Consider the following 56,365-nt stretch of genomic DNA (forward strand, 5'->3'; position numbering starts at 1 on the left):
GCCGAACTGCGACAGGAACCGGCCCGCCGTCGGGAAGGTAAAGATGCGCTTGCCCTTCATATCTTCCAACGAATTGATCGGGTCTTTCGTGGCAAAGTGGCAAGGATCCCAAGCGCCGGCGCTGATATGTTTGACCCCGACTTTTGAGTATTCCTCGTCCCAGATCTCATTCAGACCCCACTGGTTGAACAGCACCGGAACGTCCAGCGAATAGCGCGATGCAAACGGGAAGTAACCGCCGAACACGGTCACTTCCGTTGGCGAGGCCATCGAGTCGTCATCCGACTGCACCGCATCAATGGTGCCTTTCTGCATGGCACGGAACAGCTCGCCCGTTGGAACCAACTGGTCGGCATAGAACAGTTCGATCTGCATCCGGTCGCCAGCGATCTTGTTGAACATCTCGATCGCCGGATCGATGACATGGGCCGCCAGAGCAGGACCCGCATAGGTCTGCATCCGCCAGGTAATCGTGCTCTGGGCCAATGCAGGCGTCGCCAAAGGCGCGGCAGCGACGCCCACACCTGCGGTTTTTAGAAACTTACGTCTTGTTGTCATGACATTTCCTCTCCGTTGAAGTTTTTCGTGCCTCTTTTGCGGGCATTCTTGTTAATTTCCATAAACATAGCCAGGCAGCCAAAGGGCAATTTCCGGGAAGATCATGATGATCGTCAGCGCCAGAACCATCACCGCCACAAACGGGAAGATCGAACGGTAGATGTCCCGCAGCGTGATCTCGGGCGGGGCCATGGCGCGCATCAGGAACAGGTTATAGCCAAAGGGCGGCGTCATATAGGCGATCTGGGTGGTGATCGTATAGAGCACCCCATACCAGATCAGGTCAAATCCCAGCGCGCCGACCAGCGGCACGTACAAGGGCGCCACAATGACCAGCATCGCCGTGTCGTCCAGGAACGTGCCCATGACGATAAAGCTGAGTTGCATCAGGATCAGGATCATCCACGGCGACAGACCCAGTTGATCGGTGAACAGGTTCTCGATGGCTTTGACAGCGCCCAATCCATCGAAGACAGCACCAAAACCAAGTGCGGCGAGGATGATCCACATGAACATGCACGAAATCGCCAGCGTCTGCTTGGTGCAGTCCTCGAAAATCTTCCACGTCATACGGCGTTTCAAAACCGAGACGACCAGCGCGGTCAGTGCCCCGATGGCCGAGCTTTCCACCAGCGAAGTCCAGCCATTCACAAATGGCACCATCATCGCGGCAAAAATGATCAGCGGCAGAGCCCCTGCCCCCAGCAGCCGGATTTTCTCGGCCATCGGCACCTCATGCGCGTCCTCCATCGCCGGCCCTAGATGCGGCTGGATGCGGCAGCGAATCCAAATGTAGAGGATGAAAAGACCCGCCATCATGAGGCCCGGCAAAATCCCGGCCAGCCACAATTGTCCGACCGGTTGCCTTGCAATCATCGCGTATAGGACCAAAACCACCGAAGGCGGCACCAGAATGCCCAGACTGGACCCGGCTTGAATGACCCCGGTCACCATCGTTTTGTCATATCCGCGTCGCAGCAGTTCCGGCAGCGCAATGGTCGCGCCGATGGCCATTCCAGCCACGCTCAGGCCGTTCATGGCCGAGACCAGGACCATCAGGCCAATCGTCCCGATCGCCAGCCCGCCATTCACCGGCCCCATCCAGACATGGAACATCCGATAGAGGTCATCAGCCAGGCGGCTTTCCGACAGCACGTAGCCCATGAAGATGAACATCGGCAGCGTCAGCAGCGGGTACCACTTCATCAGCTTCATCGCAGCCGAGAACGTGATGTCCTGCCCGCCGGTCCCCCACAAGGCCAGAGCCGCAACTGTGGCGACCGCCCCGATCGCGCCAAAGACCCGCTGACCTGTGAACAGCATCAGCATCATCGACGCGAACATGAAAATGGCGATGTATTCCTGGCTCATGCCCGACGAACCTCGATATCCTGCCCGTTGATCCGGGCTATGTCTTTGAAAAATTCCGAGATTGCCTGAAGCAGCATCAGGAAAAAGCCGAACACCATTATTGCCTTGATCGGCCAGATGTAAGGACGCCACGCGGTCGAGGAACGCTCTAATCGGCCGATCTCTTCACTGCCGGTCAGCAACCCTGTGAAATACGAGACCGGAGCGTCGCCCCAATACCCAAGGCTATAAGCGGTAGACCCCAAGCCGCCGTAAAACAGCACGCCGAGATACAAGATCAGCAACAGGACCGTGAAGGCATCGAACCACGCTTTCTTCTTGTGGCTCCAATTGTGATAGAACAGGTCCATCCGCACGTTCGATCCCAGTTGGATCGAATACGGCCCGCCCATGATGTAATAGGTCACCATCGCAAACTGCGCCATTTCCAGCGTCCACAGCGATGGAAGAAAAAACGTCTTGGAAATCGAGGACCACAGCAGGATGCCCATCATCACGAACAGGCCCCACATCATGACCCGTCCGATCCGGTAGTTGACGGCATCGACAATCCGAACATATGCGCTCATGGCTCGGATCACCCTGCTGCCCTCTCATCGAAATCCGCCAGTGTGCGGGTGATCCAGGGGACAAGACAATCACTGGCTTTGCGCTGCTGTTCAGGCGACTGGATCAGGTCATTCCTGATCTCGACCATCACATTCAGCAACCCATTAGGCAGGGCTTGCGCGTCCAGCGTATGGGCGACCCCATCTGCGGCAGAGTACGGCTCATTCAGGCGCGTCACATAGGGGTTGTCGGCCGAATAGCCCGCCATCATGGCGCGCGCGAAACGATCATCCGCGCCGTGTAAAATGCCAAGCTCAACCTGTCTTTTCTGACCCAGATACACAGGCGTGAAACTGTGAACCGTCACCATCAACTCCAGCGAGCTGCGATGGGCGTCGATCTGTGTGGACACGGCAGACCGGAACGGCTCATACACATGGTCAATCCGTGCCTGACGCTGTTCCGGCGACATCGCGGCGTTGGCCGGAATGTCACAATTTTCACTACGAATGGGCATCGCCCCCGCCGAGTTCGGCGGACGGTTGCAATCGTAGACCAGCCGCGAAACCCCGCCGTAAACTAAAGGCGCTGCCAATCGCGCAGCCATCAGCCTTGCCACCGCCAGCGCACCCGGATCCCATGCGATATGGCTGTTTCGCGCGGCATCGCTCAGCCCCATATCACCAAGAGCCGCGGGGATTCGGTTCGACGCGTGCTCGCAAACCAGCACAACCGACGGCGCGCCGCCTGCTTTTTCCGTATGAACGACTGTTCCGAAATCCACCCTGCTGTCCTGCGATTCCAACTGTGACGCGTTGTGGAAAAATTTCCACACTCCTCAAGCACCTGTCAATAATTTTCCTGAAAAATTTCCACCACTCTTGATCTTGATGAAAAATTATTCACACTGCGACCTGAACATAATGCGGAGGAGCATGCAGTGCGGGTGACGGACAGGTTGTTGGCCCATCGGGACAAGATGACCCCATCCGAGCGACAGTTGGTCAGCGTTCTGCTGGACGACTACCCGATGGCCGGGTTGGGCAGCATCACCGAACTGGCAAGTGCTGCGTCGGTTTCGACTACGACGGTGGCCAGAATGCTGCAGAAAACCGGCTTTGACGGGTATCCCCAGTTTCAGGCCGCACTGCGAAGCGAGGTCAAAGAGATGATCTCGAACCCGATCGCCAAACGCGATGTGTGGAAAAGTGATCTGCCGGAAGAACACATCCTGAACCGGTACTCACAACAAACGCTCGCGAACCAGAAACGTACGATTGACGAGGTGGACCCCGAGGAGTTTGACAGTTTTTGCAGCCTCTTATGCGATCCGAACCGACGGATATTCATCACCGGCGGGCGCATTACCGGCACATTGGCGCAGTATCTTTACCTGCACTTGCAGATGATCCGCCCCGATGTGCGCCTGCTGCCTGTCGCGGCCTCGTGGACGCATGACTTGCTGGACGTGCGCAAGGATGACGTGCTGATCGCGCTGGACGTCCGTCGCTATGAGAACGCCACCCTTCTGATCGGCCAGTTGTGTCATGAACGCGCCGCCGAGGTCGTTTTGCTCACAGATCAGTGGCGCTCACCCATTCACAGGTTGGCCAAGCACACATTTGCAGCGCGTATCGCGGTACCCTCGGCCTGGGACTCGATGGCCTCGATCCTCACGCTTATGGAATGCGTCATCGCCGAAGTGCAGGAACGGCTTTGGGATTCGGTGAAAGAGCGCACAGATGAACTGGAACAGGCCTTTGACCGCACCAAGCTGTTCCGGAAATTCGGCCAAAGCTCAGGCTCTTAGCGGTCAAATAGGCGGTATTTCTACAACTGCGCGTGAGGAGTGTTGCCAGTCGCACGGCGGACCGTCACTTTGTATCCATGACCTTTGTGACCGAAAACCAGCTGCCTTTGCTGATCCTGTTCTTTATGATCGGATTGGTTGGCACCGGCTTTTTGTTCCGCAAACCTGCGGGGCACCGCGCATGGAAGCTTGCGGATCTGGTTTGGGTTGTGTTGGGCGGCATTGGTGCATTGGTGGCTGTTCTGGCGGGGCTATACACGTCGGACAGTTCAAGGTTGGACCGCCAGATCGATGTGGCATACGCAGCCACCCTAGCCTTTGATCGCGACGCTGCGCGATTTCGCTTGCGCTTCTGCGACCCGGCCTATGACCCGGATACGGCAGTCCTATGCGACAAGGTCGAGTTCCTGTCGGCATCGACAGCCAGCAATTCCGAGTTGCCGCTGTTCATAGCGGTCACAAACGAGGTCGCGCCTCTTCAGGGATTGCAGTTTCTGTTTGGTCGGCAAGACCAGGACGATATGGATGAAATGCGCGAGATGACTGCCAAAGCGGATGCATTCAATATCGACCAGTTCCTTGTATTCACCACTTTGGACGACGCGACACAGTCCGCCATCGACAATATGCGCCGCAAGGTGCCCGCGATCGCCGGAGACTATCTGATCCTGGCACAAAGCTACGATGATCTTGTCGAACAGGTCAGCAAGCTAAAGGACGAGTGGGAATATCTGCAGGCCAACGCGCACATTCTTGTCCTTCAGATCATCGCCTTGTGTCTTGTCAGTTTTGCGGCACCGTTTCGCTTGGGCAAATCGATCGTTGAACTCAGAACGACGCTTAGCGCCGGTAAGACCGCGCAAGCCGATCCGGATCAACGCCAAGAAAATAGCGAGCCAGAGTCCAAAAGTTCCGAGCCCCCCTCCGAACCCAACCCTCGCGGGTATAGCGTTCCGCACTCGTAACAACGCGCGTGGGCAGCAACTGAGCACGAGGCAATGCTCGGATGATTGCGACATCTTCCATCAAGGGCTGATCAGGAAAACCACCGGTTGCTTTGTAGGTCCTACACGGCACCAAAAGACCCTGATCTCCATAAGGCAGGCCGAACAGCCGACTGCGAAGATTGGCCCATCCGGCGACCCAGAAAGGACCAAATCCGCGCGCACGAAAGGACAACTTGAAAACGGCAGGACGGTTGGATGTCAGATGCTCGGTGACAGTGTCGGTCCAGCCTGGCTGCAATTGCGTGTCCGCATGCAAAATCATCAGCCATTCGCCTTTGGCCGCGTCGCAACCACGCCGCAGTTGCCCCCCGCGTGACGCCGCGCCGATCACGATTTCGGCGCCCGCCTCATCTGCAATTTCAAGGGTGTTGTCCGTCGACCCGCCATCGGTGACGATCAATTCCCTGATCAGCCCCGCATGGACCCCTTCCATCAAGGAAAGCAGCGTCGCAGGCAGTTCCCTTTCTGCGTTCAGGGTCGGGATCACGATGCTGATCGGAGCGGACACGTCTGATACCCTCTGGTCATGGCGGCGCCAAACCCTATATCACGGGACCGAACCAAATGACGAGGACCAACCCATGCCCAACCGCCGCCTATTGCGCCTGACCGGGACGGAAACCGACAGCTTTCTGCAGGGTCTGATCACAAACGATGTTCAGCGCCTGGACGATGGGCTGGTCTACGCCGCGCTTTTGACGCCGCAAGGCAAATATCTGGTGGACTTCTTTCTCAAACGCGACGGGGCGTCGGTGCTGCTGGATGTCTCGGACAGCCATGCCGATGGTCTCGTCAAACGGCTGTCTATGTATAAGTTGCGTGCAGATGTCGCGATTGAAGAAACTGACCTGAACGTACAACGCGGAACCGGTGACACCCCCAAAGGTGCCCTGCCCGACCCCAGACATCCCGACCTGGGCTGGCGTGCCTATTCGCCTGATGCAGAAACCGATGACGGAACCGACTGGGATGATATCCGCGTACGACATTGCATTCCTGAAACAGGCGTGGAACTGACGCCCGACAGCTATATCCTGGAATCCGGGTTCGAAGTCCTGAACGGGCTCGATTTCAAAAAAGGCTGCTATGTCGGGCAAGAGGTGACGGCGCGCATGAAGCACAAAACCGAGCTTCGAAAAGGGTTGCGAACAGTTGATCTGGTTGGCAACGCGCCTGTTGGGACCGAGATCTTTTCTGAAGGCAAACCGGCTGGCATTCTGTTTACCCAATCGGGCGACAAAGCAATCGCTTATTTGCGTCTGGATCGGGCCAAGGGCGAATTGACGGCAGGTGACGCGAAACTAACTTTGCCAGAATGAAAACGTTACCGCTTCGGCACGCGGCAATCAGGGATCTGCCAATTCGCATTTGACCTGGCGCAGGCCAACAGTATCACTGGGTTCTAAAAACCGTTCCGGGAATGGGTATGTTTCGGCTGTATACCGCGATCTGGCGCGCCAGCGCCGGTCGGCAGATAATTCTGATCGTGCTGTCGCTGGCGATCGCTGCGCTGGCCGCAGCCCCGTTGGAATTTCAACGCGACATCATCAACCACCTGACTTCCTCGGATATTCAGGCCGACCACGTTCTTCTACTTGGTGCGGGCATGATGGGGGTCATTCTTCTTAGCCTTGGTCTCAAATGGATGTTGGGATACCGCGCCGGTACGCTGGGAGAGGATCTGATCCGGCTGATCAGACAGCGGCTTTTAGTGCGCACCATCGATGTCGGCGAAAGCGGGCAAGACGTGGCCAAAGGCACCATGACCACGGCTATTTCAGCCGAGGCTGAAGAATTGGGAAAGTTCGCCGGCGGCGCGTTCTCTGACCCTGTCGTGCAGATCGGGACGCTGATCAGCGTGATTGCCTATATTTCTTCGACCCAACCCGCTTTGGGTCTGATTGCGCTGTCGATGATCGCGCCTCAGATTGTCATCGTTTACCTGTCGCAACGCAAAGTGAACACGTTTGTTGCCGCAAGGGTCCACATACTGCGCAACGCAACCGATAAGATAACGATCGGGGACATTCGCGCCGCGTCGGATGACATACAACGTCAATTCGATGACATTTACGAAACACGGCGCCAGATGTTTCTGTGGAAACTGTCGGCAAAATTCTTGCTCAGCGTCATCAACGGAGCCGGAACCGTAGGAATTCTAATGCTGGGCGGATGGCTGGTCCTGCAAAACAAAACAGACGTGGGCACAGTGGTCGCGGCGACCACCGGGCTGACGCGAATTCAGGGCCCCAGCGCCTTTTTGATCGCCTTTTATCGGCAGGTCAGCGTAAACCGTATCAAATACGAACTGCTGCTGGAGTTGTTTGGCGACAACCCAGCGCAGTATCGGCGATTGCAGCCTCATAAGAAATAGGGCCGACAAACGGCCCTAGTCCTGAAAGATGATCCCGTTTCGGGGTTTATGCGCGCTCGGAATAGTCCATGGTTTCGGTGTTCACGACGATCATTTCGTCTTGCCCGATAAAGGGCGGCACCATCACCTTGACCCCATTGTCCAGAACCGCAGGTTTGAACGAGTTTGCTGCGGTCTGACCTTTGACCACCGGCTCAGTCTCGACAATCTTGCAGGTCACCTTCTGGGGCAACGTCGCGTTCAGCGCCTCGCTTTCGTAAAATTCGACCACGATGGTCATGCCGTCCTGCAGAAACGGGCGACGTTCGCCCAGCAAGTCCGAAGGCAGCTCGATCTGCTCGTAGGTCTCGGAATCCATGAACACCAGCATGCCGTCGGATTCGTAAAGAAACTGCTGGTCCTTCTGCTCCAGGCGCACGCGTTCGACTTTATCCGCCGAGCGGAACCGTTCGTTCAATTTGGACCCGTTGCGCAGGTTGCGCAGTTCGACTTGCGCAAAAGCGCCACCTTTCCCGGGCTTTACGTGATCCACTTTGACCGCCGCCCACAGTCCGCCATTATGCTCAAGCACGTTACCGGGGCGAATTTCGTTCCCATTTATCTTGGGCATGACATAAATCCTTCACAAACGGTTGATGCGTCAGTTTCGGTCCCTATATCTGGCGGGATCACACCTGGCAAGACAACGATACCTTGTGCTGCACACGCAGCGAGACATGCAGATGACGCAACGCAGCTATGCATTTTTGCTGTATCCGAATCGCGCCTAATCGGTCATAAGGACCGTCACGCCGAAAATTACAAGAGCAAGAACAACAAGGATGACGAGATGAGAGATTTCGTTGACGGCACCGCCTTTAACAATGAGCAAGGAAACCGCGCTCGGAAACTGTTTGCGGCTGTCGTACTGGCTGCTTTGGACGATGCCATTGCCGATGACAAGAAGTACGGCAATGGGCCAGAGCAGATTGCCCGCTGGGCTCGCTCGCGCGATGGGCGCGAAGTGTTGTCTTGTGCGGGTATCGATCCGAACGAACGCGTTGTCAGCGGGTTGATGGAGTTTGTGGGCCGTGGCGTCCGCACCTCGGTCGCGTTGTCGCGTGAAGAAAGCGAGCGTCGCAATGCCGCTCAGCAGGCCGAAGCGGCCTGAACAAAACTGCAATTGTCGGAAAAAGCGCGCTTCTGCACCCGGAGCGCGTTTTTCTTTTGCACATCGCACAGCCTAGAAAAACAAGATCCACTGCCGCGCCACCCAGATCTCGGCGGCAAGCAAGGCAGCAAAGAACAGCTTTGCGCCAGACGTTATGCCACGCCGCCAGAGAGCCACATAGGACACAATGCAGGCGACCAACGCGAATGGCGCGACCCATAGCGCATGGTGCGCGCTGTCCCAGTAGCTGACCGGACTGTGAAATACCCATGAGCTGAATGGCCATAACTGCGGACGCCCGTCCCCGGCATGGAGAAAAAAGTCCAACGCCAGATGAAGCAGCCCCGCCCCTGCCACAATCTTCAAAAGCGGCCAATGCAGCCAAAGCGCCAACAACAACGCAGCTCCCCAAAGGGGGAATGAGTTATCGATGGCGAAAACGGTCTGCCACTCAGCCGAATAATAAAGTTGCCCAAAGACGACCTGCTCGGGGATGCCCAGCACGAACAAAGACACCCCAGCCAATATGTAAAGCGACGCGTCGGGCAAAAGCGACCCGACCAATGCCGCACCCAACACGCGACCGCGCGCTGGTCTGGCGAAGGCCGCAGCGCCGATCAAAAGATGCGCAGGTGTATTCATCTGGGCTTTCCCTTTGCAATCAAATCAGGTCATCTGCGCGTCAGCATAGGAGACACCTCATGGCGCGGTCCATCATGATTCAGGGCACTGGCAGCAATGTCGGCAAATCGGTTCTGGTCGCCGGTTTGGCCCGCGCCTATACACGCCGAGGCCTCAGGGTTGCGCCGTTCAAGCCTCAGAACATGTCCAACAATGCCGCCGTAACCGAAAACGGCGGCGAGATCGGACGTGCGCAAGCACTACAGGCCTGGGCTGCGCGGCGTCCGACGCATACGGACATGAACCCGATCTTGTTAAAGCCGGAAACGGACACCGGGGCTCAGATCATCGTTCAAGGCCAGCGGGCGGGCACGATGAAGGCAGGTGACTACCGCAAGGACAAATTTAAGTTGCTGACCGCTGCGCTGGAGAGCTTTGACCGGCTGTGCGCTGACGCCGATCTGGTCCTGGTCGAAGGGGCTGGAAGCCCGGCTGAGACCAACCTTCGCAAAGGCGACATCGCCAATATGGGGTTTGCCTGCGCTGCAGGAGTCCCAGTCGTTCTGGTCGGCGACATCCATCGGGGCGGCGTGATCGCTCAGATCGTCGGGACCCAGGCGGTGCTGGACGAAAACGATCTGGCAATGATCCGAGGCTTTGCGGTTAATCGGTTCAAAGGCGACGTTTCCCTTTTTGACGAGGGTCGCGACGATATCGCATCGCGTACCGGCTGGCCTTGCCTTGGGGTTGTTCCGTGGTTTCAGGACGCGTGGAAACTCCCCGCCGAAGATATGATGGACATCCGCTCACACTCTGGGGGGTCATGCAAGATTGTCGTTCCACAATTGGAACGGATGGCCAATTTCGATGACCTCGATCCGCTCTCGGCTGAACCGGGGGTCACTGTTGAAATCGTCGCTGCAGGTCGCCCCCTGCCCGGCGATGCGGATCTGGTGCTGCTACCGGGCAGTAAGTCTACGATCGGAGATCTTGCGTATTTCCGCGCCCAAGGGTGGGACATTGATCTTTTTGCACATGTTCGGCGTGGAGGGCACGTGCTGGGCCTGTGCGGAGGTTATCAGATGTTGGGGCACACCATTTCCGACCCGCACGGCGTCGACGGCCGCCCCGGAACCGTTGACGGGTTGGGGCTGTTGGACGTGTCCACGGTGATGGAAGGCCAGAAGCAAGTAACTTTGACTTCCGCAACAGCAGTTCCCGGTGGTCAGTGTGTCGAGGGGTACGAAATCCACATGGGTCGCACCGAGGGACCGGATTGCAATCGCGCTTGGCTGAAGATTGATGACCGTCCAGAAGGTGCTGCAAACGGCAACGGGCGCATTCGCGGCAGCTACCTTCATGGGATTTTCACCTCGGATGCATTTCGCGCGGACTTCCTGGCGAAATTGGGAGTGAAATCAGAGGTGAAATATGAAGATGGCGTGGATCAGGTCTTGAACGACCTGGCCGATCACCTTGAACTTCATATGGACTTGGATCTGCTGCTGTCTCAGGCCGAGACACCTCGACCCCGCTGATCGCTATTCGACTTCGCGCGCGGCGATTGCGCGGTTTATCTCCCGACGAACCAGCTTACGCAAGTTCCTCGTGATCCGTTCACCCAAAGCACCTTGCAGTTCTTCACGCACGATTTGCGTCACAATCTGTCGCAGTTCTTCATCATCAAGTGACAGACCGGGTTTTTGAGTGCTTTCCAAAGTTTCATCCTTTGCCGCGCTGTCTGTCCCTCGGATGAATGGCATGGATGGGTCAGAACCCAGGGCACTTTGCGATTCCGGAGGCCAAGCCACTGAACGCGTCCTTGTGCCCGAATACGCATCATCGCTTTGCCCGTCGGGTTCCCATTGATCCTCGGTCCGGGCAATCGCCGCCTCAAGGGCTTCGATCTTCGCGCTGAGACTGCCGGTCAGGTCGCGCTTTTCTTCGTCAGGCGCCGCGTCGACAGATGCCGTTGTTGCCGCCTCGTTAACGGCACTGGGTTCAGATATCGTGTCACGCTTAGTCTCGGAAGCAACGGCGTCGCAGGGCTGCAGTCGCATCGGTGCCGCGGGCGTGCCGGTCGTGTTTGCCGCAGTCTTTGGCATCTCTTTCGAGACACTGTCCTGCGGCCTCAACTTAAGTGGCGCGGACTTGCTTTTGGCCGGAAGTTCACTGTTGACCCGTAGCGCATCTGTCAAAACCAACCTGCCCGGTTTTCGCGACGGTGGTGTCGGGACAAAGATGAACTCTGATTCTTCCCGAACCTCTTCGTCCACCAATCGCTTAACCGACGACAGGACGTCCTCATTCTCCGATTTCGCAACCGTATCTGACATTTTTCTCTACCGCTCATAGCCTTGGTCCGATTGTAACCAATCCGACCCAGCGCTACAACCGATAGTAATGCGCATCACTCGCGCCGCAAGGCCTTGAGCACCCGATCCAGATCACGGCTTTGCTTGCTAACTTGCGACGGAGCTTTCTTGACCAGGTTGTAATAAAGCGTCGGGTCATAGATCTGCACGGCCAGCCCAAGTCGTTCCGCCGTCAAAAGACCTTGTGCCTGCAACAGCTGATATGCCGCCAAAGAACGCTCGGTCCGCGACGCAACTTCGGCAAGTTGCGCATCCAGAAGGTCCTGCTGTGCGTTCAGAACGTCCAATGTCGTCCGGGCACCCAAAGTGGCCTCTTCCCGAATGCCGTCAAACGCGACTTGCGAAGCACGAACCCGCTCAGTCGACGCTCTTAGGCTTGCCGACGCTGCTTGAAAGGCAGCATAGCGATCGGCCACACCCTGAGTGATGTCCTTTTGCACGTTCAGCAGATTCGCCCGTGAAGCATCTCGCGTCGCCATCGCGCGCCGCACTGCGGCCGCCAACCGGCCACCCGCATAGATCGGCTGAGTGAAATTCAGCGATACCGTTCCATCGTTGATATAGTCGTCATTGTCATAGCTTTCAGTAATGCCCGCATCGGCATTCAGACTGACATTCGGGCCCAGATTGGCGCGCTGCTGCTGAACGATCAGGTCCAGCGCCCGCACCTGATGCTGGGCCGATAGAATTGACGGGTGATTGCGCTGCGCCAAGCCAATTGCATTAGACTCAGAGCTTGGAAGGTTGGGCAGTCTCGGCTGACCTGCGGTACGGCCCGGGCTTTTGCCGACCGCGTTCACATATTCCGCCTGCGCAATGCTCAGATCACCACGCGCAACAGCCAAATCCGCCTGAGAACTTGCCAACTGAGCTTCGGACAAAGCAACGTCAGTGCGGGTCACTTCACCGACCTCGAAGCGGTCCTGCGACGCCCGGAGTTCCTCGGCCGAGACCTCGACGTTGTTCAACCGGATTTCGACGGTTTCTTCCTGTAACAGAACACCCAGATAGGCCGCTGCGGCCCGGATCAGGATTTGCTGTTCGATATCAATCAGGGACTGGCGGGTCGACAGAACCGTTTCCTGAGCAGATTGCTTGCCCAGAATCGACGCACCGCCATCGTAGAGCAACTGGCTCAGCGTCAGGCCCGTGAAAAAATTCGAAGGTTCGTTGGTCGTGACGACCGATCCGGAGCGAACGCGGGTGTAATCCTGACTGACCTGAGCGGTCCAGTTGATGATCGGTCGCAGCGCGGAAAGCGCAATGGCAACATCTTCGTCCGCCGCTCGCAGCAGCGCGCGGTTCTGCTCCAAAAGGCCGCTAGTGTTATATGCACCTATGAACGCATCGGTCAGGTTATCGGCCCAAACCACCCGTCCAGGCAGCGCACTCAATGCAAAGCCAGCCGCCAAAGCAACGGCCCTGACCAGCTTTCCTCCAGCCGTCCCACGCATACCCAAATCCTCTCAAATCAAAATTACGCAATCACCTGAGCAGTTTGCGCCTAAGTTTTCAAGTAATCAAGATTGCAAAATAAACTACTAGCTGACTATAGCGAAAATGCACACTCGGCGCAAAAGGCCGGAATAACCGGAGCACTGGCGTTGAAAGCATAGCGCCACGTTACGCGTCCGGACGATTTATGACCGACGCGAACGGTGCCCAAATCCCCTTCCATGAACAGGCAAACGATCCGGCCATGTTCCTTGATTTGATCCAACAGCGCTTCGGGCAAACGCTCTACGCCGCCCTGCACCATCACCACATCGTAGGGGCCGTGTTCAGCCGCGCCCTGCGCCAGAGGTCCCTCGTGGACGATGGCATTGTCCACGTCCGCCTCGGACAAAATTGTCTGCGCCTCTGCGGCAAGGGCCTCGTCTTCTTCAACCGCGACCACCAATTGCGCCATCCGCGCCGCTACCGCCGTAGAGTATCCAAGTGCGGGAGCAATATCCAAAACGACCTCGTCGTTGGTAATATTTACCGCATCCAGCATTTTTGCCAGCGTTCTTGGCTCCAGCAAGCAGCGTCCCTTGCCCAACTCAATCAGCTCACCGACATATGAGGCTTCGCGCTGCGCGTCAGGTACGAAATTCTCACGCTTGACGGTCAGCATGGCATCGATGATGGGAAATTTGGTCACGTCCGAGGGCCGAATTTGCGTATCGACCATGGTGTGGCGCCGGGCTGAGAAGTCTGTCATTTGCTCGCTCGTCTTTGGATCGCGTGTTCGTTTGGCTTTTGCCACATACTTATCTGTGCAGCAACGGCCCAGAGCCGGATTCTTGCCCGACATCGGCACCAGCCCTATTTGACCTGCGTCGGATGAGTGCGAACCCAATTCAAACGATATCCTCTGGACGTTCCCCCAGAAAGCTGTTAGAACCGCCCCCACACCACAGCAAGTGATTGATTTTACTTGAAAAGGCGAGTTGGCGGAGTGGTGACGCAGCGGATTGCAAATCCGTGTACACCGGTTCGATTCCGGTACTCGCCTCCACAACATCTTGTAAAATTCGCCAAATGTCAAAACTCGAACACAAGATGTAGTCGTGCTATTTTCGTGCACAATTCGTACACAGTCCGCGTGCAGATTCGACTGCATTTTGAGACCTTTTGCCGTATACTCAGGAAAAACAGGCAACTAGGCGAAGCAGCACGCGATGAGCTACGGCGTTACCACTGTAAATGTGCACAAAAAACTGAAGCTGGATAAGCGCCAGGGCAGCGAAAATTGGTACGTGCGGTTGACGTTGGACAACGGCAAACGTGTTGTGAAAAGCACAAAGACAGACGACTTAGAGGAAGCAAAAGAGCGCGCAATTGAGTTGTACCACGAGACCAAAGCGCGCATCAAAAATCACCTCCCCGCTCAAACCCGCAAATTCAAGCACGTAGCTGAGTATGCGATTGCGCGAATGCAGCGCGAACTTGATGAGGGCGGCGGCAAGCAGGCTTACAAAGATTACTTCTCAGCGCTGCGCATTTGGCTCATCCCGTATTTTGGGAACACAGATGTAGCTAAGATAGATTTGGCTGCGCTGACGGCTTTTGATGCGTGGCGCACTGAGACGAACAAAAAACCATTCTCACAAAGCGGCATCAACAATCACAATGCAGCACTGAACAGAGTTCTGGACGAAGCGGAACTGCACGGCTGGATCGTAAAATCTATGCGCCCCACACTGCTCAATAAAGGTGTCAAAAGCGAAAGCAGAGGCAGCTTCACGGACGCAGAGTACAAGAAGATTTATACGGCGCTGCGCACTTGGCACAAAAAGACGAAAGACAAAAAGGCAGCGGCAACTCGTGAAGTGTTGCAGAACTACGTGCTGTTTTTGGCAAACACTGGCGTGCGACATGGCACAGAGGCGTTGCGGCTGCGTTGGCGCAACATCGAATGGCAGGAAAAAGACGGCGAGCGCTACTTGCTTGTGAACGTAGACGGGAAAACGCGAAAGAGAAGCGCAGTGGCGCGAGATACAGTGGAAGACTACTTGGACAGACAAAGTAAGCTGAACCCCAATCTCAGCCACGACAGCTTCGCTCAGCTTGTCGCAGCCAAATCCAACGAACTTGTTTTCACGACGCGCTTGGGCGCTGTTGCAAACATCGCGAGCTTAAACCGCGCATTTAATGCGCTGCTGGATGACTTGGGTTTAAAAGTTGGCGCTGATGGCAAATCCCGCACTCTGTACAGCTTGCGGCACTACTACGCGACACGTGACTTGAAGCGCGGCATCAGCACACACGCTTTGAGCAAACAAATGGGCAACAGCACGGCGATGCTGGACAAGCACTACAGCAAGTACAGCCCATTGCTTAACGCTGAAATGCACAGCGGACGCGACATGCGAAAAAGCCCAAAGAAAGAGGCGATGGCAAACGGCGGCGGTGTGGTGGAAACGGCATTCAATATGCTTGCAGCGGGCAAACTAGATGAATCAGGACTGCTGGCGGCTTTGGGCGTTGAACGACAGAACTACGTGGTGACAGAAGAGATTGCGATGAAGGCGCTGGCGGCAAAGAATGACGACTTGATAAAGGGCGAAACTTTGCTGCGGATACTGAATGGGTAAAGTGCTACGCCATGATGTCCTTTATCAACTTGTTCATGGGCGACGAGTTCGCAAAATACTCAAGTTTGTGGTTTCTAGATATTGGAAGCAAATCTCTGTGCCCCACCGCACTAGCCCATGCCAACCAATCTGATCTCCCTGCCACCAAATGATCATCCCGCAACTCAATCAGACCATAGCGATTGTCTGAAATTTCCAGAATTTTCGCCTTCGAAATGGTCGTTGCATTTTTATGGTTGTACAACGCATCAATGATCTCAGCAGTCTTTTCCAAGCCTAGCAAGTGGTCTTGCAGAATCCATGCAAACCAAAACAGCTGGTATTCTTGCAAACTGTCCGTCCTTGCAGCCTCAAGTACAAAATTTGCAATAAAAGTTTTGTCTGAAATATAACGAGAAAAGGACCAAATGTTCTTAGCAAGATGAGGAAAAGCAATGGCGAACTGACTGATGTACGGCAACACTTCCTCTGGATGGTCACGGAAAAGGCTCAGAATTAGTTCCGCATCTTCTTCTTCTAAATGATCAGCCTTGAGCAAACCCCTAATATATTCGATCTCCTCCGCACTCATCTGAATAGCCTCAACCGCAGCATCAAGATCGTCCATGTACAAGTGCAACGCAGCCTTACGTCGCTTCTTAAGCAAATCTGCTTTTATATCGTCCACCGTTTCTTCAACCTTGATCCCTGACGAACCAACGATTGAGGTTTTGTTTGGATTAACTGACAGACCTTTTTGACCCAGCAACTTCTGCACAAGGTAAAAGTCCTCAGCTAAGTCCTGTGCATTGTCTGAAAACAGAACAAAGTCATCCATAAAGCGAACAACAGCTTTCGCTTTAAGTCCATGATGCTGCTCAATGAAACGTAAGAAGTCGTTTCCAACCATCTTTGCTGGATACATACCCTGCGGCCAACAATCTATGCTTCGCCCAGAATTGCTTTGTCTCAGGTACGTTCCTAAGGCGTTTACATCTGCACTGCTTGCTCCCACTTGAGCGAACCAAGACACGATATCATGATGGTAAACACTGTTGAAGTACGAGGCCACGTCAAAGCTTATTGAATGCTGATACTTTTCTGAGTAGGCGACCAGTGCCTTTTTGTAACCTGAATATGATGCAGTTGCGCTAAGTGGATCTCCGCCTTCAAACCTATATCCAAAGTGCTTTTTGTCTTCTGAATACGGTTTGCGGAACTTAGATTTATTTTTAAAAACCAATGAGTAAAGAAAGTGCTCAGCTACGGGGTCCAGTTTTACAGTTCTGCGCAAATGCCCCCGTGGCTTGGACGCATAAACGCGAGTTTGCGCTAAGAACTGGTACGCTTCATCATCATCTTTCTTGCTTAAACACCTTTGCGCGTGCGCCTTTAGCGCCGCGTCTCCCTTCTCGAATAGTACCTTGGACGTTTCCATTGGAAAGAGTGTGCTGGCAAAGTCGTACAAGAAAAACTCTTTCGCTGAGTGCATGGAATTATCACCTAACAAAATTGATCAAGCTGCTCTCTATAGCAGAATTGAGAAAACGCAGGAACGCCTATAGCTTGCATGCTACCAAAGTTCCAATTGCAATTGTGGGGGCAAAATTGAATAAACGCAACCACTTGGGCTGCGTTCTCCACTGCTTTAAGCTTATTGAGCCGCTACTTTTCTTTTCGCTCTGCTAAAGCTTTCAAAGCCACGTCCAACTCGCCAGCTTCCGTTGCTGCCTTCAACGTGTTCAACGCGCCAGCAACATCTTTCAACGCTTTAACAAAGACCGCGTTTCCATTGCCAATCATCAGCGCCTTGTTGCCGTACTTGCACTGCACGTACCAGCCGCCATCCTGCTCAAAAAACCACGGGCGCACTTTGCGCAACTTATCCACCAGCACTTTTTCACCCTGCTCGTTCTTGACCCATAACTTGCGCGTCACCTCGTAAATTTCACCCTTTGCAGCGGCATCAGCCGCTTTCACCTGTTCTTCGATTGCAGCGACAAGTTTGCGGCGGCGCAGTTGAACAGGGTCCTGCTTGCTGGCGCGGGTGACGGATTTTACAGTTAGTTTAGATAGTACAGACATATCATAGCTCCTATAGTCACCCCATATGTCTGCTGCCTTCTAAGAAGAAAGCGATCTAAATCTGATAGTTAGGCTAAAATTGCAAAAGGTCAGCACGGAGCTGACCTTGAGCAAAAGTATCAATGTAGCTTACATGCGGTGAGCTTCGACGGCATAACCAGTGATATTTGTGAATGACTGCATTTTCGCTGCTTCTTCAGCCATTACTTCTTCCCTGCTCCGTAGTGGCGTGCTCATCTTGCGCCCCAACAGCAAAAGCACGCGCTCAATTGCAATGTCATCACGCAACTCAATGACTTTCTGCGGCGTAGCACCGTCAGGTCTAAAGTTAAGAGTAATTGTCAGCCCCTCAAGCAATTCATTTTCAGCTTTTGCTTCGCCATTGGCTGCATTTACAATTTCGCTGTGCTCTTCAGTACCCAACCAACCATCAAGTACTGTAAGCCCGCAATTGATGTGTCCTTGCTCACGATCGCTGGGCTTAACACCGTTCTTGTTTGTGTTTGCTACCTCGTAAACACCGCCCTCGCTTGCCAGCCAGGCAGCAAATGAAACATTGCGCGACATGACGTCTTCGTTCTTTTGAGCAATTTTCAGCACGCGCGCCCAAGCTTTTTCGCGGGATGGCGTAATGTTGCCGCAAACGAAACGCAAAGCTTTGGTTTCAAGGGACGTGGCCTTCGTAAAATTGACTTCCTTGTTCTCTTTGCGTTCGTCCATGATAAGTTCGAATGTCTCGCGCAGACGCTGCTTTTCTGCTTTTGTCGATTTTTCGCCAACTAGTTTGATCCGTTGAACGACCAAAAACACGCCGCCCAAGAACTCGTACAGAACTGTGTTTGCTTTCTTTTCAAGAGCCTCGAATTCTGCATAGACGGATTTCAAGTCTTGGAGGTAGCTGACAGCAGCTTTCGCTTCACTCAAAACATCTTCGCGCTTGGTCAGCGGGTAGTTGTGGTGGGCGCACACCTGTTCGTTGGTTTCGCCAATTGCTGCTGCTGGCAGCATGTTAGTTACGGCTTCAGTGATGTTGTTTTCAAAGTTATTCAGCATTGTAGATTCCTTTTCTAATGCTTGTTTCTGTTGATCGTTGACGCTGTTTCGTCATCAACAAATACAGATTAGAATGAAAAACTACCTTGTGCTGTTTAGTGAAATAGGCTCTACTTGAATGTATATAAAATAGTGTAAGTGACTGTTTTAAATATGGATGATAGGCGACACAGAGCTGGACCAAAGCTCTTCATACATGCCCCACCGTACAAAGGCATACGCTCACGCGAAACAGGCGAATATGTTTCAAAACGTCTTGCTCGAATCCAACCACCATTTATTGACGCGAAGCCGTGGCAATGCTCCGTGTTCTATTTTTGGTGGGAGTTCTTGCGGCGGCACGAAGGCTACAAAGATTGTTGTGAACGAGGTGGCGCAGGGCGCTACAAAAAGCTGTATGCGGATTTTGGCGATGTGCACGCCCATGAGACCAAGGATTTTTGGAAGTGGTGGAGCGAAAAAATCGAAGAAGACCTAACACGCGGACAGCACTTGTTTGCGGAACCTGTGGCGCGGCGCATAGGCGTTGGAAACGGGTCGTTGAACGACCAAACTAACGGCACAATCACACTAACAATACCGCTTGAGGTTAGGACGAAACAACTCGTTCAGAATTTCCGCAAGGTGCTGAACGATCAAAAAGAGGAAGTTGCGGCTGCAAGGCGAATTAGTAGAGCGCTATATCCCGTCGCAGCCAAAGTCAGGCTCAATTCGTTGTACCAAACTCTTTGCGTGTGGGACGTGTGGCAGGAGCACAAGAAACGCAAGAAGAAGTATGAGCTTGCGGAGTTAGCAGGACTACACGTGAACAAGGTGGTGAACGGGTGGACCGTTGAAATGGCAAAGCGCCAAGACCTACCTTTCAGCGACATACAAAGAGAAGTCAGGCGCAGACAAACCGCAAGCTTCAATCGCCACCTGGCTGCGGCCAACGATTACATTAAAAACGTAGGTAAAGGGCAGTTTCCTAAGCGAAGCAAATGAGTTAACTGGCTTTCATTCGTTCTTATTCGCAAATATTGACCCCCAAAAAGGATGAATTTCACATGTTCTTTTCTAAAGCCGCAAAGATAGTTGCGTACTTGATGTTCGCACTGGGTGTTTTGCGCGTTGCCATGGGTTTTCTGCTGGCATTTGGAACTGAGACAATGGCGGATAATCAAGCCGCAGCAAGTCGTTACCTCTCTGCCAGCAGCACAGGCGAAGCTATAAACGAGGGAACGATTGCAATTGTTGCGGCAATTGTCTTGGGAGTACTGGCTGAGATCAGCAGCAACATACAAAGAAAAGCTGACTGAACGGCGCTACTGGCTTGGCAGCCATCAGCCAAATATCATTCTCTTTGTGCGCATCGCATTTCAATACTCCTTAGCTCGTTAAAGCTAAATACGAGCAGGAGAACGAGATGAAATTAGACCACCTAAAAAGTTCGCTTCGTCGCCTGCAAGCTGCGCAGTGCGGTAACGATGTTGCGGAACGCTTGGCGATTGCTGGTGCACTCTTGGACTTAACCAGCCAATACATCCAGCAACTGAGCACAGACTTGAATGAAAGCGGTACAACGACCCAAAGGCGCAAAGCGAAAGAGCGTGAAACAGCAACAGACCCCAAGCCGCCCGTTAAACCCGTGCGAGTTGCAGAGCCGACAAAACCCAAAAAGCCAAAATACTCTGGAAATCACGCGCCGTCTGCGCGCAGATGATAAATACCTTTAACAGGCTAAGGCACATGCCGCCTGTGAGCCGCCAGAAACTTGGAAGCATAGCTGACAGCGACCTTCGTGTACTCAATGGGATCAAGGACGAACTGGAAGCCTATTTGCTCGAACGTTACAAAATCGCGGCAATTGCGGGCCACGAGGCATCCGCAGCAAAATGTTAGGTTTTGTATAATCCTTAACATTTCCACTGAAGCGCCTTTGATCGCAAAGGCTTAGCGTCAGCACCTTTTTCGATCGCTTGGCAAAATGTGTGGCTTTACAATGAATTACAACGAAACCACACATTTAGGCTGAGACATGAAACAAGCAAAGCTACTGACGCAAGCGGAACAGAAACGTGTTTATGCCGTCATTGATGCCCACCGCTACAGCGCCCGCAATCGCGCCATTTTCGCATTCAGCTTCTTTGCAGGGTTGCGTGCGTGTGAGATTGCAGGATTGAAGGTTGGCGACGTCTTTGACTGCAACGGCAACCCGCGTGACACAGTTTTTCTTGGGGCGGAACAAACCAAGGGCGATGAAGCAGGCGCAGTTCTTGTCAGCAATAGATTGAGTAAAGCTCTTGCTGTGTACGCAAACAGCTACCCCCGTCACGTTAGCAAACCTGACGCCCAGCTGTTTTTCAGCGCAAAGCGCGGTGGGTTTAGCCCTCAGACGATTGTGAACCTGTTTTCCAAATTTTACGTGGCGGCAGGCATAAAGGGCGCTAGCTCACACAGCGGGCGCAGGCAGTTTTTGACGGAGCTTGCTGACAAGGGTGTGAACGTGCGGGTGATACAGGCTCTGGCGCGCCACAAGGACATCAGCACAACCCAACGATACATTGACTACAATGAAAGCAAGCTGCGGAACGCGATTGAGTTAGTTTGAGGGTCAGACGCAAGTGCTTGCTATCGTGCAGCACCTGCGGCTTGACGAAGTCTAATTCAAGAAAGATGCACCAATGCAGGGATACGTCAGATGTCTTTGGAAGTTGACGTTACCAAAAACCATGGCAAGCGATCTGGGTAAATTAGAGACGCAATCAACGCATTTTTTTGCTCAAAATTGCTCAGCCCAGAAACGGCAGATTCAATAGATGGAAGCATGTGAATTTTGAAAAAGGTTTCAAAGTCAGCAGCCGTAAACAAGTCATATCCAATTTGAAACTGAATATTCACCCCATCATAAATTACTTCCGCTGAAAAAGTCTGATAGGCATCAGGAACAAATGTACTGACCACCGTATGATCCAATTCTTCGAAATCATACTTGATTACCTCAAGTTGCTTTCGTCCCAAGAAATGATACAGGAGCACGAATAATAACTCTGATGGCTTAGCAATAAAGTTCGCCTCATCCAAACTGTCGTCTCCGCAACGCCATTTGAGGAATGACAATACGTTATCATCTGAAACATCAGACTTGGCGACTCTACGATTCTCCTTGAAATAGTTTGAGTACAACGTGGAAAGATACTCTTCCCCCCAGCCGCTCACTCCAAACTTATTCGCCAATTCCGAAACAACGAGCAAATACGGCGCTTGCTCTTCAGACATGAGGCAGAACGAGTTAGCATATTGCTCCTTGAGAGCCACGAGGATGTTAGAAACAGTTTCCTTACGCTTAGCAAATTCCTGTATGTCGTTTTCTATCAAATATAATGAGGTCAGTGCCCACGCGGCTACCTTAGAAATTCGGATTGGTAGCGCGAAAAACTCCGCATATGCTCCACCTTTTGCAAGAAGACCAAACTTTTCATTCAGCGCTTCTGCGACTTCTCCAAGGGCGTTCCAAAGACTTTGGTCTACTTGAACCCTAAGATAGTTAGCCACTTCATTGCGTACCGTTTGGTCTTCAATTGACTGAGCGGCGAATAGAAAGGCACACAACACCTCTACAGAAGCAAAACAATCCTCTGAGAGCGCTGCACGCGAAGAAAAGCTCTCAGATAAACCTATGACAACACCACCTTGACCCCTGGCATCTGAAAGACTGACAATTGCCTTCTCTACAAGGGTTTGAAGTTCCCTAGTGTCCAGATTGTCTTTTGCCTCCACGTAGACCTGCCATAGGCACTCCGCCATCTCCTGACCAAGCGCGGGCAAACCAGACGAGCCAAGTTCTGGCAGGCGCGCAAATTCACCACTTGAGCTTGTGATCGCCTTTGGGTTTTTCACAAACTGGGAAGCGCCAGAGACATTAAACGACCACACACTAGGCGATTGATCACCAAATTCAGACGCAATTGCTGCACCTATGTCATCCAAACTCAGGTGATCCTTGGCAACCCTGCAATCTTTCTGGCCCTCTATGCAGTCCAGTATGTAGCCAGTACCAACGCCACCTTCATCCGTTTCTCCAGCGCCACGGTCTGAGGCACTAGTGGCGAAGATCGAAATACTTGCTCCTTGAGCACGGCCAATCTGTGATGGCTTCAATAGGCTCCCTAAGTCAGCGACCATTCCAGCGGCCTGACAGGCGTCAATGATGATGTTGCTGTGCCTAGGCTGCGCATCGTTAAGGATCTGAAATATTTCTGTTATTGGAAGGGCCGTTGCAATGAAGCGATCACAGTTTGTATCTGAACAACACAGTGCAAAGGCTTCATTGCTCACTCCACCATGGCCAGCAAAAAAGAATGTTAGTGTATCTACCGCACTATCATAGGCTAAGTCCGCAACAGCAGCAGCTACTTCATGCTTTTTTGGATCTAGCAGTAATCTGGACGCAACTGGGTCATAACCTCCTTTTGCAGGATCAGTTAACGCAGCAAACATATTCCTCGCATCTACGCCCGCACCGTTAAGTTGAGAGAGGCGTTGGTCATCATGGTTGGTCACACCAATGCACAAGCAAACCCTATTAGTCATGCGTCGCGCCTTTCAAAGCGGCTCTTTCGTTCAGCCTCTTTCTGGATCGCTTCCTCTAATTTCTTCGCCTTTATGCTTTCAATACGCTCGTGCATTTCAGGCGGTGCTTGCTCAATTTCCTTTGCTAGTTTAGCGGACTGACCTGGGCTCACAAACATAGTGGGCAGGTTCAAATTGCCGTCGCTATCCACTGACATTTCAATGCCTTCTAGCATTGCCGCCATTGCTTCCAGTTGGCTACCATGTTTGGCCGCATCTACAACGTTGCCTGTCTTCTCCGTAACCTCATGCAGCTTGGCAAACATCATTTTTTCCAACGAAGTGACCATACCGCTCGCAATTTCATTGGCATGTTTGAACGTGATCGAAGGGTCACCATCCACAACATCTGCAAGGGCAAGAGTGTTTTCAACACTGTGGAGCTCTACCTCACCAGTTTTGTCGCCCAGCTCATTCGCAGGTGAGGCCCAGCCCCTACCGTGCTGGAACTTCATTATGTTGTTTGTATCAAAGTAGGCAGCTTGCGCCTGTTTCACCATTCCAGCAACTTCATCCGTAAAGGATTTTGCGACTGCTTTCTGAAGCCTTTTTGCCGTAAATGGCACACGAGATTCTGACACGCCAACTCCTTCAGCAATGTATATATTGACGAGAATATATGAACAGAAACGATATTTTTAAGCATGCCTTCTCATCAAAAAGGAACAAACTGTCAACGTGTTAGGCGGCAAATGCAACCTAAGTATCAGCCTTGTTCACTGGGACGAATGATAACTTTTAATAAGTTCCTTGATGCCATCTTCGCTTTCCCACAACCAACTTGAGCAAGGGCCAAACTGCTGTTGGTCAGTGCTGCTGTCATGTGCATGAGCCACGGACCAATACAAATAATCTACGCCATGCACCCAAGCTTCGTTTTCAAAGGCGAGCATCACGCCGTTAGCAAGCAAGCGTCCATGCTCGTCTGAAGGCGTCTTTGGTTGCAGCGGGCCTTTTGTAAATTCCCAACCGCTGCGCCCTTCGTTCTGATAGTCGCACGTTCCTCTAAAACTCCAGTTTGCGGAGCCGCGCCAAGTTGGAAAAGTGGTTTCAGACAGAATGATGGGTACATCAAGTTGCTCGCGCAGCTTCCGCACCTCGCTCATCATGTTGCGACCCGCGCGCGATTTTGCATTGCGAAGCGCCAGTGCAACTTCATTGGCAGTGTATTCTTCGCGCCCACCAAGAATGCGCGTTGGAAAGTAGTTGATCCCAACGATATCGACAAAACGCATCACATTGCTTGTAGACAAGTTTCTCAGGTTCGAGTCGTTGTTATAGTTGTGCGCGTAGATCAGCTTGCCATCATACAGTCGCCTAATATTCTGGACGATTTCAGGCCAACGGCCGCTGTTCTCTAGGCGCCCGTTGAGGTTGTTTAGCTCTGTACCAATTGTCAGATACTCAACCTGATTTTCCTGAGCGTATCGCGCAACTTCTTCAATAATTTCTGCGTATCCTGACCACGTGCTACCGTCGCCCTCAAAGAAGGTGCTTTCTTGCATGTTACCGTTTCCAAACCTGTTGCCCAATTCCAAGAACATAGGTTTGAGATTTACGGCCAACCCAACAGCACGCGCTTCATCAATTGCCAAGCTAGTCGCATCGCGCCTGGTTGAGACAAAACCCTCGTCTTCCAAGATTTGCTTGTTCGCTATTGAGCATCCAATTTTACGGCCAACTGGGTAATCGTCTGGTGCTGAACGATCAATTTTTCCAACACAACGAAAATCCAAGGTAACAACATTCAACCCATAATCAGGAATTTCTTTGATTGTCCTAATCACATCATAGGCAGGCTGATCAGCGCCGTCATAACCCGCGAACGCTATGCTGGTGGCGCGGTATGGCCAATTTACAGTTGGTCCAGTACTGATTCCTCTCGCCGCTAGTTCCAACTCTAGCAGCTCAAGCTCCACCTCGTTTAGCTGGCCGTCAAATTCCAGATTGAGGTCGCCTAAGAACGCTTCTAACGCACCTCGTGTGCCCTTCCCCCAAAGCCCATCAATTGACCCTGCGTCGTATCCCAGCTTGTTCAAGTATCTTTGCGCCTGCGCAACATCATCCTCAGTTGATGCTATGCTTGGCGTGGCGAACAAAGACAGCACTACCAACAAAGCGAACCTTGATACTTTTTCAAACATAATATTTTCCTGAAAGTTCTTACTGGTGTTTATTGCAATCAAAGAAGCCTAGAAAACGTGGAGCAGCAACCACATTTGAGCGCTCATTTTCTAAGCTTCTTTTGGTTCCCTGCACGCTTCACATTCGCAAAGTAAACCGTGCCTGGGCGGACGTGCTTAACCCCTGCCGTGCAGCACAAATAGACGCCTATATCAAAGTGGTTCATTTTTGCCTTTTTGTGCGGAGCATTTGGAGCAACGTTAAGAGTTGGTCCACTGTAATTCGCGACTTGCTGACCATCTAAGTAGACGATGATTTGTCCGTCTGCCTTATGGGACCATTTGGCGTACACTTGAAAGTTCCGCCATTGGTTTTTGAAGTCACGCATGTTCATCAAGGGAATGCGTGCAATGTCTCTGCAGTCGTGATTTGCTGCGTCGCGCGGCGCTTGGAGACGCAAATAAATAGTGTCGCCTTGGCCCTTGCGTGTAGAGTGATTGATTGAAGCGTGAGGACACACACCGCCCTTCCATTGAGTAAAAATGTAACTTCCCTTGGTCTGCGACCCTTGTGTAGGAAAGCTCGCTGGAACAAGCATATCCCACCCATACCAAGCCTCTGCTGGTTGAGCGAAAATCCAAGTGCCGTCGCTCTTTGCTTCCCTAAGCATTGAACGGACAGAACCATAGGAACAGTCACCCTTACCTGTTCCATCGCCGTAGGCTGATGTTACGCAATCACCGCCATAGATCGAAAATGAATGGACACGCTTTGCTTTGATACCGTCAACTTTACGCAGCCGCTTGTAGGAATTTGGTAAATTAGAAGCATCCTGATCAAATCTTATGCTTCCCGCTCTAGATGGATCACTGAACGTCACCAAGGCAATTGCTGCCATCAAAACTATTTGCAAAATAGAAATTTTCACTGCCTCAATCCTCTAACTTTTCTCATTCACGCGAAGCACAAGTAGCTCACGTTTCATCTATAAGTGCCAAATTGGGACTTGTTCCGCGTGCCAGTCAAGCCCTATGTTGGAAGACAACTAGTTTGCAGCTTTGGGCTTAAACATGGCAGGGATTGAAAAATTAGCACGTCTGAAGCAACTGCTACTTGGCATGGAGCGGGACTTAGGAATTGATGATTTAAGTGCCGTTCAGAGAAATATTGTGTACGCTGCAACGCTCCTGAGCGAAACTTCAAAAACGGTTGAGACGGAAGAACTGCGGCAACATGAATTGCTGAATGGTGTGTCGCGTAGTGCCTTTTTTCGAGCATTGCGAGAACTAGTAGAAGCAGGGTACTTACAACACGCGCACGGGCGACAACGATCGTCGTATGTCGTGTCGAAAGAGCTAGGTAGCTGAGCCGTTGAAAGCATTTAGCAACCAAAACCTGCTGACACCGTTTCTTATTATTTCGCATGCGCACCTACTCGCATTTGGAATCTCAATTTACATTTTACTCCCCCTACAAGCCCAATACACGCCAGAGCTAGCACCCTATGCCAGTTTACTTTTCCTTCCACATGGCGTCCGCATATTGTCAGCATGGATGATGGGCTGGAAAGCTATTCCGTTGCTCGCACCAACTGCCTTACTAACGCACTGGATAAACTTTGGGGCTGCGGGTTTCACACTGGCGGGGCTTGCTGGTGTTTTCTCTGGAATAGTGTGTGCTGCGGTGACCTTTTGGGCGCTAGCAAAGATTGGGATGGACTTTCGAATAACGGCAAATCGTGCAGCAAATTGGCGAGATGTCATGGTAGCAGGTGCTATTGCCTCAGCAATCAATACCTTTGGAATGGGCTGGGCGTTTAGTCACAACACAGATACGCTGATTGGCTATTTCATTGGCGACGTAAGTGGATTGTTCGCATGTATGCTAATCCTCATGCTGGCTTTTAAAGTCATGCGCGAGACAGCTGAAAAGGCAAATAAGATCAACTAATTACGGGAAAATTTAACTGTACACAAAACGGCACACATTAAATTCTTTCCCACACATAGTATTGAATTTAAATTATTATTTTTTGTGTCGATCTCTTGCAAATCCGTGTACACCGGTTCGATTCCGGTACTCGCCTCCAATTCCAAAGTTCGATGGAAATTCCGACTTCAATTATTTGTCCAGAGTGTCTTGGCTCGACACAGCAACCTGGCGACGGTCACAGTACTCTCACCCTGGGTCTGCGATAGGCGGCGGCGGGACCGAGGATCAGGTCGTGCAAAGCCCAAACCAACGCATCAACGCGATCAGGAGAGCCATGCCCCTGAAACCCGAGTGACGTCATCTGGCACATCTCTTCTTCCAGATCATTCAACCCAGGCATATGCGTTACCCGTCCCTGTTCGTACAAAGCAGCGACGGGTTCGGCGCGGGCAACTTTCCCGCGCGACGCCCGGACCGCTCGGAAGGGCACTAAGGGATCCACTTGGCGAACAACCTCTTCGACCAATTGCCCGCCCTGATTGACCTCTGCCACCAAACGCTCGGCGGAAAACTCGTCCATGGCGTCGATCGCTGCGCGCGCCCAACCTGAAGGGCCTTCACCTTGCACCGTGCGGTCCGCAAGAACAAAGCCCCGCCAATCCTCTGGTGGGCCTTGAACTTGCGCGCCGACAACGACGATACCGCAAGCGTCCGCATTTTTTCCGGAAGTCACCGCGGGATCAACGGCAACAACGACGCGATCAAGCACAGGTAAGCGCTTTGACCGTAGGTCTTCCAGCATCGACGCGGTCCACAGCGCGCCCTCTGCGTCTGACAACAACACTCCGTCCAACTCCTGCCGACCCAGCCGGGTTCCCTCGTAGCGGGCGCGCACCTCCTGCAGAAAGGACTCCGCCAGATTGGCCCGGTTTGCCTCGGTCGACGCATGCGTAGTCACTGTGGAGGGAGACGCCAGAAGTTCCTTCAAAACCTTCACATTCCTCGGAGTTGTTGTCGCGCAAACCCGAGGTTGGTCGCCAAGGCGCAATGCAAACTGCAACATATCCCAGGTTTCAGTCGCCTTCTTCCATTTCGCCAGTTCATCAACCCAGGCCGCATCGAACTGTGGCCCCCGCAACCCTTCTGGATCATGGGCAGAAAACGCCTGAGCTTCGGCGCCATTGGGCCAGATCAGCTTCCGTTCCGACGCCTTCCAGACCGGGCGACGATCTGGTGGGGAACACTGCATTATGCCGCTGTCGCCAAAGATCATGACGTCGCGGACCTGATCAAAGGTTTCGCCGATCAGCGCAACGCGGCTTGCCTCGCCCTTGCACAATGGTTTGGACCCTTCGACCATCGATCGCACCCATTCCGCGCCGGCCCGCGTCTTGCCCGCGCCGCGCCCGCCCATGATGACCCAGGACCGCCAGTCGCCTTCGGGCGGTAATTGATGGGGCAACGCCCAGAACTCAAAAAGGAAAGGGAGGGCGCACAGCCCCCCCTCCCCGATCTCACTCAGAAATCTGTCCCGCACCGCAGCATCGGCGGAGGCGAGCCAGCCTGCACCCGATTTCAAATCGAGCGCGCTCAAGGTCGAGCGCATATCCCCCTTGGGCAATTCCGGCTTGTCTGTGATGTTGTTCGACAAAGCTTGTCTCCACTTTCTGACAAATTCGGATCAGCCCCTCTAGCTGCCCGAGTTGCCTGGCTGAACCAGCAAGATCTGCATCCTCCCCGGCTCCGATCTGCAATTGCAGTTCTTCCGCTGCTTGGCGCAAACCGCGAATGGATCTCTCAAGCGACTGCAAAAGTTCTGCCGTCTGGGAAATCCGCTCTTCCGGGGTAATCAAAGTCATGTTTGCCTGTGACCTCATGCGTGAGTGTTCTCCGCACGAGAGAAGTAAAAAAACGGCCACCGGGTTACCCCGGAGCCGTTGCCCACTTCTTCTAGCATGACACAACCTATACGCGAAATCGTGCGTTCAGTCAACAAATCACGCAACGGCCATGCAACAGGCAGGGCGCGTTGCGTTAGCGGACACGAATGCGAATCTGGGGCGGCAACACGCGACGTCTTAAATATGTTGACTGAACAGCAGCGCTTGACAAATGCCCGGTTTCCCCTCATCAGCGCGCAAACCAAGCGCTGACGCGTGAGCATCTGCGGGCCCAACGGCCCCACAGCGCCACCACAAAATTCCAGTTCCCCTTCACGCAGGGTTCTTAACACGATGACCGGATGGCTCAGGACTCGCCTGTACGGTCCGAGGTCTCGTGTAACCCTGTCGGCCATATCGGATGGCCCATCATCACCTGCCCCGAGGAAGCACCCCGGGGCCGCAAAGGATAGTTTTTTGTTCGACTTCGATATGCTTGGCCTGGCGCCAGCCCTCAACGATGCGCTGAAGCGCGCCAATCTGACCCAGCCAACGCCCATTCAGAATAAGGCCATTCCCCTTGCCTTGCAGGGGGATGATATTCTTGGACTGGCCCAAACCGGCACAGGCAAGACACTTGCGTTTGGCCTACCGCTGATCGACCACCTGCTTGCACAGCCCGGCAAACCAGCGCCCAAAACGGTCAAAGCTCTGATCCTTGCTCCGACCCGGGAGCTGGTGAATCAGATTGCGGAAAACCTTCGCAACCTGACGAAGAAAACCAAAGTCCGCGTGGCGACCGTGGTAGGTGGGCAATCCATCAACAAACAGATCTCGTTTCTGGCCCGGGGTACGGACATTCTTGTGGCAACACCCGGTCGGCTCATCGATCTGATGGATCGCGGCGCAGTTGACCTTAGTTCTGTACGCCATCTGGTTCTGGACGAGGCCGACCAGATGCTGGACCTTGGGTTTATCCACGCCCTGCGCCGGATTGCGCCGGAATTGGGCACGCCGCGCCAAACGATGCTTTTCTCGGCAACTATGCCGAAGCAAATGGAGGAACTCAGCAGCGCGTATCTGAACAATCCCCATCGCGTTCAGGTCTCGCCTCCGGGTAAAGCGGCAGACAAGATTACCCAGTCGGTGCATTTTTTGGACCGACGCGAAAAACCGACCAAACTGCGTGAGGTTTTGTCAAAAGACCTGAACGCCCTTTCGCTCGTCTTTTCGCGCACCAAACATGGTGCCGAAAAGCTGATGAAGAGTCTGGTCGAAGATGGATACAACGCGGCCTCGATTCATGGGAACAAGAGCCAAGGTCAGCGCGACCGCGCAATCAAGGCGTTTCGGTCCGGCGAGGTGACTGTCCTGGTTGCAACCGACGTCGCAGCGCGGGGCATCGATATTCCAGACGTGGCCTGTGTCATCAACTACGATCTACCGGACGTGCCCGACAACTACGTGCACCGCATCGGCAGGACCGCGCGCGCCGGCCGCGAAGGAGAAGCGGTTGCGTTTTGCGCACCGGATGAGCTGGATCAGTTGCGCGATATCCAAAAAATCATGAAATTCGAAATACCGGTGGCCAGTGGGACCATGCCGGAAGTTGCCGAAGCAAAACCTGCGCGCCGCCGAGGAAACACACGCCGCAGACAAAACCAAAAACCTTCCAGCCCAGGCGCCAAGCCTAACAATTCAAAACAAAGACGGTCTCGGCGACGCCGGGCGGCTTAGGCCGTTCACCGCCCAGGTGTTCATGCACGTGCTGGGATCGACCGAAGGCCGCTTAGAAAGCTGAAGATTTGCAGGGCGGAACTCAGTTACCTGAATTCCGCTCAGCCTCGATCTCACGCCATTTTGCGACGTTGCGATTGTGTTCCTGCAGCGTTTCCGCAAACGCGTGACCACCGGTGCCGTCAGCAACAAAGAAGACGTAACTCGTTTCATCCGGCGCGACGGCTGCTTGAAGACTGGCCAATCCAGGATTGGCAATCGGCGTGGGCGGCAAGCCATCGATCAAATAGGTGTTCCAGGGTGTCGCCCGACGCAATTCGCTGCGTCGTAATCCGCGCCCCAACACGCCCTGCCCTTTGGTGACACCATAGATGACCGTCGGGTCGGTTTGCAGCTTCATACCTTGGTTTAAGCGGTTCACGAAAACGCTGGCAACTTGCCCGCGTTCTTCCGCCAAGCCAGTCTCTTTCTCGATAATAGACGCAAGGATCAGCATCTCCTCGGGGTTCTCCAACGGCAACCCGTCCTGCCTGCCTTCCCAAGCGGCTTCGATCCGCGCAACTTGCCTGTCCTGCATCGCCTGCAACAGTTGGGTGCGATCCTGCCCAGCAGCTATGTCGTAGCTGTCCGGTGCCAACATGCCTTCCGCCGGGATTTCCGTTACATCGCCCGAGAGCACATCAAACGCTTTGAGCGCTTCAACAACCTGCCAGGACGTAACGCCCTCGGCCAGCGACACGCGGTAGCGCGTGTCTGCGTCGCCACGCTTTTCGTCGTAAGCCGCTGGAACCTCATCCTCCAAGGCATCAAAGACGGCAACTTCATCGAAGTCCAATGTCGCCGGATTCAACTCGCGCACGCGCGTTTGGGCACGGGTCACCCCAATACGATATTCGATCTCAGAGCCACAGGTACTGGCGCCGCTGCTGGTGATCTCATCCACGATCTCTTCCATCGAGGCACCTTCGCGTAGCAGGAAGCTGCCAGCTTTCAATTGCTGCGCGCGATCTGTGTAATCTGCCCCCATGCGAAAAATCGTGGCGCTGCTGACGGCCCCCTGATCGGCGAGCTGCTGGCTGACCTTTGTCATGTTCGAGCCACGCTCAACCTGCAGGCAGATGGCGGTTTCCAATGGTCCTTCAGCCCTGAACTGCGACTGGCCCCACAAGATCAGACCGCCCATCAGAAACAGGCCGACCACCAGAATGGTCAGCATGTTGGACGCCAGAGCCCGCCACATTTAACTGACCTTTCCGAAAATCACGCTCGCATTTGTGCCGCCAAATCCGAACGAGTTTGACAGCGCCACATTGATTTCGCGCTCTCGTTTTTGGTTCGGAGCCAGATCAATCGGCGTTTCAACCGCCGGATTGTCGAGGTTGATCGTGGGCGGCGCAACCTGATCGCGGATCGCGAGGATCGAGAATATTGCCTCAATCGCCCCAGCCGCGCCCAAAAGGTGGCCGGTTGCCGATTTGGTCGAACTCATCGTGGCGCTACCAGCATGTTCGCCCAAAAGCCGTTCGACCGCGCCCAGTTCGATCGTATCGGCCATGGTCGACGTGCCGTGGGCGTTGATGTAGTCCAGATCCTTCGGCTCCAGACCCGCGCTGCGCAGCGCTGCTCTCATCGAGCGTTCAGCCCCGTCGCCGTCCTCGCTGGGTGCGGTGATATGATACGCGTCACCCGACATCCCATATCCCAGAACTTCGGCATAGATCTTGGCACCGCGAGCCTTTGCATGCTCGTAGTCCTCTAGAACTACGATTCCTGCACCTTCGCCCATGACGAACCCGTCGCGGTCCACGTCATAAGGGCGGCTGGCCGCTTTGGGATTATCCGCAAACTTGGTGGACAGTGCCTTGCAGGAGTTGAAACCCGCAATTCCGATTTCGCAGATGCAACCCTCGCCGCCGCCCGCGATCATGACATCAGCGTCGCCCGCTCGAATAATACGGCTGGCATCTCCGATGGCGTGGGCACCTGTTGAGCATGCGGTAACAACCGAGTGGTTCGGCCCTTTGAAACCAAAACGGATCGACACCTGACCAGAGGCCAAGTTGATCAACGCGCCTGGAATAAAGAAGGGTGAGACACGCCGCGGGCCTTTGTCGCGGATCAGATTTGCAGTCTCGGCAATCGATCCCAATCCGCCAATGCCAGATCCAATCAGGACGCCCGTGCGAAGACGGTCTTCCTCGCCCTCGGGAGTCCAATCTGCATCCTTGCAGGCCATTTCGGCGGCCGCGATGGAATAGAGGATAAAGTCTTCGATCTTGCGCTGCTCTTTCGGTGCCATCCAATCATCCGGATTGAATGTTCCGTTCGTTCCATCGCCGCGCGGAACTTCGCAAGCATAGGTTGTGGCAACGCCGCTTGCCTCGGCATCGAACATAGTGATGGGTCCAGCGCCGGATTCTCCGTCCAAAAGACGCGACCAGGTATGTTCGACCCCGCTGGCCAAAGGAGTGACCAATCCCAGACCGGTTACAACGACTCTGCGCATGAAATGCCTCTTGCCTGCTTCCTGTTATGAGAACCGCTCATACCCCGGCCCGGGGTGCGGGGGCAAGAGCAACAGCGAATTCCGCACAGGCATCATGTTGCCGAGACGTTGTGGAATGACGCGAAGACTGCTGCTTACAAGAATAGTCCTCCGCCCTCTTTCTGCTACGACGAAAGGGGCGGAGGCTAGATTTGCAACAGGTTACTGGAATTCGGCGACCGGTTCGTGCGCAGCGCTTGCCACGTTCAAAGCCTCAACCAGATCGATTGTCTTGCGGAACAGCGCGCGCCCGACTAGTGCGCCTGCTATATTGTGGATATAGGCCAATCTGGAGATATCATCCACCGACCGCACCACGCCACTTGCGATCACAGGGGTGCGGGATTTTTCGGCCAGACCTGAAATCAGCCCCAACTGTGCCTCGACATCCTCCATATCGCTGTCGATATCGGTGACCAGGATGGCAGCAAAAGGCGTGTCAGCGAACGCGTCGATGAAGGCATCAGGCGTAAAGGCGCTTTGACTGCGCCAGCCATCGGTCATGACCTGACCCTTCCAGACATCAACCGCCAAGACGATCTGATCGGGATAAAGCTTGGCCAGTTCCTTGACAAGATTCGGGTCCCAGGCCGCAAGCGTGCCGATCACAATCCGACCGGCCCCTTTGTCGATCCAGTGCTCGACCTGTTCACGCGTACGCATGCCACCAGCCAGTTGAACGGGAATTTCCGCCGAGCGAATGATCTCTTCCACAAGGGCCGAATTGGTGTCTCGTCCTTCAATTGCATCGAAATCCGTAAGGTGCATCCACTCAGCCCCGGCGCCAGCCCAGCCGCGCGCCGTATCAGCAGGGTTCACATGCCAGATCATAGCTTCGTCCAAACGGCCCTTGTCCAATGTGACACACCGGCCGTTTTGCAGTTCCATCGTTGGGTAAATCCTCATGAGCCTGCTCCTATGCTCAATCGCTCTCAAAACGATTGTACCATACACGCAAGCAGACGCCGCGATTCTACCAGTTTCGGCAAACTACAGGCGATTTGCGGCATTACCGCCAAGGTTGGGGTCAAATGCGTGCAGGCGGTCCGTTTCGACGCAGCAATCGCACAGCGGAATCCTTGAAATCGCATTCCCGCATCACGACGTAGCCAAGCTTTTTCGCCAGCCTTTGAGAGATTGCGTTCTCTGCGTCGACCATAGCCACCAGTGGACCCGGCATTATGCGGTCAAACCAATCATGCGCGGCCTGCGCTGCTTCATAGCCAAGACCCTGCCCCTGCGCCTCGGGGACCAGAATCCACCCTGCCTCAGGGAAGCTGTCGAAATCTTCGCCAAGCGCCCGATTGCCGTAGAAAAAGCCAGCCTGCCCGATCATCTCACGATTCGATTGCCGAAGGACGGCCCATTGCCCGAACCCGGCCATTTGCCAGTGTCCCGCATTTCTAAGAAACGAGTCCCACGCTTCGCCGCGTGAACGCGGTTTCCCGCCAACATGGCGCACGATACACGGGTTGCGCCATATTTCGGCGAACCTGTTAAAGTCCTCGGGCCGCATCCCACATAGAGTAAGACGAGCCGTATTGATCATCGGGGTGGATCTTATCATTCGCCCACTCGCATTTTATGCCTCTGGCGCAGGGTGGCGAATTCATTTGATGCGTTGCAAGCCCGAATCCCCTCGGGCACAAAAAAACGGCGCCTCCGTTGCCCGGAAGCGCCGCTTTTTCAGTATTCGAAACTCTTAAGAAGCTCCGCTGATGAATTTGACCGCGTCGCCAAACGTCTGAATGGTTTCGGCTGCGTCATCAGGGATCTCGATGCCGAACTCTTCTTCGAAGGCCATAACCAGCTCAACGGTGTCCAGGCTGTCTGCGCCCAGATCGTCGATGAAAGACGCGTTTTCCGCGACTTTGTCTTCTTCGACACCCAGGTGCTCAACAACGATCTTCTTAACGCGATCTGCGACGTCGCTCATGTCTATTCCTCATTCCTATTCAGGGCGTTCCGCCCGGTTCTGCCCTTGCCCGATCGGGTTGGCCTTAGTTTGCCCGTTCCGGGCGGTTTGAGTCCCGGAGCCCGGGAAAGTAGAAGGCCGACCTAAGCGACCGGCCTTGGATTTATGCGCCGCCTATAGCACAGACAACGCACAAGGCAAACGCTTTCGCATCCGCCCGGACTTGAGGTCACAACATGGCCATGCCGCCGTTCACATGCAAGGTGGTGCCGGTAACATAACCCGCCTCGGGGCTGGCCAGATACAGAACTGCGGCCGCAATTTCTGAAGGCTCGCCCATGCGGCCAGCAGGAATCTGCCCCAGCATTGAGGCCTTTTGATCATCCGTCAGCTTGTCCGTCATCGCGGTCGCGATAAAGCCAGGTGCCACGGCATTGGCTGTGATGCCTCGGCTGGCAGTCTCACAAGCCAGAGATTTTGTCATCCCGACCATACCTGCCTTCGAGGCCGCGTAATTCACCTGACCAGGATTGCCGGTCGCACCAACGATGGACGAGATGTTGATGATCCGCCCCCAACGGGCCTTCATCATGCCCCGCAACACTCCCCTGCAGAGCTTTGCGGTCGCGGTCAGGTTTACGTCAATCACGCTCTGCCAGTCTTCATCGGACATGCGCATGAAAAGACCGTCACGGGTAATGCCTGCGTTGTTAACCAGGATGTCAACCGAACCCATCGCTTCGGCTGCCTGTTTTGGCAATTCACCAACGGCGTCCAGATCGCTGAGGTTACAGGGCAAAACAAACGCGCGCTCACCAAGTTCCGAAGCAAGAGCCTGAAGCGGCTCAACCCGCGTGCCAGACAGCCCGACGGTGGCGCCCGCCCCGTGCAATGCGCGCGCGATATCGGCGCCGATGCCGCCCGAAGCACCTGTGATCAGCGCATTCTTTCCCGTCAAATCAAACATCTTCAATCCTTCCCTGACAGCCACCGCCGGCGACTTTACTCGTTATGCGTTGCTATCTGTCACTTTTTGCACATCTTCGGGCGATCCGACGGCCTGACAGGCGATGTCCCGATCAATCTTCCGGATCATACCCGACAGGGCTTTTCCTGCTCCGATTTCCCAAACCTCGGTTACACCTTGCGCCGCCATGAACTGCACGCTTTCGCGCCAGCGGACAGATCCGGTGACCTGCTCGACCAACAACTGCCGGATCACATCCGGGTCCGATACCGCCTCGGCGCGGACATTGGCGACCAGCGGGACAGATGGAGACTTGATTTCGACGTACGACAAAGCTTCTGCCATGACGTCTGCGGCAGGCTGCATCAAGGCGCAGTGAAACGGGGCGCTTACAGGAAGCATGACAGCGCGTTTCGCGCCCTTTTCCTTTGCGATTTCAGCGGCACGTTCAACCGCGGCTTTTGATCCTGAAACCACAACCTGCGTCGGATCATTGTCATTGGCTGCCTGACACACTTCGCCCTGAGCCGCCTCGTCCGCAACCGACCGCACCGCATCAAGGTCCAGCCCCAGAATAGCGGCCATGGCGCCTTCACCGACGGGAACGGCGCTCTGCATAGCCTGTCCGCGCGTGCGCAGCAGCCGCGCCGTGTCCGCCACCGAAATCGCACCTGCTGCCGCCAGTGCCGAATATTCACCCAGCGAATGCCCGGCCACATACGAAGCGTCTGCGCACGAAACACCTTCGGCCTCAAGTGCGCGCACCGCGGCGATTGAGGTTGCCATCAAGGCGGGCTGCGCGTTTTGCGTCAGGGTCAGTTCAGCAATGTCGCCTTCCCAGATCAGGGCGCTCAGTTTCTCGCCCAGAGCATCATCCACCTCGTCAAAAACCGCACGGGAAGCCGGGTAAGCCTCGGACAGGGCCTTGCCCATTCCGATGGTCTGAGCCCCTTGCCCGGGAAAAACGAACGCGCGTGTCATGATTGCCTCTTGGATGACGTAAGGTTGCGGCGGGGTGTAAACCGACTGACCGTCCGGCACAAGCATTGCGTAAGGTCTGCATCCGAACACCTTCGATGTGCATTTCTCAGCCTTGTGTCCTGACACGATCTATTTACGCTGCCACACACGGATCACCAAAGCGAGATGACCTGATGCCCGCGACGAATACTTTTGCCAGCTATGGAAGCGTCACAAAAACCTTTCACTGGCTGACGGCCTTGCTGATCCTGACTGCACTGCCGCTGGGGTGGTTCGCCAACCAGCTTGCGCATTCGATATACGACCCGAACATCGCGACAACCGAGGCTGACATCGCCCGCGCCGCGCAACTGTTTTCCCTGCACAAGACGGTCGGTGTAACAGTGTTCTTCGTAGCGTTAGCGCGAATCCTATGGGCTTTGACACAAACCAAGCCGGGCCTTCTGAACGCGGAAAACAAGCCCGAGGCATTTGCGGCTGAAACCGTGCATTGGTTACTGTACAGCTCACTTGTGCTTGTGCCGCTGTCAGGTTGGGTACACCACGCGGCTGCTGAAGGGTTTGCCCCAATCCTTTGGCCCTTTGGTCAGAACCTGCCTTTGGTCCCAAAGTCCGCGATGCTGGCCGAACTTACCGCCAGCCTGCATTGGCTATTCATTCTGGTTCTGGCTGGATCATTGGGTCTGCATATCCTTGGCGCGTTGAAACACCATGTGGTCGACAAAGACAGCACGCTGCGCCGCATGCTGCCCGGCCGATCAGACGCCCCCACCCCGCCGCATCAGGACCATACGCTGACACCGGCCTTTGCGGCCGCGATCATCTGGATCGCTGTTTTGGCTGTGGGTTGGTTTGACGGGGCTTTCTCGCACAAATCCGATGCCAGTCTCGACACTGCAGAACTGGCCGAAGTGCAATCGGAATGGCAGGTCCAGGACGGTGATTTGACGGTAACGATCACGCAGCTAGGCAGCCAAGTCACCGGATCGTTCGCAGACTGGACCGCCGCCATCGCCTTTGACGAGCCCGCCGAGCCGGGCTTGGCGGGGTCCGTTGATGTTACGATTGCAATTGGGTCACTCAGCATTGGAACGGTCTCGGATCAAGCGATGGGACCAGATTTCTTCGACTCGGCACAGTTTCCAACCGCACAGTTCAAAGCAGAGCTATTCAAAACTGAAACCGGATATGAGGCGCGGGGTCCTTTAACCATTCGCGACAAATCGATGGACGTCGTTCTGCCTTTCACACTCGATCTGCAGGACAACACCGCCACTGCAGAGGGGGTTTTGGACGTAAACAGGCTGGATTTCGATATCGGAACATCGCAGCCCAAAGAAGACTCGCTGGGTTTTGCCGTAACAATTGGCATCAAGCTCACTGCCACACGTGGGGAATAGCGAACCCTTCGACGTAAGAAGCCGCCAGCGGTCTCCCACTGGCGGCTATTTCTTCAGAAGTTGAGCTGACTTATTCGGATTTCTGAGCTTCCACCGAAATGAATACCTCAACCTCATCGCTGACGAACGGTGCGAACTGGCCCAGATCAAAATCGCTGCGCACGACGGTTGTCGTTGCGTCAAAACCTGCCCAGGGTTTGCCCGCCATGGGGTGCTCTCCGACCTGATTCAATTTGGCGTCGAGAACGACAGACTTGGTGACGCCGTTCATCGTCAGATCGCCCGTTATGTTCGCCGTGTTGTCGCCGGTCACTTCGATGCCTGTCGACGTGAATGTCACAAGGTCACCTTCGGATGCACCGAAAAAGTCGTCGGTCATAAAGTGATCTTCGCGGGGCTTCCAGCCGGTAAACATCTCTACGACAGGCATGGATACCGTTACGCTCGAAGCAGCCGGGTTTTCCTGATCGAACATGATCTCGCCTTCAAAGCCCGAGAACATCCCGTAAGTTGTCGAGAACCCCAAGTGATTGTAGTTGAAAATGACTTGGCTGTGGCTGGGGTCCAGAACGTATTTTTCGGCGCTGGCAAATGCCGTCGTAGCCGTAAGGGCCAAAGCAGCAGCTAATAGAGTGGGTTTCATGTCAATCTCCGCAATGTTGGTTGGGCAAACCGTGTCGGTTGCTCACAAACAAAAATGTGCCGCCTATTGGCGGCACACAAGAGATAATAATTCACAAGTTCTGTTATTAAATGAACAGAATAGAATTCAGGCGAAGATTGTTACGTTTTGGCTAAGTTGCCCTTTAAGCGCCCGGCCAATTTCCGCCGATTCCAATGGCAGCTTCATCAGCAAGCTTCCGTCAACGTCGAACAACTCGACCTGGTCCTCGGCAAAACGGGCACCACCCAAAGAGTCATAGCTGCGGCGCAGAACCGTCTGTGGACGACCAATGTCATTCTTTTGCAAGATGCGCACCTCGCGACGAATTGGGTCGAAATACGCGTCAGGACGTGTATCCGTGATCTGAATTGTCAGCAGGCCTACGCCAACGATCAGGAACATCAGCGACGCAACAAGTTTGATCGGCCATACTTCCGCGCCCATTACGGAACCCGGCATGATCCACATTGAAAAGGCAGATACGACAAAGAACGCGCCAATAACCCTTAGCAGCGCAACGCGTGCCTTCCAGTTTGGTGCAAACGAAATCAACACCGGTACGGATTTGTCAAAAACAGCACGCTGTGCCGGAGTTTCAAAATTGTTTGTGTTGGTAACCGCCATCTGACTTGTCCTGTCTTTTGTGTTCCAAGCGTCCGGGTGTTCCCGGCTTGGTAAACAACCTCGTGGGGAAAAGCGTCAGGATTTGGGCAGGCCAATGGAAATAGAGCGGCTTCACCGGGGCATCTGTGGCAGGGCTTGCCCCGCCGCCATAAACGTGTATATGGGGCCATCCTTCGCAAGACACATGAATCGCGCAGCCTCTCGTGGCAGGGTCGCGAAGGAAATATGACCCCGCCTATGAAATGCGCCTTGATATAAACAGGAGTGCACATGCCACTGTATGAGCATGTAATGATCGCGCGTCAGGATCTGTCCAACGCGCAGGCAGAAAGCCTTGTCGAACATTTCGGCACCGTTCTGGCTGACAACGGCGGCAATGTCGTCGACAGCGAGTACTGGGGCGTCAAGACGATGGCTTACAAGATCAACAAGAACCGCAAAGGCCACTATGCCTTCCTGAAGACCGACTCGCCTGCTGGCGCGGTTCAGGAAATGGAGCGCCTGATGCGCCTGCATGAAGACGTCATGCGCGTTCTGACCATCAAGGTCGACGAGCATGCCGAGGGCCCCTCGGTCCAGATGCAGAAGCGCGATGAGCGCGAAGGCCGCCGCGAGCGCCGCTGATCAACGCCTGACGAAAGGACACCAAACCATGGCCGCAAAACCATTTTTCCGCCGCCGCAAGGTCTGCCCGTTCTCGGGCGATAACGCGCCGAAGATCGACTATAAAGACACCCGTCTGCTGCAGCGCTACATCTCTGAGCGTGGCAAAATCGTTCCCTCGCGCATCACCGCCGTTTCGGCGAAAAAGCAGCGTGAACTGGCCCGTGCTATCAAGCGCGCCCGCTTCCTCGCCCTGCTGCCCTACGCCGTGAAGTAAGGAGAGACTGACATGCAAGTTATCCTGCTGGAACGCGTTGCGAAACTGGGTCAGATGGGCGACGTCGTTGACGTCAAGCCCGGCTACGCCCGCAACTTCCTGCTGCCCCAGGGCAAAGCGCTGAGCGCGTCTGAATCGAACATCGCCTCGTTCGAAGCCCGGAAAGCGCAGCTTGAGGCACATAACCTGGAAACCAAGAAAGAAGCTGAAGCGCTGGCTGAAAAGCTGGACGGTCAGCAGTTCATCGTGATTCGATCGGCATCGGATGCCGGTGCTCTGTACGGTTCGGTCACCCCGCGTGACGCTGCAGACGCCGCAACCGAGGCTGGTTTCACCGTCGACAAGAAACAGATCGCCCTGATCGCACCGATCAAGGAACTGGGTCTGCACTCGCTGGCAGTTAAGCTGCACCCTGAGGTCGAAGTTGAAATCCAGATGAACGTCGCCCGTTCGCAAGAAGAAGCCGAGCTGCAGGCATCTGGCAAGTCGATCCAGGAACTGGCTGCTGAAGAAGAAGCCGCCGCGGAATTCGAGATCGCCGAACTGTTTGACGACATCGGCTCGGCTGCGTCCGAAGACGAAGAACTTGTCGCCGAAGACGCCCCGGCTGAAGACGACGAAGCAAAAGCTTAAGTCAGCCAGGTTGAAAATCGAAAGGCCACGCCAATTGCGTGGCCTTTTTTCGTTGTGCCTGCACCAGCAAAGTTTGGCCGGAATTGGTGACTAAGGTTGCGCTCGACGTACCGAACAATATCATCACTCACGCACTTCGGAGTTTTTCATGTCCCCAATACTGCGCCGCAGCGTCCTGGCCTTTCTGCTATTCGCCCCTCTTGCCGCTTGTGGCGGCCCCGACACACCAGCTCAGGCGGCCTTCGACCCGCCTCTCTATCCCAACGAAACGCCTGAGTTGCGAGCTTCGATCAACAATTGGGCGGACCACTACCAGCTGCCGCGCGAATTGGTACACAAGCTGGCTATCCGCGAAAGTACGCACCGTCCCTGGGCAGTGAACCGGCCCTATTATGGCCTGCTGCAGATATTGCCTGCCACGGCTCGGTCCATGGGATACACGGGAAACGCACAAGGTTTGCTGGACGCCGATACAAACCTTGAGTTTGCCGGAAAATACCTGCGCGGCGCGTGGCTTTTGTCGGACGGAGATCAACAACGCGCTATTTTTCTCTATGCCAAAGGCTATTATCCCGAAGCAAAAGCGCGCGGCATGCTGGTTGAGACAGGTCTGCAACCTTCACCTTAGTGCTCAAAGTCGCTGAAACGCCGGATTTTTCATCTCGGAATTGGTAAAATAGTGACAAAAATACTGTTCTTCTTGGTGTGCAAGCACAGAAAGTGCAGACAAAATATCCTTACTCTTGTCATATTCTGAGAACTGTGGTGTGCTAAAAGCCCTTAAGACGAGTGAGCTCAACTCTGGGCAAGTTGCTGGCCCGATGGCATAGTCGGGCATCGATACATGTAGAAGTTCGTAGGCGCACATGGAGATTATTGATCTGAGCACCCTGCCAGATTCGGAAGCCCGGTTTACCGAGTTTCTCAAGCAAGTATGCGACAAATTTGACATGGACCATGCTGCCTATGCCGGAATGAACCCGTCCGAAGGCAAGGTGGCGGGGCATGTTACCTATGATAACGACTGGAAAGAGCACTACCAGAAGCAAAACCTCGTCATGATCGATCCGACGCTGCATGTGGCCAAACGCAGTATTGCACCGGTCGATTGGAGCCGCCTGCACCGCGATCAGAACTTCCAACGCGTTTTCCGGGACGCGCATGATTTCGGCCTTCCCAATCAAGGGGTTACCATTCCCGTTCGCGGGCCTTACGGCGACATCGGCTTTCTCAGCGTTACGCGAGATTGTTCCAAAGAGGAATGGCAAAAGCTCTACGCCCATGTGATCAGCGACCTTCAGGGGGTCGCCGTCCATATGCACGACAATGCGATCACATCGGACGAAATCACCGGGGCGCTGTATCACCCCAACTTGTCGACCCGAGAAGCCGAGATTCTGCAATGGGTCGCGGCGGGAAAGTCACAGCAGGACATCGGCGATATCCTCTCAATCTCGCACCGAACGGTCGAGGTTCACCTGCGGTCAAGCCGGGAAAAGCTGTGCGCGCTGACCACGCCACAGGCCGTAGGGCGGGCAATCGCCGTCGGCCTGATTGGAACCGGTTAGTCACACAAACTCCACAATTCGATCAAAATACGGGAAACCCCCAATAGAATTTCTACCCCGAACCGGTAGCGTCAACGTTACCGAACAACCACTCGAAGGGGGATGAAATGATTATTGTAGTTGATGGGCTGAACAGAGATATGTTCAGCGACGTGCTCGACGAAATGTTCGAGCTGCGCGCTCGCGTCTTTGGTGACCGGCTGGGCTGGGATGTCAAGATCGAAGATGGCAAGGAAATCGACGAGTTTGACAATCTGGATCCAACATACGTAATCGGCCTTGACGATGAGGGGAATGTCGTCGCCGCCGTTCGCGCACTGCAGACAACCGGGCCGCATATGCTTGCGGATGTCTTCTCGGCCATTCTAGATGGCGAGCCGCCTATTCGAAGCGCAACTCTCTGGGAATCAACTCGTTTCTGTGTCGACACCCAGCGCCTGAAACGCGGAATGGGCAAGAACTCTCTGTCCTTCGCCACTTGTGAGCTGATGATCGGCTCGCTGGAGTATGCAATCCGCGCAGGTATCAAGGACATCGTAACGGTCATTGATCCCATAATGGACCGGGTGCTCAAACGTTCGAACTGCGCGCCTTATGACTATGTCGGGAAAACTGTACCGATGGGCAAGGTCTCGGCGCTTGCGGCGCTCGTGGACTGCACCGAAGAGCGAATCGCCAGCCTTCGTGAGTTTGCAGAAATCCACGAGGATGTGTTCCTTGACGAAGACAGCGCGCTTGCCCTGTTCAACAGCAAAAAACTGGTCAAGCCGATTGCGGTGAACAGCAACCGCAAGCCATTGTCCGAACTTGAGAAGTACTTTGTCGAACAGATGCAAGCTGCAACGACACAAGCCGAAGTCGATGACGTGCTGAGACTCATCGAAACACTGTCGGACCGATTTACGCCAGAGCAGAAGACCGCTCTGCTACGAACCCCCCGTGCTTTTGCTCATGAGGCCTGACCCCCTCACCTCATAAGTTTAAGCCACCCATGCGGAGCCGTCTATTTTCAGGCGGCTCCGCTTTGGTTTTTTTGAAAGAGGTTTATTCCTCTTCCAGCGCCTCTACGGCTTTCTGCAGGTCGTCTTTGCTGACTTCCTTGTCTTCGACTTTTGCCAGCTCGACGATGTAGTCGACGACCTTGTCTTCAAAGATTGGCGCGCGCAGTTGCTGTTGCATCTGAGCGTTTTGCTGCACGAATTCAAAGAACTGGCGCTCTTGACCGGGGTACTGACGTGCCTGGTTCATGATCGCCTGGGTCATTTCGGCATCGGTGACTTCAACTTCAGCCTTCTGGCCCAGCTCGGCCAGCAACAGGCCCAGCCGCACGCGGCGCTCGGCCAGTTTGTTGTGCTCATCGGTGGGTTCGATCGGATCGTGGTCGTGACCTTCCACATCCGGGTTTTCCTCGTGCCATAGCTGATGCGCAATCTGCTTGGCTTCGGCGTCAACCAGAGAAGGCGGCAGGTCAAACGACACTTTCTCGTCCAGCGCGTCCAGCAGAGCACGCTTCATTACCGCGCGTGAAGCGCCAGCATACTCCGCCTCCAGACGTTCTGAAATCTGGGTTCTAAGCGCTGCCAAATCCTCGGCCCCGAATTTCTTGGCCAACTCATCATTGACTTCAGCAGCGACAGGTTCCTTCACCTCTTTGACGGTACACGAGAACACAGCGTCCTTGCCGGCCAGATGCTCGGCACCGTATTCCTCTGGGAAGGTGACGTTAACGTCTTTTTCTTCCTCGGCCTTCACGCCGACCAGTTGTTCTTCAAAGCCCGGGATAAAGCTGTTGGAGCCCAGAACCAGCGGGTAATCTTCAGCCGAACCACCTTCGAATTCTTCGCCGTCAACCTTGCCAACAAAGTCGATCACAACCTGATCGCCGTCTTTGGCTTTGGACCCTTTGCGACGCGCTTTGAAGTCCTGAGCCGTTTCGGCCAGGTTGTTCAGCGCTTCTTCGATCGCCGCGTCATCCGGTTTGACGACCAGCTTGTCCAGCTCAACCGATTTCAGCTCCACTTCGGGGATCGCAGGCAGCGCCTCGTAGGACATCTCGACATGGACGTCGTCGCCTTCTTTCCAGTCCTCGTTGGTCATCTTGACCTCGGGCTGCAACGCCGGCCGATCGCCGCTTTCTTCAAAGTGCTGGTTCATCGCACCATCGATGCTTTCCTGCATCGCTTCACCCAACAGACGCTGACCAAACTGTTTTTTCAGCAGCGCCATCGGCACCTTGCCTTTGCGAAAGCCCTTCATCTCGACTTCGGGTTGCGCTTCGGTCAGCTTTTCGTTGACCTTGTCGTCCAACTCGGCTGCGGTCACAACGATGTTGTAGCCGCGTTTCAGACCTTCGTTCAGCGTCTCGGTAACCTGCATTTTGGTAGTCCCCATAGGATTCGGGGCGCGCAAACAGGGCGCGCCGGGCAAATTTGACGCCTTCTATTTGCCCTGCCATCCGCGCGCAAGGGGCAAAGGCCGGATCAACCGGGTTTTGCCCACCTTTTGGCCCAAATTGTTAGTGAAGTCCCGTGACCGGCGCAGTGCTTGGCGCGACATTGGCCCTCGGCGTCAATCTGAACCTGGTTTTCGGTCATCATCCATATGCCTGAAGACGGCTGGCAGTTGCTCGGGCAAATCCTCGGCGATGAGACCGGGACCAAAGCTTAGTGCGCATTCCACGTGCAGCCAAACCGCGCTCTGTGCCGCCTGCATTGGGTTGAAACCGCGCGCCAGCAGGCCGCTGACAAAGCCTGCCAGCACATCCCCGGACCCGGCAGTCGCCAACCATGGCGCTGTCCGTTCATAGCACGCAGAGCTTACTGCGCATTGACCGCTCGGAGCTGCCACTATCGTGTCCGGACCTTTGAACACGACGACACAACCCGCACGCTCCGCCGCCTCCCTCGCGGCGTCGACCTTGGAAAATGCCGGACCCCTTTGTGCCGCGAGTTCCTCGCGCCACTTGTTCATTTCGTCCCCCGTCTCTTCGACATTTAATGCATTATAGTCGACGTACTGCATACGGTCTGGTCGCTTTGGAGCTGCCAAACGTTCTGCGATGTCTGGGAACAGGCGCGCGAACTCTCCTTGATGAGGCGTCAAAACACAGTGCTCGTGCAGCATCTCGAACAACGCATGGGAGTCGTCCTGAAAACACGACAAGGCGTCCGCGTCCAAAACAGTTGGTCGATTTGCTGACAGCGCCTCAGGAACCAAGTGCTTTGCGCGATCCAACCCAAGCCCCGGCCCAAGACACAACGCGTTGATCCTCGTGTCGTCCAAAACGCGCCTCAAGTCGTCGGAGCGTTCGATCTGATCGAGCATTATCGCCGTGATCTGGCTCGCGGTTTCCTGAAACGCATCTTTCGGCGCGCCCAACGTCACAAGCCCTGCGCCAATGCGTATTGCACCACGTGCCGCAAGCCTTGCAGCACCGGTTTTTCCGGAGCGCCCGGATAACACCAAAGCGTGCCCATGCTTGAATTTATGAGACCCGCCGCTTTCTTTGTTCAAAAGTGCCATGTGTGGTTTGGACAAAAACGGCCTAGGGTCTTCCACAATCGGTCGATCACCGATCAGAGTTACCTTTGCAGGTCTGACCAAGCGACCAATACCGCCTCGTCTCGAGGGTTCCGACTTCTCGTCCTTCAAAGGCTCGGTTGCGCGCCAGTCCGCCAGCCCAATATCCTTAACGACGAGGTGTCCGCACAATGCTGGCCCCACCCCGACGAAGTGCCCGATCTTTGGGCTGTCAAAGGCGACGGTCAAAGCTGCGGCGGCGCATTTCCCGCGAAATGTTTGATCTGATGCGTCCACCCCCAAGACGCGACCACTGTCCAAACAAAGCCCTGACGGCGCATCTATAGCGACTGTGCGTGGGACGTAGTCATCCCCATTCCGACCGCTCATATGGCTTAGCACGTTTAGTGCTTCGCCCGTTACGGGCCGCGTCAGTCCTGTTCCAAACAAAGCATCGATGTAGATATCCGCATATGCGTTTCCATAAACAGGGTGCTTTTGGCGAACCGCGCTTTCAGACAGCGGTTCCACGCCGCCACGTTCCAACCAGAGATCGTGGTTCTTGCGGGCATCCGGCGGCAGTTTCTGTGCATCGCCACCCAGAAAAACCTGCACCTCCCAACCCCAATCGTGCAACAATCGCGCCACGACGAAACCGTCGCCTCCGTTGTTTCCAGGGCCACACAATACAACCGCCCGACCTGAAGTTTTCGCCAACTCAGGCCAATGCTCAAAGATCGCCTCGACAACGCCCTGCCCGGCCCGCTCCATCAGTTCCAACCCGGTCACATCACCTGACTCAATCGCTGCCTGCTCAATGGCCCGCATCTGCGCTGCTGTCAGCAATTCCGTCATCTCAAAATCCTCGAACGATTCAATTTTGATGGTTTTTTGTGCAAGTAGATCAAAATTTAATCCCCTACCCGTTTTCCCAGCGCCCACGTTGGACCAAATCCGCAATCCGATTGCCGACCGAACTTAGACGTGGTCACTGCCATCCTGACAAGAGGTAATGGGAGCCCGGGATGAAGAAGATCGAAGCGATCATCAAACCGTTCAAACTCGATGAAGTGAAAGAAGCCTTGCAGGACGTTGGTGTCCAGGGCCTCAGCGTCATCGAAGTCAAGGGGTTTGGTCGTCAGAAAGGCCACACCGAACTGTATCGCGGTGCAGAGTACGTCGTCGACTTTTTGCCGAAGGTAAAGGTCGAGGTCGTGCTGGACGACGACCAAGTTGACGCCGCCATCGACGCCATCGTCTCGGCCGCGAAAACGGACAAGATCGGCGACGGCAAGATCTTTGTCTCGCCCGTTGAACAAGCCATTCGCATCCGGACCGGGGAAACCGGCTCGGAAGCGCTGTAATCGAACACTGCAATCAAAGGACTAATGAGTATGAGCAAAGACGCAGTTCTTAAGCTGATCCAGGATGAAGGCGCTGATTACGTCGATATCCGCTTTACCGACCCGCGCGGCAAGCTTCAGCACGTCACCATCATGTCGGACCAAGTGGACGAAGACTTCCTTGACGAAGGCTTCATGTTTGACGGCTCGTCCATCGCAGGTTGGAAGTCAATCGAAGCATCGGACATGAAACTGATGCCCGACACTGACAGCGCCTATGTCGATCCCTTCTACGCGGAAAAAACCATCTGTCTGCACTGCTCGGTTGTCGAACCCGACACCGGCGAAGCCTACGAGCGTGACCCGCGTGGCACGGCGCAAAAGGCGGAAGCCTACCTGAAGTCTTCGGGTATCGGCGACGCGGCTTTCTTTGGCCCCGAGGCCGAGTTCTTCCTGTTCGACGACGTTCGTTTCTCGAACAGCATCAACAAGGTATCCTACGAAGTTGATGCAACCGACGCGTCGTGGAACACCGACACCGAATACGAGATGGGCAACATGGGCCACCGTCCCGGCGTCAAGGGCGGTTACTTCCCAGTGAACCCCGTTGACGAAGCGCAGGACCTGCGGTCGGAAATGCTGTCGACCATGAAGCGTCTGGGCATGAAAGTGGACAAGCACCACCACGAGGTTGCGTCCTGTCAGCACGAGCTGGGCCTTATCTTCGACAGCCTGACCAAACAGGCCGACGAGCTGCAGAAGTACAAATACGTCATTCATAACGTTGCACATGCCTACGGCAAATCGGCAACCTTCATGCCCAAGCCGATCGCCGGTGACAACGGCACTGGCATGCACGTAAACATGTCGATCTGGAAAGACGGCAAGCCTCTGTTTGCTGGCGATAAATACGCCGATCTGTCGGACGAAGCGCTGTACTTCATCGGCGGTGTTCTGAAGCACGCCAAGACCCTGAACGCCTTCACCAACCCGTCGACCAACAGCTATAAGCGTCTGATCCCGGGCTTTGAAGCGCCCGTTCTGCGCGCCTACTCGGCCCGCAACCGTTCGGGTTGTGTCCGTATTCCGTGGACCGAAAGCCCGAAAGCCAAGCGCGTTGAGGCTCGCTTCCCTGACCCAGCCGCGAACCCCTATCTGGCGTTTGCCGCTCTGTTGATGGCTGGTCTGGACGGCATCAAGAACAAGATCGATCCGGGCGAAGCCATGGACAAGAACCTGTACGATCTGCCTGCCGAAGAACTGGCCGACATCCCGACCGTTTGCGGTTCGTTGCGTGAAGCGCTTGAGGCTCTGGCATCCGATCATGACTTCCTGCTGCAGGGCGACGTGTTCACCAAAGACCAGATCGACGGTTACATCGCGCTGAAGATGGAAGAAGTCGAAACCTACGAGCACACGCCGCACCCTGTCGAGTACGGCATGTACTACAGCTGCTGATCCAAGAATTTTCGTCGAAAATTCTCGCAAGGGCGTCCGACTGGGCGCCCTTGTTTCATGTGGTGCAATCTTCCAAACTGGAGCCATCCTGACTGGAGGGATCGCATGGATACAAATTTCTCGGAATTCGTGACCACGACAGAAGAGTTGGAGCGTATTACAGGCACCCCGCTGCCGCAGATTGTGGCCAAAGAAATTCCAGCCTTGGACCAGATGTGCCGGGATTTCATTGCGACCTCGTCCTTCTGTCTGATCGCATCGGCCAACAAGGAAGGGCACCTGGACATTTCTCCAAGAGGAGATCCAGCAGGCTTTGTTCGGGTGTGCTCGGACTCGCAGATTGCAATACCCGACAGGCCTGGCAACAAACGAGTGGACACCTTTCACAATGTAATCGGTAATCCACGCGTCAGTGTCATCTTCTTCGTTCCTGGCAAGATGGAAACCCTGCGTATCCGCGGAACCGCGCGGATCTGCGCCGATAAAAGGCTGCTTGATACGATGAAAGTCAGTGACCGACCGCCCAATCTGGCACTGCTGATTGATGTTCAAACCGCCTTTGCCCACTGCCCGAAATGCGTGATCCGTTCGCACCTTTGGCAGCCCGAAAACTGGCCGGATTCGTCCAGTCTGCCGAACATGAACGCGATGATGGTCAAACATGCCAAGATCGACAAAACGCCCGAGGAATGGTTTGAAAGCTTGAAAGATACTGGCGAGTTGGACCTCTATTGATTGTCTTTGCAGCTATCTGAAGGCCGCCTTAGCCTAAATGACAGGAGTTCGGTTTTTCGCAATGCTTCGTCTCGCACTATTTTTAGCACTTTCCTTTCCCGTGATTGGTGCCGCAGCCACATGCGGCGACGATGCAAGCGGCTTTGAGGTTTGGAAGCAGGAATTCGCAAAACAGGCCAGACGTGCCGGTGTAAAAAGGAAAGGTCTGCAGGCGCTTTCTCAGGCCCGTTATGCCACCGGCACAATTGCTGCGGATCGCAACCAGAAAAGCTTTAAGTACTCGTTGGACAAATTCATGAAGGTGCGCGGCGCGGATACCATTGTAGCGCAAGGACGCAAGCGCAAGGCCCGAAACCCAGCGTTCTACGCCGCGCTTGAACGGCAATATGGTGTCCCTTCCGGCGTTTTGATCGCTATTCACGGCATGGAAACCGGGTTTGGAAACTTCATGGGTGACAGTCAGGTTGTTTCCGCAATCACAACATTGGCCTACGATTGTCGCCGGTCCGAGTTCTTTGTCCCACACGCCATTGGCGCGCTAAAATTGGTCGATCAGGGTAGCATCACGGTGGCAACAAAGGGGGCAAAACATGGCGAGCTGGGACATACACAGTTTCTGCCAGGCAACGCATTGAAGTACGGCGTGGACGCGACAGGAGATCGGCAAGTGGACTTCTACAACATGACGGACGCGCTGGCCTCGACCGCGAATTTCCTAAGGCAAAAGGGCTGGAAACCCGGTCGCGGCTACCAGCCAGGTCAGCCAAACTATGCCGTGATCCAACAGTGGAATGCGGCCTCAGTCTATCAGCAATCCATAGCGATTATGGCGCAACGAATCGACAACTAAGCCACCTGGCTCACCGATACGGCCTACCCATCTTTTGCCACATTCTTGCCACAGAAAACCCCGCACCCCCTTTGTTTGTTGGTTTCCAAAGCGTAATCAATCAGCGAGAAATCTCATTTTTTTGCATTTTCGTCAAAATTTACCCCACATCGGCGGTTAGATTAAACGGTGTAATCAGACGGCAAAGGAATGCGCTGTGCCCTCAAAACGGTTGTATCACGGTGGTCTTCAGTTCAACGGCGACTCAAGCGGCGAACTTGAACGGTTTTCCAAGGTCGTGAAAACGACGCTTGAGGACTATGGCCATCTGGTTGAGCGCGAGACTCTGCTGACCAAATGCGAAGCGAGCATTGTAACCAGCCAATACCTGATACGCCTGACCATGGAATCCAACGACAGGCAATCCGACCGCGACCGGTTCGAACAGGTTGACCGTGCCGCCGGACTGAAGACCAAGACAAGACCCCCCGTCACGCGGCCTCGGAACCGGATGACAATTACCGTCTCCCCCGTCTCGACCCTGCTGGATGACAGTGAGATGTCGGAACTCATGCTGGTGGTCATCCTGTACCGAATGGTCGACATCTGTTCGACCCAATGGGTGGAGTGGCTGTCGCCGAATACCATTTTGACGCTTGAACAGTTCATGGGTGCGTTTGATTCAATCGCGCCGCGCAAATCCCGAGATTTTAAACAGATTTTTGAATCCGTCAGTGGTCCGTTTGCAGGGTTGGAGACGTCTGACGATCAAGTTCAGCACCTGACCAGCGACGCACCGAAACCACGGCCGATTCAGCTCACTGACGAACAATTGCTAAGCATCGCGTTTCGGACTGACCCTGAGCCGCCATTTGTGACTAAGGGCGCAAAGGCCGAGAACAAGGACGAGGACCGGCCCAGTGATATCCTTAGATTGACAAGCTGGGGCATGACGGGCTGCGTCGCCAGCGTCTCGGCACCCGTTGCCATTTCACTGGCCGCCGTCAACCTGATCCGAGGCGAAGATTTTCGCCTGAACACCCAAGTTCTGTCTTATACCGCTGCGATTTTCTGTCTGAACACAAGCAATGCACTTGCCGATGTCGCCAGCGCCTTAGGCATGTAAACGATTTCTCTCAGCCCTCCGTGGAGGCCCCGCCATCAGGCGGGGTTTTCCATTTCTGGGAACTGGTCAATCGACATCACATATGTGTGGATAGCAAAGACCACCGCGCGCGTTTCCGGCAGACGTAACAACGTCTGGCGTTCGCTACGTAGAAAACTGGCCATTCCGCGATCGCGAATCTCGCGCGGCCGATCCAAGCTACGCGGCTGATAGAGCTCGGCGTCTGAATACCAAAGTGCATTGAAGCGCCACAATGGTCGACCCGGCTGAATTCCGTCAAACAAACGTTGCACGCGGCGCGCAATGTTCTCATCGTAAGGCGCGATCGGCGAGTGGATAACGGTTAGCGGGTGCATGAATTTCTCGGACAATGTCCAACTGGCCGGAAAGCAAAGTATGGCCCCTGTCAGAATATGCTCATCGCCACGCTTTTGCAGAATACACAGGTCTTCCTGCACCAGATGACACAGCGTCTCCAGGGGGCTTTCCCAGTCTATTGTGACGTTCACACCGTCCTGACGCTGCACCCTTTCCGTCGTATTCGGATAGAATTGCCCCAGCACCAATTTTAACAGTTCTTGCGCGGCAGAAAATGCGCTTGAATCCATAGCCAGAACATCTGACCTATGATGTTGCAGAACTTCGGCGCGTCGGTGCATCTGCTCTGCATAGGCATCATCCTGCAGCAACCACGCGTCTGCGACGACCGGTCGAACGCCCGGCAACGGGTTGGGTGCCAGCGGATCGTAGGGGATTTCTTTTTGCAGGATGGGTTTCATGTGCCTGAAATAGCATCTCAATCCTTGACTGTCGGTCAAAAAGCGACCGATGGGTCGTCGCATTTCTCTAAGACGCGGCGTCCAATGCTTTGCAGGCTGAGCGCAGGCAGGGAGGATGGCCGTGAATAAACCGTATCGTGAAACCCGCAAGATTGATCCGTCTCGCGGACCGACGCTTGGGGACGGGACGCCCAACAACAACGATCGGATCGAGATCGGACCAACTCAATTGGCGTTTCAGGAATGGGAAGCCGCAGGGCTAACATTGCCCGACCTCGAGCAGATGCGCCACTATCGTTGGTCACGGCTGTCTCAGGCTGTCGTAGATCGGGATTGGGGCGGCGTCTTGCTGTTTGACCCGTTGAACATTCGATATGCCACTGACAGCACCAATATGCAGCTGTGGAATACCCACAATCCGTTCAGGGCCGTTCTGGTCTGCGCAGATGGGTACATGGTGATCTGGGACTACAAGAACTCGCCGTTCCTATCGAAATTCAATCCGCTTGTGCGGGAACAGCGCTCGGGCGCGGATCTCTTTTATTTCGACCGCGGCGATAAGGTAGATGTTGCAGCAGACGTGTTTTCCAACGAAGTCCGGCTGCTGGTCGAAGAACACGGCGGCGGCAACCGCAGGCTGGGTGTCGACAAAATCATGCTCCATGGTCTGCGCGCGCTTGAGGCGCAGGGGTTCGAGATCATGGAAGGCGAGGAACTGACCGAGAAAGCCCGCGCGATCAAAGGCCCGGATGAGATTCTGGCCATGCGTTGTGCCAGCAACGCCTGTGAAGCCTCAATCGCGACGATGGAGCAGTTTGCGCGCGCAAACGTCGGCGATGGAAAGACGTCCGAGGATGACATCTGGGCCGTTCTTCACGCCGAAAACATCAGACGCGGTGGCGAATGGATTGAAACCCGCCTGCTGTCCTCGGGGCAGCGGACAAATCCTTGGTTTCAGGAATGCGGCCCTCGGATCACGCAGAAGAACGAGATCATAGCCTTCGATACTGACCTAGTCGGATCCTATGGAATTTGCATCGATATCTCGCGAACTTGGTGGGTTGGAGACCAAAAGCCGCGCCCGGACATGATCTACGCAATGCAGCACGCGCATGAGCACATCATGACCAACATGCAGATGTTGAAACCTGGCGTCATGATCCCGGAACTTACGGCCAACACGCATGTTCTGGACGACAAGTATCAGGCTCAGAAATACGGCTGCCTGATGCACGGCGTTGGACTGTGTGATGAATGGCCTTTGGTCGCTTACCCGGACAAAGCGGTCGAAGGGGCATATGATTATCCGCTTGAGCCCGGAATGGTACTATGTGTCGAAGCCGCCGTCGGAGAGGTCGGCGGCGACTTTTCAATCAAGCTGGAAGATCAGGTGCTTATCACCGAAGACGGGTTCGAAAACCTGTCGACCTACCCCTTCGACCGGCAACTTATGGGGTTGGACTGAGTTTATTTCTTAGTCCGGCCAGTTGGAGCGCTTGACGTTTCCGTGCCAATCCTCGGTCACCGTGATCGGGGGTGAGCCTATCGAAATCCTAATATCCGACCAGAAATGCCCTAGCAAAAAGCCAGTCATGCCGGTCAATAACGCGGCAACAAGGACGGCGGGGCGAAGGGTTGGAGCGTGTTCTACGCAAGGTGCATGTGTCATGTTGACCTACGATCTGTTTCTGCGGAATAGGTCCAAGGTGGGATGGCACCATAAATTAGTAAAACGAATATTTTTTAGAGCATCCATCACGTTTCGTGATTGTTACCCCCCCGGCTAAAGGTGCACCCATTGCACCCTCTTTCGCACCCTCTGTCAATTTCAGGTTCTCACCTTCCCGTGACGCTCGTGTCACAAGGGTTGAGCGTGCAGACGGCAGCGCACACTATTGTCGAAACCTCCAGTCTAAGGAATCCCCATGCCCACTGAACGCATCAAGTTTGCCGGTCATGACGGCAGCCAGTTGGCCGCGCGCCTCGATCTGCCGGATGGGCCGGTGCTGTCAACGGCGCTGTTCGCGCATTGCTTCACCTGCTCCAAGGATATCCCGGCAGCACGACGCATATCCGCCCGATTGGCGGCGATGGGCATTGCCGTATTGCGCTTTGATTTCACAGGCCTTGGGCATTCCGAAGGTGAATTTGCCAACACAACCTTTACGTCGAATGTCGAAGATCTGATTGCGGCGGCGCAATATCTGGCCGGGCGCAATATGGCCCCTTCCCTTCTGATTGGACACTCGCTGGGCGGCGCAGCCGTGTTGCGCGCACGGGCGGGGATTCCATCGGTCAAAGCGGTGGTGACTTTGGGCGCGCCCGCCGACCCCGGCCACGTCGCGCATCATTTCGAGGCCGCCTTGCCCGAGATACGCGAACGGGGCGAGGCCGAAGTTTCGCTGGGCGGTCGCCCGTTCCGCATCGGCAAGTCCTTCGTTGATGACATTTCCGAAGTCGCGCTTAAACCTGCAATTTCAGAGCTGAAGGCAGCGTTGCTGATCCTGCACGCGCCGCGGGATGAAACCGTCAGCGTCGATAACGCCAGCACGATCTTTCTGGCCGCGAAACACCCGAAGAGCTTTGTAACGCTAGATGATGCCGATCATCTGATCACCCGGGCGGCAGACGCGGATTATGCGGCCGACGTCATCGCAGCCTGGGTGACGCGTTATGTGAAACTGTGCCCGCCTGCCCCACCGCCGGGCGCACCCGAAGGCGTCGTGCGCGTGACCGAGGCCGACGCATCCGGGTTCTTGCAAGACATCCAGTCCGGGCCCAAGCACCACGCGGTCGCGGACGAGCCTGCCTCATACGGCGGTACGGATCGCGGGATGTCACCTTATGGCTTTGTGTCCTCGGGCCTTGGGGCATGTACATCGATGACGATCCGCATGTACGCGCGTCGCAAGCAGTGGCCTTTGACCGGCATTTCGGTCGATGTCTGCCATGACAAGGTTCATGCGCAGGACGCCGGACTTGCCAGTGAAGGCAAGGTCGATCAATTCCGCCGCAAAATTCGGCTGGATGGCCCCTTGACGGCCGAACAGCGAGCCAAATTGCTGGAAATAGCGGATAAGTGCCCAGTGCACCGCACCCTAGAA

At 54.7% G+C, this 56,365-nt stretch carries 57 protein-coding genes and 1 tRNA gene (2 of these 58 running past the window's edge); 28 read left to right on the plus strand and 30 right to left on the minus strand.

Annotated features, from left to right (window positions below; all coding sequences use genetic code 11):
• The 4 genes in view from ACR0CR_RS02840 to ACR0CR_RS02855 are tightly spaced (at most 51 nt apart) and all read right to left on the minus strand, a layout consistent with a single transcriptional unit that may run on beyond the window.
• On the minus strand, window positions 1-558 hold the 5' portion of the coding sequence (locus ACR0CR_RS02840; RefSeq protein ID WP_480596545.1) for a TRAP transporter substrate-binding protein. It extends 477 nt beyond the left edge of the window; only the first 558 of its 1,035 coding nucleotides appear in the window; it begins with the start codon at window positions 556-558; its stop codon lies beyond the left edge, outside the window.
• A 51-nt stretch (window positions 559-609) separates the two neighbouring features.
• Window positions 610-1,929, minus strand: a complete 1,320-nt coding sequence (locus ACR0CR_RS02845) for a TRAP transporter large permease (protein WP_480596546.1) — start codon at window positions 1,927-1,929, stop codon at window positions 610-612.
• Window positions 1,926-2,498, minus strand: coding sequence for a TRAP transporter small permease subunit (locus ACR0CR_RS02850; protein WP_480596548.1), 573 nt, complete (start codon window positions 2,496-2,498; stop codon window positions 1,926-1,928). Before ACR0CR_RS02850 ends, ACR0CR_RS02845 begins: the two co-directional genes overlap by 4 nt.
• Before the next feature lie 8 nt (window positions 2,499-2,506).
• Window positions 2,507-3,262: an N-formylglutamate amidohydrolase gene (locus ACR0CR_RS02855; RefSeq protein ID WP_480596550.1), complete on the minus strand. Its 756-nt coding sequence runs from the start codon at window positions 3,260-3,262 to the stop codon at window positions 2,507-2,509.
• Between the two features lie 156 nt (window positions 3,263-3,418).
• Here ACR0CR_RS02855 and ACR0CR_RS02860 point away from each other — a divergent pair, with 156 nt between their 5' ends.
• Complete coding sequence (locus ACR0CR_RS02860; protein WP_480596552.1) at window positions 3,419-4,288, plus strand: MurR/RpiR family transcriptional regulator; 870 nt, start codon at window positions 3,419-3,421, stop codon at window positions 4,286-4,288.
• An 840-nt stretch (window positions 4,289-5,128) separates the two neighbouring features.
• Here ACR0CR_RS02860 and ACR0CR_RS02865 read toward each other — a convergent pair.
• Window positions 5,129-5,803 carry a TIGR04283 family arsenosugar biosynthesis glycosyltransferase gene (locus ACR0CR_RS02865; protein WP_480596554.1) on the minus strand — a complete coding sequence of 225 codons (675 nt, stop codon included), beginning with the start codon at window positions 5,801-5,803 and terminating at the stop codon, window positions 5,129-5,131.
• Window positions 5,804-5,876: 73 nt separating this feature from the next.
• On the opposite strand from ACR0CR_RS02865, the gene ygfZ reads away from it, so the two are divergent.
• Window positions 5,877-6,614 (plus strand): CAF17-like 4Fe-4S cluster assembly/insertion protein YgfZ, encoded by a 738-nt coding sequence (gene ygfZ, locus ACR0CR_RS02870; protein ID WP_480596556.1) that lies wholly within the window; start codon window positions 5,877-5,879, stop codon window positions 6,612-6,614.
• A gap of 107 nt (window positions 6,615-6,721) precedes the next feature.
• Window positions 6,722-7,669 (plus strand): ABC transporter transmembrane domain-containing protein, encoded by a 948-nt coding sequence (locus ACR0CR_RS02875; RefSeq protein WP_480596558.1) that lies wholly within the window; start codon window positions 6,722-6,724, stop codon window positions 7,667-7,669.
• A gap of 46 nt (window positions 7,670-7,715) precedes the next feature.
• Here ACR0CR_RS02875 and efp read toward each other — a convergent pair whose 3' ends face one another.
• Complete coding sequence (gene efp, locus ACR0CR_RS02880; RefSeq protein WP_480596560.1) at window positions 7,716-8,279, minus strand: elongation factor P; 564 nt, start codon at window positions 8,277-8,279, stop codon at window positions 7,716-7,718.
• A gap of 219 nt (window positions 8,280-8,498) precedes the next feature.
• On the opposite strand from efp, the gene ACR0CR_RS02885 reads away from it, so the two are divergent.
• Window positions 8,499-8,819 carry a DUF6280 family protein gene (locus ACR0CR_RS02885; protein WP_037310273.1) on the plus strand — a complete coding sequence of 107 codons (321 nt, stop codon included), beginning with the start codon at window positions 8,499-8,501 and terminating at the stop codon, window positions 8,817-8,819.
• 72 nt (window positions 8,820-8,891) lie between these two features.
• Here the strand turns inward: ACR0CR_RS02885 and ACR0CR_RS02890 are convergent, their stop codons facing one another.
• Window positions 8,892-9,461 carry a cobalamin biosynthesis protein CobQ gene (locus ACR0CR_RS02890; protein WP_480596562.1) on the minus strand — a complete coding sequence of 190 codons (570 nt, stop codon included), beginning with the start codon at window positions 9,459-9,461 and terminating at the stop codon, window positions 8,892-8,894.
• Window positions 9,462-9,520: 59 nt separating this feature from the next.
• Here ACR0CR_RS02890 and ACR0CR_RS02895 point away from each other — a divergent pair, with 59 nt between their 5' ends.
• Window positions 9,521-10,978: a cobyric acid synthase gene (locus ACR0CR_RS02895; protein ID WP_480596563.1), complete on the plus strand. Its 1,458-nt coding sequence runs from the start codon at window positions 9,521-9,523 to the stop codon at window positions 10,976-10,978.
• A gap of 3 nt (window positions 10,979-10,981) precedes the next feature.
• Here ACR0CR_RS02895 and ACR0CR_RS02900 read toward each other — a convergent pair whose 3' ends face one another.
• The 3 genes from ACR0CR_RS02900 to ACR0CR_RS02910 all read right to left on the minus strand — a co-directional run bounded on the left by ACR0CR_RS02900 (window position 10,982) and on the right by ACR0CR_RS02910 (window position 14,018).
• Window positions 10,982-11,776 carry a hypothetical protein gene (locus tag ACR0CR_RS02900; RefSeq protein WP_480596565.1) on the minus strand — a complete coding sequence of 265 codons (795 nt, stop codon included), beginning with the start codon at window positions 11,774-11,776 and terminating at the stop codon, window positions 10,982-10,984.
• Window positions 11,777-11,850: 74 nt separating this feature from the next.
• Window positions 11,851-13,269, minus strand: a complete 1,419-nt coding sequence (locus ACR0CR_RS02905) for a TolC family outer membrane protein (protein WP_480596567.1) — start codon at window positions 13,267-13,269, stop codon at window positions 11,851-11,853.
• Window positions 13,270-13,364: 95 nt separating this feature from the next.
• The gene (locus tag ACR0CR_RS02910) at window positions 13,365-14,018 is read right to left on the minus strand and encodes a protein-L-isoaspartate O-methyltransferase family protein (protein WP_480596569.1); all 654 of its coding nucleotides are present in this window, start codon (window positions 14,016-14,018) and stop codon (window positions 13,365-13,367) included.
• 223 nt (window positions 14,019-14,241) lie between these two features.
• Here ACR0CR_RS02910 and ACR0CR_RS02915 point away from each other — a divergent pair.
• Window positions 14,242-14,315 (plus strand) — tRNA-Cys (locus tag ACR0CR_RS02915).
• 163 nt (window positions 14,316-14,478) lie between these two features.
• Window positions 14,479-15,894 carry a tyrosine-type recombinase/integrase gene (locus tag ACR0CR_RS02920; RefSeq protein ID WP_480596571.1) on the plus strand — a complete coding sequence of 472 codons (1,416 nt, stop codon included), beginning with the start codon at window positions 14,479-14,481 and terminating at the stop codon, window positions 15,892-15,894.
• Between the two features lie 4 nt (window positions 15,895-15,898).
• On the opposite strand, the gene drt5 is transcribed toward ACR0CR_RS02920, so the two are convergent.
• The 3 genes from drt5 to ACR0CR_RS02935 all read right to left on the minus strand — a co-directional run bounded on the left by drt5 (window position 15,899) and on the right by ACR0CR_RS02935 (window position 19,011).
• Entirely contained in the window at window positions 15,899-17,365 is a 1,467-nt protein-coding gene (drt5, locus tag ACR0CR_RS02925) for an antiviral reverse transcriptase Drt5 (RefSeq protein WP_480596573.1), read from the minus strand.
• Between the two features lie 173 nt (window positions 17,366-17,538).
• A complete protein-coding gene (locus tag ACR0CR_RS02930; RefSeq protein ID WP_480596575.1) occupies window positions 17,539-17,958 on the minus strand; it encodes a hypothetical protein in 420 nt (139 codons plus the stop codon).
• A 129-nt stretch (window positions 17,959-18,087) separates the two neighbouring features.
• On the minus strand, window positions 18,088-19,011 hold the full coding sequence (locus tag ACR0CR_RS02935; protein WP_480596577.1) for a hypothetical protein: 924 nt from the start codon (window positions 19,009-19,011) through the stop codon (window positions 18,088-18,090).
• Between the two features lie 306 nt (window positions 19,012-19,317).
• On the opposite strand from ACR0CR_RS02935, the gene ACR0CR_RS02940 reads away from it, so the two are divergent.
• The 4 genes from ACR0CR_RS02940 (at window position 19,318) to ACR0CR_RS02955 (ending at window position 21,601) form a co-directional block, all read left to right on the plus strand.
• The gene (locus ACR0CR_RS02940; RefSeq protein ID WP_480596579.1) at window positions 19,318-19,995 is read left to right on the plus strand and encodes a hypothetical protein; all 678 of its coding nucleotides are present in this window, start codon (window positions 19,318-19,320) and stop codon (window positions 19,993-19,995) included.
• Window positions 19,996-20,057: 62 nt separating this feature from the next.
• On the plus strand, window positions 20,058-20,309 hold the full coding sequence (locus ACR0CR_RS02945; protein WP_480596581.1) for a hypothetical protein: 252 nt from the start codon (window positions 20,058-20,060) through the stop codon (window positions 20,307-20,309).
• A gap of 107 nt (window positions 20,310-20,416) precedes the next feature.
• On the plus strand, window positions 20,417-20,713 hold the full coding sequence (locus ACR0CR_RS02950; protein WP_480596583.1) for a hypothetical protein: 297 nt from the start codon (window positions 20,417-20,419) through the stop codon (window positions 20,711-20,713).
• Window positions 20,714-21,028: 315 nt separating this feature from the next.
• The gene (locus tag ACR0CR_RS02955) at window positions 21,029-21,601 is read left to right on the plus strand and encodes a tyrosine-type recombinase/integrase (protein WP_480596584.1); all 573 of its coding nucleotides are present in this window, start codon (window positions 21,029-21,031) and stop codon (window positions 21,599-21,601) included.
• A gap of 86 nt (window positions 21,602-21,687) precedes the next feature.
• Here the strand turns inward: ACR0CR_RS02955 and ACR0CR_RS02960 are convergent, their stop codons facing one another.
• The 4 genes from ACR0CR_RS02960 to ACR0CR_RS02975 form a co-directional block, all read right to left on the minus strand.
• A complete protein-coding gene (locus ACR0CR_RS02960; RefSeq protein ID WP_480596586.1) occupies window positions 21,688-23,583 on the minus strand; it encodes a caspase family protein in 1,896 nt (631 codons plus the stop codon).
• Window positions 23,580-24,203 (minus strand): hypothetical protein, encoded by a 624-nt coding sequence (locus tag ACR0CR_RS02965; protein ID WP_480596588.1) that lies wholly within the window; start codon window positions 24,201-24,203, stop codon window positions 23,580-23,582. Before ACR0CR_RS02965 ends, ACR0CR_RS02960 begins: the two co-directional genes overlap by 4 nt.
• Window positions 24,204-24,338: 135 nt before the next feature.
• Window positions 24,339-25,766, minus strand: a complete 1,428-nt coding sequence (locus ACR0CR_RS02970; protein ID WP_480596590.1) for a glycoside hydrolase family 113 — start codon at window positions 25,764-25,766, stop codon at window positions 24,339-24,341.
• A gap of 83 nt (window positions 25,767-25,849) precedes the next feature.
• On the minus strand, window positions 25,850-26,674 hold the full coding sequence (locus tag ACR0CR_RS02975; RefSeq protein ID WP_480596592.1) for a heparin lyase I family protein: 825 nt from the start codon (window positions 26,672-26,674) through the stop codon (window positions 25,850-25,852).
• Between the two features lie 142 nt (window positions 26,675-26,816).
• Between ACR0CR_RS02975 and ACR0CR_RS02980 the strand changes: the two genes are divergently transcribed.
• Window positions 26,817-27,113, plus strand: a complete 297-nt coding sequence (locus tag ACR0CR_RS02980; RefSeq protein ID WP_480596594.1) for a hypothetical protein — start codon at window positions 26,817-26,819, stop codon at window positions 27,111-27,113.
• Window positions 27,114-27,117: 4 nt separating this feature from the next.
• Window positions 27,118-27,696, plus strand: a complete 579-nt coding sequence (locus ACR0CR_RS02985; protein ID WP_480596596.1) for a hypothetical protein — start codon at window positions 27,118-27,120, stop codon at window positions 27,694-27,696.
• Between the two features lie 217 nt (window positions 27,697-27,913).
• On the opposite strand, the gene ACR0CR_RS02990 is transcribed toward ACR0CR_RS02985, so the two are convergent.
• Window positions 27,914-29,284, minus strand: a complete 1,371-nt coding sequence (locus tag ACR0CR_RS02990) for a DNA-packaging protein (protein WP_480597514.1) — start codon at window positions 29,282-29,284, stop codon at window positions 27,914-27,916.
• A 751-nt stretch (window positions 29,285-30,035) separates the two neighbouring features.
• Here ACR0CR_RS02990 and ACR0CR_RS02995 point away from each other — a divergent pair.
• Window positions 30,036-31,295 (plus strand): DEAD/DEAH box helicase, encoded by a 1,260-nt coding sequence (locus ACR0CR_RS02995; protein ID WP_480596598.1) that lies wholly within the window; start codon window positions 30,036-30,038, stop codon window positions 31,293-31,295.
• 82 nt (window positions 31,296-31,377) lie between these two features.
• Here ACR0CR_RS02995 and mltG read toward each other — a convergent pair whose 3' ends face one another.
• The 7 genes from mltG to fabD all read right to left on the minus strand — a co-directional run bounded on the left by mltG (window position 31,378) and on the right by fabD (window position 37,703).
• Complete coding sequence (gene mltG, locus ACR0CR_RS03000; RefSeq protein WP_480596600.1) at window positions 31,378-32,535, minus strand: endolytic transglycosylase MltG; 1,158 nt, start codon at window positions 32,533-32,535, stop codon at window positions 31,378-31,380.
• On the minus strand, window positions 32,536-33,801 hold the full coding sequence (fabF, locus tag ACR0CR_RS03005; RefSeq protein WP_480596602.1) for a beta-ketoacyl-ACP synthase II: 1,266 nt from the start codon (window positions 33,799-33,801) through the stop codon (window positions 32,536-32,538).
• A 201-nt stretch (window positions 33,802-34,002) separates the two neighbouring features.
• Complete coding sequence (locus ACR0CR_RS03010) at window positions 34,003-34,746, minus strand: 1-(5-phosphoribosyl)-5-[(5-phosphoribosylamino)methylideneamino]imidazole-4-carboxamide isomerase (RefSeq protein WP_480596604.1); 744 nt, start codon at window positions 34,744-34,746, stop codon at window positions 34,003-34,005.
• A 121-nt stretch (window positions 34,747-34,867) separates the two neighbouring features.
• Window positions 34,868-35,407, minus strand: a complete 540-nt coding sequence (locus ACR0CR_RS03015) for a GNAT family N-acetyltransferase (protein WP_480596605.1) — start codon at window positions 35,405-35,407, stop codon at window positions 34,868-34,870.
• Between the two features lie 135 nt (window positions 35,408-35,542).
• Window positions 35,543-35,776, minus strand: a complete 234-nt coding sequence (locus ACR0CR_RS03020; protein ID WP_480596606.1) for an acyl carrier protein — start codon at window positions 35,774-35,776, stop codon at window positions 35,543-35,545.
• Window positions 35,777-35,984: 208 nt separating this feature from the next.
• Complete coding sequence (gene fabG, locus ACR0CR_RS03025; RefSeq protein ID WP_480596608.1) at window positions 35,985-36,722, minus strand: 3-oxoacyl-[acyl-carrier-protein] reductase; 738 nt, start codon at window positions 36,720-36,722, stop codon at window positions 35,985-35,987.
• Window positions 36,723-36,764: 42 nt separating this feature from the next.
• Window positions 36,765-37,703 carry an ACP S-malonyltransferase gene (gene fabD, locus ACR0CR_RS03030; protein WP_480596610.1) on the minus strand — a complete coding sequence of 313 codons (939 nt, stop codon included), beginning with the start codon at window positions 37,701-37,703 and terminating at the stop codon, window positions 36,765-36,767.
• 173 nt (window positions 37,704-37,876) lie between these two features.
• Here fabD and ACR0CR_RS03035 point away from each other — a divergent pair, with 173 nt between their 5' ends.
• Window positions 37,877-39,103, plus strand: a complete 1,227-nt coding sequence (locus ACR0CR_RS03035; protein ID WP_480596612.1) for a cytochrome b/b6 domain-containing protein — start codon at window positions 37,877-37,879, stop codon at window positions 39,101-39,103.
• A gap of 70 nt (window positions 39,104-39,173) precedes the next feature.
• Here ACR0CR_RS03035 and ACR0CR_RS03040 read toward each other — a convergent pair whose 3' ends face one another.
• Both ACR0CR_RS03040 and ACR0CR_RS03045 read right to left on the minus strand, forming a co-directional pair.
• On the minus strand, window positions 39,174-39,746 hold the full coding sequence (locus tag ACR0CR_RS03040; protein ID WP_480596614.1) for a YceI family protein: 573 nt from the start codon (window positions 39,744-39,746) through the stop codon (window positions 39,174-39,176).
• Window positions 39,747-39,872: 126 nt separating this feature from the next.
• Complete coding sequence (locus tag ACR0CR_RS03045) at window positions 39,873-40,391, minus strand: hypothetical protein (RefSeq protein ID WP_480596615.1); 519 nt, start codon at window positions 40,389-40,391, stop codon at window positions 39,873-39,875.
• A gap of 270 nt (window positions 40,392-40,661) precedes the next feature.
• On the opposite strand from ACR0CR_RS03045, the gene rpsF reads away from it, so the two are divergent.
• From rpsF to ACR0CR_RS03075, 6 genes are all read left to right on the plus strand, one after another.
• Complete coding sequence (rpsF, locus tag ACR0CR_RS03050; RefSeq protein ID WP_170652383.1) at window positions 40,662-41,015, plus strand: 30S ribosomal protein S6; 354 nt, start codon at window positions 40,662-40,664, stop codon at window positions 41,013-41,015.
• 28 nt (window positions 41,016-41,043) lie between these two features.
• Window positions 41,044-41,271 (plus strand): 30S ribosomal protein S18, encoded by a 228-nt coding sequence (gene rpsR / locus ACR0CR_RS03055; RefSeq protein ID WP_005982441.1) that lies wholly within the window; start codon window positions 41,044-41,046, stop codon window positions 41,269-41,271.
• 12 nt (window positions 41,272-41,283) lie between these two features.
• Complete coding sequence (gene rplI / locus ACR0CR_RS03060) at window positions 41,284-41,904, plus strand: 50S ribosomal protein L9 (protein WP_480596617.1); 621 nt, start codon at window positions 41,284-41,286, stop codon at window positions 41,902-41,904.
• A 148-nt stretch (window positions 41,905-42,052) separates the two neighbouring features.
• Complete coding sequence (locus tag ACR0CR_RS03065) at window positions 42,053-42,532, plus strand: transglycosylase SLT domain-containing protein (RefSeq protein WP_480596619.1); 480 nt, start codon at window positions 42,053-42,055, stop codon at window positions 42,530-42,532.
• 238 nt (window positions 42,533-42,770) lie between these two features.
• Window positions 42,771-43,472, plus strand: a complete 702-nt coding sequence (locus tag ACR0CR_RS03070) for an autoinducer binding domain-containing protein (RefSeq protein WP_480596621.1) — start codon at window positions 42,771-42,773, stop codon at window positions 43,470-43,472.
• A 107-nt stretch (window positions 43,473-43,579) separates the two neighbouring features.
• Window positions 43,580-44,434, plus strand: a complete 855-nt coding sequence (locus tag ACR0CR_RS03075) for an acyl-homoserine-lactone synthase (protein ID WP_480596623.1) — start codon at window positions 43,580-43,582, stop codon at window positions 44,432-44,434.
• Between the two features lie 82 nt (window positions 44,435-44,516).
• Here the strand turns inward: ACR0CR_RS03075 and tig are convergent, their stop codons facing one another.
• Window positions 44,517-45,848: a trigger factor gene (gene tig / locus ACR0CR_RS03080; RefSeq protein WP_480596625.1), complete on the minus strand. Its 1,332-nt coding sequence runs from the start codon at window positions 45,846-45,848 to the stop codon at window positions 44,517-44,519.
• A 192-nt stretch (window positions 45,849-46,040) separates the two neighbouring features.
• The gene (locus ACR0CR_RS03085) at window positions 46,041-47,846 is read right to left on the minus strand and encodes an NAD(P)H-hydrate epimerase (protein ID WP_480596627.1); all 1,806 of its coding nucleotides are present in this window, start codon (window positions 47,844-47,846) and stop codon (window positions 46,041-46,043) included.
• 170 nt (window positions 47,847-48,016) lie between these two features.
• Between ACR0CR_RS03085 and ACR0CR_RS03090 the strand changes: the two genes are divergently transcribed.
• The 5 genes from ACR0CR_RS03090 (at window position 48,017) to ACR0CR_RS03110 (ending at window position 52,482) form a co-directional block, all read left to right on the plus strand.
• Entirely contained in the window at window positions 48,017-48,355 is a 339-nt protein-coding gene (locus ACR0CR_RS03090) for a P-II family nitrogen regulator (protein WP_170354532.1), read from the plus strand.
• Window positions 48,356-48,385: 30 nt separating this feature from the next.
• Window positions 48,386-49,792 (plus strand): type I glutamate--ammonia ligase, encoded by a 1,407-nt coding sequence (gene glnA / locus ACR0CR_RS03095; RefSeq protein WP_170652360.1) that lies wholly within the window; start codon window positions 48,386-48,388, stop codon window positions 49,790-49,792.
• Between the two features lie 105 nt (window positions 49,793-49,897).
• Entirely contained in the window at window positions 49,898-50,527 is a 630-nt protein-coding gene (locus tag ACR0CR_RS03100) for an MSMEG_1061 family FMN-dependent PPOX-type flavoprotein (protein ID WP_480596629.1), read from the plus strand.
• Between the two features lie 61 nt (window positions 50,528-50,588).
• A complete protein-coding gene (locus ACR0CR_RS03105; protein ID WP_480596631.1) occupies window positions 50,589-51,377 on the plus strand; it encodes a lytic murein transglycosylase in 789 nt (262 codons plus the stop codon).
• A 196-nt stretch (window positions 51,378-51,573) separates the two neighbouring features.
• Window positions 51,574-52,482 (plus strand): hypothetical protein, encoded by a 909-nt coding sequence (locus ACR0CR_RS03110; protein WP_480596633.1) that lies wholly within the window; start codon window positions 51,574-51,576, stop codon window positions 52,480-52,482.
• Between the two features lie 35 nt (window positions 52,483-52,517).
• On the opposite strand, the gene ACR0CR_RS03115 is transcribed toward ACR0CR_RS03110, so the two are convergent.
• On the minus strand, window positions 52,518-53,261 hold the full coding sequence (locus ACR0CR_RS03115) for a heme-dependent oxidative N-demethylase family protein (protein ID WP_480596635.1): 744 nt from the start codon (window positions 53,259-53,261) through the stop codon (window positions 52,518-52,520).
• Window positions 53,262-53,382: 121 nt separating this feature from the next.
• Here ACR0CR_RS03115 and dddP point away from each other — a divergent pair, with 121 nt between their 5' ends.
• Together dddP and ACR0CR_RS03125 are read left to right on the plus strand one after the other, a co-directional pair.
• A complete protein-coding gene (gene dddP, locus ACR0CR_RS03120) occupies window positions 53,383-54,726 on the plus strand; it encodes a dimethylsulfonioproprionate lyase DddP (protein WP_480596637.1) in 1,344 nt (447 codons plus the stop codon).
• Window positions 54,727-55,186: 460 nt separating this feature from the next.
• A protein-coding gene (locus ACR0CR_RS03125) for a bifunctional alpha/beta hydrolase/OsmC family protein (RefSeq protein WP_480596639.1) crosses the window boundary here: on the plus strand, window positions 55,187-56,365 show its 5' portion. Its footprint extends 42 nt past the window's final position; only the first 1,179 of its 1,221 coding nucleotides appear in the window; it begins with the start codon at window positions 55,187-55,189; its stop codon lies off the right edge, out of view.

The organism is Ruegeria sp. AM2 (genome assembly GCF_056540685.1).

Coding starts and splice junctions, on each gene's coding strand:
- ACR0CR_RS02845 (WP_480596546.1), bottom strand. CDS start 1,929: ATGAGCCAGGAATACATCGCCATTTTCATGTTCGCGTCGATGATGCTG.
- ACR0CR_RS02850 (WP_480596548.1), bottom strand. CDS start 2,498: ATGAGCGCATATGTTCGGATTGTCGATGCCGTCAACTACCGGATCGGA.
- ygfZ (WP_480596556.1), top strand. CDS start 5,877: ATGCCCAACCGCCGCCTATTGCGCCTGACCGGGACGGAAACCGACAGC.
- ACR0CR_RS02875 (WP_480596558.1), top strand. CDS start 6,722: ATGTTTCGGCTGTATACCGCGATCTGGCGCGCCAGCGCCGGTCGGCAG.
- efp (WP_480596560.1), bottom strand. CDS start 8,279: ATGCCCAAGATAAATGGGAACGAAATTCGCCCCGGTAACGTGCTTGAG.
- ACR0CR_RS02885 (WP_037310273.1), top strand. CDS start 8,499: ATGAGAGATTTCGTTGACGGCACCGCCTTTAACAATGAGCAAGGAAAC.
- ACR0CR_RS02890 (WP_480596562.1), bottom strand. CDS start 9,461: ATGAATACACCTGCGCATCTTTTGATCGGCGCTGCGGCCTTCGCCAGA.
- ACR0CR_RS02895 (WP_480596563.1), top strand. CDS start 9,521: ATGGCGCGGTCCATCATGATTCAGGGCACTGGCAGCAATGTCGGCAAA.
- ACR0CR_RS02900 (WP_480596565.1), bottom strand. CDS start 11,776: ATGTCAGATACGGTTGCGAAATCGGAGAATGAGGACGTCCTGTCGTCG.
- ACR0CR_RS02905 (WP_480596567.1), bottom strand. CDS start 13,269: ATGCGTGGGACGGCTGGAGGAAAGCTGGTCAGGGCCGTTGCTTTGGCG.
- ACR0CR_RS02910 (WP_480596569.1), bottom strand. CDS start 14,018: ATGACAGACTTCTCAGCCCGGCGCCACACCATGGTCGATACGCAAATT.
- ACR0CR_RS02920 (WP_480596571.1), top strand. CDS start 14,479: ATGAGCTACGGCGTTACCACTGTAAATGTGCACAAAAAACTGAAGCTG.
- drt5 (WP_480596573.1), bottom strand. CDS start 17,365: ATGCACTCAGCGAAAGAGTTTTTCTTGTACGACTTTGCCAGCACACTC.
- ACR0CR_RS02930 (WP_480596575.1), bottom strand. CDS start 17,958: ATGTCTGTACTATCTAAACTAACTGTAAAATCCGTCACCCGCGCCAGC.
- ACR0CR_RS02935 (WP_480596577.1), bottom strand. CDS start 19,011: ATGCTGAATAACTTTGAAAACAACATCACTGAAGCCGTAACTAACATG.
- ACR0CR_RS02945 (WP_480596581.1), top strand. CDS start 20,058: ATGTTCTTTTCTAAAGCCGCAAAGATAGTTGCGTACTTGATGTTCGCA.
- ACR0CR_RS02950 (WP_480596583.1), top strand. CDS start 20,417: ATGAAATTAGACCACCTAAAAAGTTCGCTTCGTCGCCTGCAAGCTGCG.
- ACR0CR_RS02955 (WP_480596584.1), top strand. CDS start 21,029: ATGAAACAAGCAAAGCTACTGACGCAAGCGGAACAGAAACGTGTTTAT.
- ACR0CR_RS02960 (WP_480596586.1), bottom strand. CDS start 23,583: ATGACTAATAGGGTTTGCTTGTGCATTGGTGTGACCAACCATGATGAC.
- ACR0CR_RS02970 (WP_480596590.1), bottom strand. CDS start 25,766: ATGTTTGAAAAAGTATCAAGGTTCGCTTTGTTGGTAGTGCTGTCTTTG.
- ACR0CR_RS02980 (WP_480596594.1), top strand. CDS start 26,817: ATGGCAGGGATTGAAAAATTAGCACGTCTGAAGCAACTGCTACTTGGC.
- ACR0CR_RS02990 (WP_480597514.1), bottom strand. CDS start 29,284: ATGCGCTCGACCTTGAGCGCGCTCGATTTGAAATCGGGTGCAGGCTGG.
- mltG (WP_480596600.1), bottom strand. CDS start 32,535: ATGTGGCGGGCTCTGGCGTCCAACATGCTGACCATTCTGGTGGTCGGC.
- fabF (WP_480596602.1), bottom strand. CDS start 33,801: ATGCGCAGAGTCGTTGTAACCGGTCTGGGATTGGTCACTCCTTTGGCC.
- ACR0CR_RS03010 (WP_480596604.1), bottom strand. CDS start 34,746: ATGAGGATTTACCCAACGATGGAACTGCAAAACGGCCGGTGTGTCACA.
- ACR0CR_RS03015 (WP_480596605.1), bottom strand. CDS start 35,407: ATGATAAGATCCACCCCGATGATCAATACGGCTCGTCTTACTCTATGT.
- ACR0CR_RS03020 (WP_480596606.1), bottom strand. CDS start 35,776: ATGAGCGACGTCGCAGATCGCGTTAAGAAGATCGTTGTTGAGCACCTG.
- fabG (WP_480596608.1), bottom strand. CDS start 36,722: ATGTTTGATTTGACGGGAAAGAATGCGCTGATCACAGGTGCTTCGGGC.
- fabD (WP_480596610.1), bottom strand. CDS start 37,703: ATGACACGCGCGTTCGTTTTTCCCGGGCAAGGGGCTCAGACCATCGGA.
- ACR0CR_RS03035 (WP_480596612.1), top strand. CDS start 37,877: ATGCCCGCGACGAATACTTTTGCCAGCTATGGAAGCGTCACAAAAACC.
- ACR0CR_RS03040 (WP_480596614.1), bottom strand. CDS start 39,746: ATGAAACCCACTCTATTAGCTGCTGCTTTGGCCCTTACGGCTACGACG.
- ACR0CR_RS03045 (WP_480596615.1), bottom strand. CDS start 40,391: ATGGCGGTTACCAACACAAACAATTTTGAAACTCCGGCACAGCGTGCT.
- rpsF (WP_170652383.1), top strand. CDS start 40,662: ATGCCACTGTATGAGCATGTAATGATCGCGCGTCAGGATCTGTCCAAC.
- rpsR (WP_005982441.1), top strand. CDS start 41,044: ATGGCCGCAAAACCATTTTTCCGCCGCCGCAAGGTCTGCCCGTTCTCG.
- rplI (WP_480596617.1), top strand. CDS start 41,284: ATGCAAGTTATCCTGCTGGAACGCGTTGCGAAACTGGGTCAGATGGGC.
- ACR0CR_RS03065 (WP_480596619.1), top strand. CDS start 42,053: ATGTCCCCAATACTGCGCCGCAGCGTCCTGGCCTTTCTGCTATTCGCC.
- ACR0CR_RS03070 (WP_480596621.1), top strand. CDS start 42,771: ATGGAGATTATTGATCTGAGCACCCTGCCAGATTCGGAAGCCCGGTTT.
- ACR0CR_RS03075 (WP_480596623.1), top strand. CDS start 43,580: ATGATTATTGTAGTTGATGGGCTGAACAGAGATATGTTCAGCGACGTG.
- tig (WP_480596625.1), bottom strand. CDS start 45,848: ATGCAGGTTACCGAGACGCTGAACGAAGGTCTGAAACGCGGCTACAAC.
- ACR0CR_RS03085 (WP_480596627.1), bottom strand. CDS start 47,846: ATGACGGAATTGCTGACAGCAGCGCAGATGCGGGCCATTGAGCAGGCA.
- ACR0CR_RS03090 (WP_170354532.1), top strand. CDS start 48,017: ATGAAGAAGATCGAAGCGATCATCAAACCGTTCAAACTCGATGAAGTG.
- glnA (WP_170652360.1), top strand. CDS start 48,386: ATGAGCAAAGACGCAGTTCTTAAGCTGATCCAGGATGAAGGCGCTGAT.
- ACR0CR_RS03100 (WP_480596629.1), top strand. CDS start 49,898: ATGGATACAAATTTCTCGGAATTCGTGACCACGACAGAAGAGTTGGAG.
- ACR0CR_RS03105 (WP_480596631.1), top strand. CDS start 50,589: ATGCTTCGTCTCGCACTATTTTTAGCACTTTCCTTTCCCGTGATTGGT.
- ACR0CR_RS03115 (WP_480596635.1), bottom strand. CDS start 53,261: ATGAAACCCATCCTGCAAAAAGAAATCCCCTACGATCCGCTGGCACCC.